Genomic DNA, 57,671 nt, shown 5'->3' on the forward strand with positions numbered 1-57,671 from the left:
TATAATATCGTGATGTGGTCACAGGGTATGATATTTACCCTCCCACTCAACAACCGTACTAATTAGCACGACCATAAAATATTACCACTTACTCATAAAAATTGCAAGTGAAAATTTACATTTTATTTTTTAAAAATTTATATTATAATTTTTCGATTTGATCGAATTCAACTTCAACTGGTGTTTCACGACCAAACATATCTACTAATACTGTTAATTTGTATTTCTCGATATCGATTTCTTTCACTTCACCAACCTGGTTTGTAAAAGGACCGCTCGTTACGCGCACTTGTTCACCAACTTCAATTTCAACATCGATCGTTTTTTCGTTCATACCCATTGATTTCAAAATAAACTTAGCTTCTTCTGGTAATAATGGATTTGGTTTAGAACCTGCACCGGCAGATCCTACGAAACCTGTAACACCTGGTGTATTACGTACAACATACCAAGATTCATCCGTCATCACTAGCTCTACTAAAACGTAACCAGGGAATGTTTTCTTTACAGATGTTTTTGCTTTACCGTCTTTAATCGTTGTTTCCTCTTCTTCCGGAATAACAACTCTAAAGATTTGATCTTGCATATTCATAGATTCAAGACGTTTTTCTAAGTTGTCTTTTACTTTGTTTTCATAGCCTGAATACGTATGAACTGCGTACCAATGCTTTTTGCTTTCCTCAGACATAATATGCCTCCTTAGTTAATTAATCGAATAAGCTCAGAAATGCCTAAATCGATTGCGTAAAAGAAAATAATAAAGAATAATACAGTTAATACTACGATTGTTGTATCTCTAACAACTTCCTGACCAGTTGGCCATGAAGTTTTTTTCATCTCAGAAATAACACCTTGAAAGAAATTTTCTTTATGTTCCATGCGTTTGCCTCCGTCATGTTTAAATTGATAAAAAATAGACCGAACCGTAATTCGATACTTATTTTTTAGTACTATATTGTTCACGTCTAATCATCACATTCATTCATTCTAATCCTAGTTTAATATAACGGTGAAATTGTAATTTGTCAAACTAACATGTACCTTGTATGAAGGATTTAATCTTAACTTTCAATCTTGAAATTGCATTATGAATTGTTTTCAGCGATTCATTCTCAATTGCTGCCATCGCTTTGACAGGCATCTGTTCCTTTAAATATTCCAGGACGCGATATTCAAGCGGACTCAATTGCAATGCAACAGGAGTCATACGCGACTGTAAATCAACAAGTTCACTTTCAATATCAGGGTGCAATGCGTTCACATCCTGTATGAACGCTTCAAGCGATGGTTCATCGTCATACTGCGTCGTTTCAAAACTGACAATAGGACGATTGCGCTCTTTCTGCAACTCCCTCACATAATCCAGCAACGCATATTTCAAATGGTAAAAATAAAACCTTTCAAAATTATCGCTTTTTATTGGGTCATAGACTTTCACTGCCTGATATAACGCAATCAGACTCTCTTGATATAAAGCTTCGTGGTCTCTATACGAAATTTTACGAATATGGACTTCAATACCATTACGTAGTCTTGCTACAAGACTATCAAAAGCATCGATATTACCACTCTGAATATCTTTTACAATATGTTCTACCGGTTTAAGATGATACATTGTTTGTTCTTCACAAATCATTTGTGTATAAGTTTTAAACATGCGCTTAACCTCTAGATGTATTTTTCTTTAGGTTAAATGTAATAAATGATTATCTCAAACAATAAAATTATCTTGAATTAATAATCTCCGCGCCTTAATCTTTCTAATCGCTCTTTCGTTTTCTGATCGATTTCAATACGTGTACGCGGTTTATTGTTATCCATCTTCACCATATCTTTCGCCACATTGATTTCTTCTTCACGCAAATTGTTGATAAACTCACGGGACGGGATTCTTAACGCACCACTGCCAAATATCGTATGCTGTTCTGATAAATCACTCGTTACGACCTTGATCGTTGTAATGTGCTTTTCATACATCTCGTAGACAAGCCGTTCAATGACTGCATCAGCCGTTTCCTTTTCCCGAGAATAGACAACACGGATGCCATGAAACACTTCTTCGCGCTCATGAGATTTCACATCATATGCATCGAACACTACAATCATTTCATCCGCAATACGTGCATTATAATTCGCAATTTCAAGCAATAGTTGAATACGTGCCTCTTCTAATGACTCTTGTGCAAGTTGTTTGAGTCGTGAACTTTGTCCGATGACATTATAACCATCAATGATGGTATATTTTTTTATCATGCGTCAAGTGGGTTCCTTTTACGATAAACTTCGTACATTAACAAACTCGCTGCCACTGAAGCATTCAAACTATTAACATGTCCAACCATTGGTAAGTGAATTAAGAAGTCACATTTATCTTTAACGAGCCTACTCATTCCTTCACCTTCTGAACCGATAACAATCGCAAGGTTCATATTAGCATCCATCTTACGGTAATCAACTGATTTGCTGGCATCCGTCCCCGCAACCCAGTATCCTGCTTCTTTCAGTTTATCTATTGCCTGACTAATATTTGTGACACGCATTACCGGCACATGTTCAATCGCGCCAGTTGAAGCTTTCACAACCGTTTGGTTTAAGCTTACTGAACGACGTTTCGGAATCAATATACCGTCTATTCCAATCGCATCTGCCGTTCTTAAAATAGAACCGAGATTATGTGGATCTTCTAAACCATCAAGAATCATAATCGTGCTTAACTTATCTTTATCACGCGCATTTAAGAAGTCATCCAGATCTACATATTCATATGGTGAAATCATCGCCATAATCCCTTGATGTGGTACATCCGATAAATGGTCAAGCTTTGATTTCGGTACTGTCTGAACAATAATCTTTCTTTCCTTACATAAATTTAATATGCTTGAAATTTGTGATTTATTGATGCCTTCCTGGATGAACACTTTATTGATTTCGTGATCCGACTCAATCGCGCTTTTCACAGCATGACGTCCTACTATCATTTCATCAGTTGTTTCTTTTTTCATTATTTACCCCTCATTTCACATAACGTGATGATTTTATCCAGCAGCGTCTGTAATCGTTCTGTTTCGTTATTTAAATGTAAATAACCGATAACCGCTTCAAGTGCGGTACTTTTCTTATAGGAAATAACATCTGTATTTTTCGCGCGGGTATGACTTTTGGCATTACGTCCGCGCATTAATATTTCTTTTTCCTGTTCAGTAAAATAACCTTCATCAACTAAAGTATCAAACGTTTGCGCCTGACTTTTAGCAGATACAAAAAATGTTGCCTGACGATGGAGTTCATTCGGCTTTTTATTCTTTTCTCTTACGATATAATTTCTGACATGTAAATCGAGTACTGCATCACCTAAATAAGCAAGTGTCAGTGGATTATAAAGACTCGCTTCGTTAACCACGTTTAAATCTCACACCTTGTGCCGTATCTTCCAGAATAATATTTTGTTCTTTTAATAAGTCTCGAATTTCATCTGCACGTGCAAAGTTTCGTTCTTTACGTGCTGTTTCACGTTCTGCTATTAATGCTTCGATGTCAGCATCAAGCAATTCTTTTTCTTCAACCAGTTTGACACCTAATACTTCACTAAAGATTTCGAACACTTCCAGGAAACGATCAATCACTTTTAAATCTGTTGATTCATTCTGATTGTAGATATTGGCTTGTTTCGCTAATTCATACCAAGCTGTGATTGCATTTGCTGTATTAAAATCATCATCCATCGCTGTTTCAAATTGCACTAAAATATCATCAACTACTTTGATCATCTCAGTGTGATCAACAATCCCTACAGAAATTTCTTTTCTTTCCTGCAGCGCTGCATATGCATTTTGAATACGTTCAAGCCCTGCTTTCGCGCTAGAAACAAGCTCCATATTGTAGTTGATTGGATTTCTATAATGTACGCTGATCATAAAGAAACGCAATACATTCGGATTAACTTCTTTAATGATATCGTGCACTAAAATAAAGTTGCCTAACGACTTACTCATCTTCTCGTTATCAATATTGATAAACCCGTTATGCATCCAGTAATTTGCAAATGTTGTGTCATTATGTGCTTCAGATTGCGCGATTTCATTCTCGTGGTGTGGGAATGTTAAATCAGAACCGCCTGCATGGATATCAATGGAATCACCTAAATGTTTCTTCGCCATTACTGAACACTCGATATGCCAGCCTGGTCGACCTTTACCCCACGGAGAATCCCAGCTGATTTCACCAGGCTTTGCTGATTTCCATAACGCGAAATCTAACGCATCATCCTTTAGTTCACCCGTTGCAATACGTGCACCGACTTTAAGTTCGTCAATTGACTGATGACTTAACTTCCCGTATCCATCAAATTTACGTGTTCTAAAATAAACATCTCCGCCACTTTCATAGGCGTAGTCTTTCTTGATCAATTCTTCGATAAACAAAATAATATCATCCATATGATCCATAACACGTGGGTGATGTGTCGCATGCTTACAATTAAGGGCACTCGTATCTTCAAAGTACGCTTCAATAAATCGATCAGCTACTTCTGGCACAGTCGAATTTAATTCATTGGCAGCTTTAATGAGTTTGTCGTCAACATCTGTAAAGTTCGACACGTAGTTGACTTCATAGCCACGGTATTCAAAGTAACGTCTAACGACATCGAAACTGATTGCAGGACGTGCATTACCGATATGAATGTAGTTGTATACGGTAGGACCGCACACATACATCTTCACCTTACCTTCTTCTAATGGTACGAACTTTTCTTTTTTACGACTTAACGTGTTATATAATGTAATCATCAACAATCTCTCCTTTTTTTGTCGCCTCTAAATGACGTTCTAATTCTTTTAATTTTTCATAAATCGGATCCGGTAAATTTGTATGTTCAAAGCTCTTACCGACTTTAACACCATTTTGTTTTACAATGTGTCCTGGAATACCCACTACAGTAGAAAAGTCAGGTACGCACTTCAATACGACAGAATTCGCACCAATATTCACATTGTTACCGATTTGAATATTCCCGAGTACTTTTGCGCCTGCCGCAATCAACACGTTATCTCCGATATCAGGGTGACGTTTCCCGTTCTCTTTCCCTGTACCGCCTAGTGTCACACCTTGATAAATTGTTACGTTATTACCAATCGTACACGTTTCACCGATGACAATGCCCATACCATGGTCAATGAACAATCTTTTACCGATCTTTGCACCAGGGTGAATTTCAATACCTGAGAAAAATCTTGAAATCTGACTGATCGCACGTGCGATAAAATACATTTTATGATTAAAGAACCAGTGCGCAACTAAATGCCACCATACAGCGTGTAATCCTGAATATGTCAAAAACACTTCTAAACTACTTCTTGCAGCCGGGTCCTGTTCAAACACCATATTAATGTCATCTTTAATTCTTGCGAACATACACACACCTCCCAATATAAAAAAGAAGCACCTCTAAAATAAGAGGTGCTTCTGCACGGTTCCACTCTGATTAGTAGATAAATCTACTCACTTTAAAAATATGCAATTAACACGATGAGATGCATTCAACAATTAATTTATCACATACTTGCACCAACCGTATGCTCTCTTTAGATAATTTAACTATCTACTTATTCTCATATTCTGATTATAATAGATTGCGATTATTTTTCAACTATTTTTGTTTCATTATGCGTAAACACTTAAACGCTCGATAACTTTATCTTTACCTAATAACTCCATTGTATTCGGTAATTCAGGACCATGTGTTTGGCCAGATACCATCACACGAATCGGCATGAATAAGTTCTTACCTTTAATACCAGTTTCTTTCTGAACTGCTTTAATTGCCGCTTTAATGCTTGCCGCGTCAAAAGTATCTAACGCTTCAAGTTGAGCTGTTAAAGATTTTACTAACTCAGGTACTTGCTCACCGTTTACAACTTCTGATGCTTCTTCGTCTAATGCTAATTCATCTTTGAAGAATAACTCAGATAATTCAACGATTTCACCAGCGTAGCTCATTTGTTGTTGATATAAACTTACTAAAGATTTTGCCCATGCAAGTTCTGCTTCTGTTGGGTTGTTTGAAATAAGACCTGCTTTTTCCATGTGCGGTAACGTCATTTCAAATACTGTATCTAAATCTTTTGTCTTCATATATTGGTTGTTGATCCATGCAAGCTTTTGTTTATCAAAGAATGCTGGTGATTTGCTTAAACGTTTCTCATCGAACATTTCGATAAATTGCGCTTTCGAGAAGATTTCTTCTTCACCTTCTGGAGACCAGCCAAGTAATCCGATAAAGTTGAATAATGCTTCTGGCAAGTAACCTAAATCATGATATTGTTCAATAAATTGTATGATTGAACCATCACGCTTAGATAATTTCTTACGGTCTTCATTTACGATTAACGTCATGTGGCCAAACGTCGGGATATTATATCCTAACGCTTCGTACACCATCATTTGTTTCGGTGTATTTGAAATATGGTCATCACCACGGATAACGTGAGTAATTTCCATAAAGTGATCATCGATTGCTACCGCGAAGTTATACGTTGGAATACCATCTTTTTTCACGATAACCCAGTCACCGATTCCGTTAGAATCAAATGATACTTCACCTTTAACCATATCATTAAATGTATAAGTTTTATCTTTCGGTACACGAATACGAATAGCAGGTTCGCGACCTTCAGCAATTAAAGCAGCTTCTTCTTCTTTTGTTAAGTGTGCATGTTTACCACCATATCTCGGCATTTCTCCACGCGCAAGCTGTGCTTCACGTTCTGCTTCTAACTCTTCAGAAGTCATATAACAGCGATATGCTTTATCTTCAGCTAATAATTTTTCAATGATCGGATTGTAAATATCTGCACGTTCAGATTGACGATATGGACCATATCCACCATCTTTATCAATCGATTCATCCCAGTCCATACCTAACCATTGTAAGAACTTTAACTGACTCGCTTCTCCGCCTTCAACATTACGTGCAGTATCTGTATCTTCAATACGGATGATAAAATCTCCGCCGTTATGTCTTGCAAATAAATAGTTAAATAATGCAGTACGTGCATTACCGATGTGTAAGAAACCAGTCGGACTTGGTGCATATCTTACTCTTACTTTACTCATTATATTCACTCCATTAATTAGTTTTCTTTAATAATAATACCACAGCTTGAGCTTGTATTCCCTCTTGTCGGCCTAAATAGCCCATCTTCTCATTCGTCGTTGCTTTGACGTTAACATTGAATATGTCTGTATTTAAGACGTTCGCAATAGATTCACGCATCGCGTCAATATGCGGTCTGAATTTCGGCTTTTCCGCAATGATTGTTGCATCTAAATTCCCGATTTCATAACCTAAATCAAGGACGTGCTGGTACGCATCTTTCAATAAAATCTTAGAATCCGCCCCCTTATATTTAGGATCATCATCCGGGAAGAACTTTCCGATGTCACCAAGAGACACCGCACCTAAAATCGCATCCGTAATCGCATGTAATAATACGTCAGCATCACTATGACCCAGTAAGCCTTTATCATGAACAAGATCTATCCCGCCGATGATTAATGGTCTACCTTCGACTAATTGGTGTACATCATATCCATATCCAATTCTCATCATAACCCTCTTTTCTTCAGTATTGCTTCCGCGAAGAACATGTCTTCCGGCGTTGTAATCTTGATATTGTCGTAATCACTTTCTACGATATGAACTTTAGAAATACGTTCAACAAGTGATGCATCGTCTGTACCTAAAAAGTGATCTGCATCTGCTTTATTATATGCATCAAGTAGTAACTGATAGCTAAATGCCTGCGGTGTTTGTATTTGCCATAATTCATCTCGTTTTAATGTTTCTGTAACTTGATTGTTTTCTATACGTTTAATGGTATCTTTTACTTTCACAGCTGCGATAACACTGTGATTTTGTTGCACCGATTCATATAGTTTGTCTAAAGTGTGCTGCGTAACAAATGGTCTTGCTGCATCATGCACAAATACATATTCACATGGCGCAATCGCTTTTAATACGTTATAAATACTATATTGGCGTTCACTACCACCTTCAGTGATAATGTCTATTTTACTGTAGTTTGTGAGCATTGATTGTAACGTGCTTATTTCATCACGTTGTGCAGCTAGATGAATCGCCCGACAATTATCATCATTTTGAAATACTTGAACGGTATGTTCAAGTATTGATTTATGATTGATTGTCAGTAATATTTTATTTTGATTCGCCTGCATGCGTTTACCCATGCCTGCTGCCGGAATGATTACGTCATACATATTAGTCATTCACTTTCTTTGTAAATATAATTCTGCCTGAAGCAGTCTGAAGTACTGATTGTACTTCCACGTTCACTTGTTTATTAATTAAATGTTTACCATTCTCTACAACGACCATTGTACCATCTTCTAAATATCCGACACCTTGGTTCTCTTCTTTCCCAGCTTTCGTCACATTCAGCATAAACTGATCACCTTGTGCGACAACTGGTTTAATTGCTTCTGATAGATCATTCACATTCAATACTTTAATGCCTTGCACCTGACATACTTTGTTTAAGTTAAAGTCTGTTGTAATAACGCTCGATTTCGATTCTTTTGCCATTGCGACTAATAATTGGTCGACTTCTTTAATGTTTTTATTACCAGGGACAATCTTTATCGGGTGACCTGTGTTCTGAAGCTGACTTAAAATGTCCAGTCCACGTTGTCCTTTATCGCGCTTCATACCGTCTGTTGAATCTGCGATAAGCTGTAATTCATCTAATACGCCTTGAGGAACAATAATTGTACCATCTAAGAATCCACATTCTACGATTGATAAAATACGGCCATCAATGATTGCCGACGTATCCAATAATTTCGTATTATCCAGCACACGGCGTTTGTTTGAACTGCTCTGGAATCGTTCTGGTAAGAAACTTTGAATTTCATCACGTTTCTTTAGTCCAACCTGAAACCCTAAATAACCTAATACAACCGCCAGAATAACCGGCACTGTATTTTTGAGTAATGTAAAGCCCATAAAGTTAAAGATTAAACTGATCATCGAAGCAATCATCAATCCTAAAATCATACCGAGCGTTGCAAAGATAAGTTCCATAAAATTAATGTTTAATAAAGATTTTTCACCTTTAATAATGAGGTTAACTACGCGATCAATCAACCAATAAAATAAAATAAAAAAGACAATAATCCCAATCGCACCATCAACATATGCATTCTTCAGAATTTCAGGAACATTCAAATTAAATAAACGAATCAATTCAGGTATCGCAAAAATCCCTAAGCTTGCACCTACTACAATAAATATTAACGTTACTAATTTCTTTAACATATTTTCACCTCCTTAAAATGCAAGCTTTAATGCTTCGCTTATGTTTGTTACACCAATCACTTCAATATTCCCTGGGAAATCCCAGCCACCGATATTGTTCTTTGGAATAATGACACGTTTGAATCCAAGTTTTTCTGCTTCCTGCACGCGTTGTTCAATACGCGCAACACGTCTTACTTCTCCAGTCAAACCTACTTCTCCGATAAAGCAGTCATCGCCACGGGTTGGTTTATCATTATAACTTGACGCAATGCTAATAATAATACTTAAATCAACAGCGGGTTCATCTAATTTCACACCACCTGCTACTTTGACATAGGCATCCTGTTGCTGTAACAGATAACCTTGTTTCTTCTCTAATACTGCCATTAACAGTGTTAAACGATTGTGATCAATACCCGTCGCCATACGTCTAGGGTTATGAAATGATGTAGGTGATACCAATGATTGAACTTCAACAAGGAGTGGACGTGTGCCTTCCATTGTCGCAACAATCGTAGACCCAGCTACATTCTTCGTACGTTCTTCTAAGAACATTTCGCTCGGGTTTAATACTTCTGTAAGGCCAGTATTGCGCATTTCAAAAATGCCCATTTCATTTGTAGAACCGAAACGGTTTTTCACGGCGCGTAAAATACGGTAACTGTGATGTGTATCGCCCTCAAAATAAAGTACAGTATCCACCATATGTTCAAGTAAACGTGGTCCTGCGATTTGCCCTTCTTTTGTAACGTGACCGACGATAAAGGTCGCAATATTCATCTGCTTTGCAATACGCATTAACTCCTGCGTACATTCACGCACTTGAGATACTGAACCTGGTGCGCTCGTTACTTCCGGATGAAAAATCGTTTGAATCGAGTCAATCACTAAAAACTTCGGCTGCATCTTCTTCACGGTTTCATGGATGATTTGAAGATTTGTCTCCGCATACACATCTAATTCTCCAGCATCTTCCTTTAAGCGATCTGCACGGAGTTTTGTTTGTCTTACCGATTCCTCACCAGATATATAAAGTACAGGATGACGTTGTGACAACATCGCACACACTTGCAGTAACAATGTTGACTTTCCGATACCAGGATCGCCACCAATGAGCACGAGTGAGCCAGGGACAATACCGCCACCTAATACACGGTCAAGTTCTCCCATTTGCGTATGGTCTCTTGGCACACTTTCTTTCGTTATATTTTTTAATTTTTCTACTTTAGAATTTGAATCTTGCTGATGTATTGCTGTTTTTGGTCCTTTTTGTTTATGTTCGATGACTTCTTCCATCTGATTCCAGGCGCCACAATTCGGACATTTACCCATCCATTTTGGGGACTGATAACCACAGGCCATACATTCAAAAGTTGATTTCACTTTAGCCAATATATTCCCCCCCATTATAATATGTATTTATTTTAAATCTTTTTGCATGTTTAGACAATGTTAACCCCTAATATGATGCAATAATATTTAAAAAATAAAAATACTGCTGAAATAACAGTGTTTCTACTATTATTTCAGCAGTATGTGTTTCATTATTGCTTTTCTTTTGTAATTACAAATTCGCCATCTTTATAATCAATTGTCACATTGTGGCCAGCTAATTCTTCACCTTTTAATAACTCTTCAGATAACTTATCTTCGATGTTCTTTTGGATAGAACGTGTTAACGGACGTGCACCATATTCTGGATCGTATCCATCATCAGCTACTTTTTCTTTCGCAGCGTCTGTTAATGTAATATAAATATCTTGTTCTTTTAAGCGTTTCGTTAAGCCATTGACCATGAACGTAACGATTTCTTTTAATTGTTCTTTCTCCAACTTATGGAACACGATAATATCATCAATACGGTTTAAGAACTCAGGACGGAACTGTTTCTTTAACTCATCCATCATCGTTTTGCGGATAGTTTCATAATCCTGTGCCGCATCACTACCACCAAATCCTACGAATTTATTATCTTTTAATTCCTGAGCCCCAACGTTACTTGTCATAATGATTACAGTATTTCTAAAGTCTACTGTACGCCCTTTAGAATCCGTTAATCGACCATCATCTAACACTTGTAATAACATGTTAAATACGTCTGGGTGAGCTTTTTCAATTTCATCGAATAAAATAACTGAATACGGTTTACGACGCACTTTCTCAGTTAATTGGCCACCTTCTTCAAAACCAACATATCCTGGAGGTGAACCTACTAAACGAGACACGCTATGTTTCTCCATAAATTCACTCATATCTACACGAATCATTGCATCTTCTTCACCAAACATCGCTTCTGCTAAAGCTCTTGCAAGCTCAGTTTTACCAACACCAGTTGGTCCTAAGAAGATAAAGCTTCCGATTGGACGTTTCGGGTCTTTTAGTCCAGCACGAGCACGACGTACAGCTTTAGAAATTGATACAACCGCATCATGTTGTCCTACTACACGATCATGTAAAATTTCTTCTAAGTTCAATAATTTTTGTGATTCGGTTTCTGCAATTTTATTTAATGGAATACCCGTCCAGTTCGCAACAACAATTGCAATATCATCAGGCGTTACTGATGTGTTGTTAGAACCTTGCGTTTTTTGCCATTCTTTTTTCGTTTCATCTAATTGCTTTTCAAGTTGTGACTGTTTGTCACGTAACGCTGCTGCTTGTTCGAATTCCTGAGAATGCACTGCAGCATCTTTTTCATTTTTTACTTTTTCAAGTTCAGCTTCAAGTTCTTTTAAACTTGGTGGCGTTGTATAGTTACGTAAACGCACTTTTGAACTTGCTTCATCAATTAAGTCAATCGCTTTATCTGGTAAGAAACGATCAGAGATGTAACGATCACTCATTTTTACGGCTGCAACTAATGCTTCATCAGAAATTTGAATACGGTGATGCGCTTCGTAACGGTCACGTAAACCACGTAAAATTTCAATTGCATCTTCTACATTTGGTTCATCTACCTGAACAGGTTGGAAACGACGTTCTAACGCTGCATCTTTTTCGATGTATTTACGGTATTCTTCTAAAGTTGTTGCACCGATACATTGAATTTCTCCACGTGCTAATGCAGGTTTCAGAATGTTTGATGCATCAATTGCACCTTCAGCACCACCAGCACCAATTAATGTGTGTAATTCATCAATGAATAAAATGATGTTGCCAGCTGCATGAATTTCATCCATTACCTTTTTAAGACGTTCTTCAAATTCACCACGGTATTTCGTACCAGCTACAACTGTACCCATATCTAAACTCATAACACGTTTACCTTTTAACGTTTCAGGCACTTCATTGTTTACAATTGCTTGTGCTAATCCTTCAACGATGGCAGTTTTACCAACACCTGGTTCACCGATCAATACCGGATTGTTCTTCGTACGACGGCTTAATACTTCAATGATACGCGTTACTTCATCAGCACGACCAATAACAGGGTCTAATGTACCATCTTTAGCGATAACCGTTAAATCACGCGCTAATCCATCCAATGTTGGTGTGCCTTGTGCTTTCGCTTCACCATGACCTTTAGCATCCATTTCCGGACTACCTAATAATTTAACGACTTGAGAACGTGCTTTCGTAATATTTAAATCAAGATTTGCAAGCACGCGTGCTGCAACACCTTCGTTCTCACGAATTAATCCCAATAGAATATGCTCAGTACCAACAAAGTTATGGTTAAGTTTACGTGCTTCGTCTAACGATAATTCAATTACTTTTTTAGCACGTGGTGTGTATTGAATCGTTCCACCCATATCTGTGCCATGACCAATTAATTGTTCTACTTCCTGTACAACTTTTTCTTCTGTAATGTTATATGCTGCTAACACTTTCGCAGCAATACCATCAGGTTCTTTCACAAGGCCTAATAATAAGTGTTCTGTGCCAATATTATTATGATTTAAACGAATCGCTTCTTCTTGTGCATGTGCTAACACGCGCTGCGCTCTTTCAGTTAATCTACCAAACATATTTTATCCTCCTTACAAATGCTCTCGTAGCATTTGTGCTCTTTTTTCATCTATTTGTTTATTTTCTGGATACAATTTATCAATAAATGGTGCCTGTATAGCAACCATCAGTTCATTAAACCTAAATGGTGTATCTTTTATGATGCCCATATCAATACCCAGTTTAATCTCACTTAATCTAAGACTCGCTTCTTCTACAGAAATTTTATGACTATACTTGAGTATCCCTAAGCTTCTGTAGATTCTATCTACTGTATCGACATGGTCATAATTATTCATACGCTTACGCATATTGATTTCTTCTTCAATAATTTGTTCAACAACCTGCGTTAGATCATCGATGATACTTTCTTCTGATTTACCGAGCGTCAACTGATTTGACACTTGATACACATGTCCTAAAGCTTGTGTACCTTCCCCATAAATACCACGAATCGTAAATCCAAACCGATTAATCGTTTGTGCGATTCGCGACATACGTTTCATTATAGAAAGCCCCGGCAGATGTAGCATAACACTTGCGCGTAAACCTGTTCCAATATTTGTTGGACATGTTGTGAGATAACCGTAGTGCTCATCATAAGAAATCATAAGTTTTTCATCAAGTTTTTTGTCTATAGTGCGTGCTCTTTCATATAAATGGTGCAGTGATAAATCATGTCCTAAAACTTGTATACGAATATGATCTTCTTCGTTAACCATGATACTTTCTGATTCATCTTCATTGATTAATACTGCACCGTGTTTCGTATCCATCAATTCTTTGCTGATCAAATGTTTAACAACCAGCATTTGGCGCTCTTTCATCGGTGTTTCAGCCATCTTTATTAGTTCGTAATCCTCCGTTAATACATTCGATACTTCTTCAATTACTTTATCAGCAGTATCTTCAGCAAACATCATCGGATGAACGAAATTTTCCAGATTACGTGCGAGTCTGATACGTGAACTTAAGATAACGGCAGGTTCATCAGCTGTCTGCATCCAGTCACTTAATATATTCTGAAGATGTTTATTCAGCATGTGTATCTCCACCTTCCTTAAGTGCACGAATTTCATCACGCACACCAACCGCTTCTTCAAACGCTTGTTTTTCTACTAATGTTTGTAATTTCTCTTCCAGTGCTTCTATCTTTTTCTTCAGTGCAATCTTTTCTTGTGATTTATGTGGTGTTACACCAATATGCTGTAAATTACCGGCTTGCACACGTTCAATGACTTGCGGTACATAATCACTAAAAGTGTTATAACATTCATGACAACCAAATTTGCCGATGTGTAATGCTTCTCTTAAAGTCAGTCCACAATTTGGACACTTGTTAGGTGTATGGGCTGCTTGAAACTCACCACTATTTAACAAGTGTTTGAGTAACTGATTCATTGAAAATTCTTCTTCGTATGGCATACAATCTCTCCTTAGTTATAATGAATGATATTCAGCACATTTTGTAAAATGTTAGCGCGTATATAATCACGATAAGGTACATCTACCATTAAAACATCACGATGAATCGTACCAAGTATAATCTTTTTCTCGCGCTCATTAATCAATTCATTTTGGTGTAAACCTTCTATAATACGTTCTGCATTTTGTTGTGAAATCTGTTTACCCGTTAATTCCATTAAATGCTCAATAAATGCCGCCTTATTATTTGATTCAATCTTTGTGATACGAATATATCCTCCGCCACCACGTTTACTTTCAATCTGATAGCCGTGTTCATTCGTAAAGCGCGTTTTAATGACATAGTTCAACTGTGATGGAACGCAATCAAACTTTTCAGCAATATGTGCACGTTTAATTACGACAACATCATCCTGCGCTTCTTCGAGTAACTGTTTTAAATATTGTTCAATTATATCTGACATATTGTGCATGACATCACCCACCTTTGACCTTCTTTGACTTAATTATATTTAATCCTACTTTGTTAATCAAATAATTTGTTTGACCTTTTTTGATGAACAAATTTTCATAATAAGTTGAAAAATTGTTTAGCGCTTTCATTCGTTGTGTAGTATGATATCTATAGTATAAAAAATATGACTAAAGGAGAGATTTCATGAATTATATTATCGGTATCGTCGGTCTTGTTGTCTTCTTGTTACTTGCGTGGGTTATGAGTTCAGATAAAAAGAGTGTGCGTTGGCAATATATCGGTATCATGATGGCCATTCAGTTTCTACTTGCTTTTCTTTTACTTAAAACTTCAGGTGGAATCAAATTAGTAGAAGCATTAGCTACTGGTTTTGGTTATTTACTAGGCTATGCAGAACAAGGTGTCAACTTCGTATTTGGTGGTCTGGAAAATCCAGCTGTCGGTAAAGTACCTGCTGCTTCAACTTTCTTTATGGATGTATTATTACCGATCACATTTATTTCAGCTTTAATCGGAATCTTACAATACTTAAAAATCTTACCATTCATTATTAAATATTTAGGGTGGTTGATTTCTAAAGTAAACGGTATGGGGAAATTAGAATCATTTAATGCAGTAGCTGCAGCAATTTTAGGTCAATCAGAAGTATTCATTTCTATTAAGAAACAATTACCTTTTATTCCAAAGCACCGTTTATATACGTTGACTGCTTCAGCAATGAGTACGGTATCACTATCTATCGTCGGGGCATATTTTACGATGATTGAACCTAAATATGTCGTAACAGCTATTATCTTAAACTTATTTGGCGGTTTTATCATTGCTTCAATCATTAACCCTTACGTTGTTTCAGCAGAAGAAGAAAATGCTGTAATTATGGGGACAAATACGGATGAAAAGAAACAATCATTCTTTGAAATGTTAGGAGAATATATTTTAGATGGGTTTAAGGTTGCGGTAATTGTTGCTGCAATGTTAATCGGATATATCGCTTTAATCGCGATGCTTAATGGTATCGTTGATGCATTTACACCTGGTGACGTCAACTTCCAGACTATTCTAGGTTATGTGTTTGCACCACTTGCATTCTTAACAGGTATTGCTTGGGATGATGCAGTGCGAGCAGGATCGATTATGGCGACGAAACTTGTATCGAATGAGTTTGTTGCTATGTTAGACGTTCAGTCAATCGTTAAAGGTAATACCGGCGAATTATCAGAACGTGCAATTGGTATCGTATCAGTATTCTTAGTATCATTTGCGAACTTCTCTTCTATCGGTATTATTGCAGGGGCAATCAAATCATTGAACAATGAACAAGGTGATGTCGTTGCTCGTTTCGGTTTAAAATTATTATATGGTGCAACACTTGTATCATTCATCTCAGCAACAATCGCTGGATTCTTCTTATAATAGTTAAAGCTCAATCTGAAATTTTCAGATTGAGCTTTTTTTGTTAGAATCCTTTTTTCTTACCAATAACACCTGTTTCAGAAATATTATATGACATTATTTCTGAAACATCATGTCTGCTCGATGGATAATGTTCTTTTATACCTTTACCTATTGCAATACACATTACTGGCGCATAACGTTCACTATCAATATTTAAGGCATCCAGTACTTCCAGACGCTCAAATCCTCCGATAGGATTCGTGTCATAACCATAATCTTTCGCAATCAGCATAAACTGCATCGCTGCCATTGCAGCATCCATCATCCCTTGCGCATACATTAATTCTTTAGGCGCTTTATCAATTAACTGCTGCATAATTTGTGTATTTTCAGTTTTTACAATTTGATTCATATAACCTTTTGAAACATTCTTCTGCATTATTCTATCCAGGTCGTTCACATGATTGTTATCTGAAAGTACAAGGACAAACGCAGCACTTGTATCAAGTTGACGTGTATTAAATTGCACATGATCTCGAATCGCTTCTTTCGCTTCATCCGACTCAATAATGACAAAACGCCACGGCTGCAAGTTGATAGATGATGGTGCTTTAGTAGCAAGTGCAATCATCTCTTCCATCGTTTCTTGTGGAATTTTTACTTCGGGATCGAATTCTTTAATAGAATGACGTGATTCAATTGCTTCTTTTAATGTTAACCCTTTCATTGATAAATACTCCTTTATCACTTATTTTGTACTGATAGATTATAGCACGCATTAAATAATTTCTAAAAGAAAAACTCCAGTGTGCACTGGAGTTTATGATTGAACCATTTCTTCTATAAAATATTTCATAATCTTAAAGTCTTCAGTAAGTTCTGGATGGAATGATATACCGAGATATTTTCCTTGTTTAACTGCTACCATCTTATCTTCTACTGAACTTAATACTTCCACTTCCGGTCCAACTGATACAATATGTGGCGCACGGATAAAGACTGCATTGACTTGTTCTTCAATGCCCTTAACGTCTAGATCGGCTTCAAAGCTATCGACTTGTCGTCCAAATGAATTACGTTCAACAGTGATGTCCATCTTCTTTAGATGACCTTCATCATATCCGACGATATCATTTGCAAGTAAGATTAAACCAGCACATGTACCATACATCGGTAATTCACTTTGGCGTAACGTTTCAGTAAAGCCATAGAGATCCATCAGACGACGCATCGTTGTCGACTCTCCCCCGGGCAATACTAATCCATCGATATCCTCTAGTTGTTCTACACGCTTTACAGGCACCCCTGTGTGGCCTGCCAGTTCAATATGATGAATATGCTCTCTTACAGCACCTTGCAGTGCTAATACACCAATCTTCATCTTACCAGCCACGTTCCTGCATTCTTTCTTCTAAAGAAAGTTTATTAATATCTAAACCTTTCATCGCTGCACCTAACTCTTTAGAAAGTTCACCGATTAATTTATAGTCTTGATAATGCGTAGTCGCTTGAACGATTGCTTTCGCAAATTTTTCAGGTGATTCTGATTTGAAGATACCAGAACCTACGAATACACCGTCAGCTCCTAATTCCATCATTAAAGCTGCATCCGCTGGTGTAGCAACACCACCTGCAGCAAAGTTTACAACTGGTAACTTACCTAAAGCTTTAATTTCTTTTAATACTTCATAAGGTGCACCTAAAAGTTTTGCTTCTGTCATAATTTCATCATCATTCATAACAGATAATTTACGCACTTGTGCATTTACTTTACGTAAGTGACGCACAGCTTCAACGATATTTCCTGTACCAGGCTCACCTTTCGTACGTAACATCGCTGCACCTTCACCAATACGACGGGCTGCTTCTCCTAAATCACGGCATCCGCAAACGAAAGGTACTGTAAATTCATCTTTCTTTAAGTGGAACTCTTCATCAGCTGGTGTTAATACTTCTGATTCATCGATATAGTCAACACCCATAGCTTCTAATACACGTGCTTCAGTAATATGACCGATACGGCCTTTTGCCATAACAGGAATAGATACTGCATTCATTACTTCTTCAACGATACGTGGGTCAGCCATACGTGCTACGCCACCTGCTGCACGAATGTCACTTGGTACACGCTCTAATGCCATTACAGCTACTGCTCCAGCAGCTTCAGCAATTTTAGCTTGTTCAGCGTTAACAACATCCATAATAACGCCACCTTTTTGCATTTCTGCCATACCACGTTTAACTTTATCTGATCCTACAATTTTACTCATCTTTACACCTCTAAATAGTCTGAATTTTTGTTTACATAGACTAATGTAACGTAATGTTTGGTATTATAAAAGTACCAGTTTTGAATATATTTAAGGGGTCAGTTTATATGGAGATGCTCACATATCGCTTTGAGGAGAAGGAATTTTTATATACACAGCTTTATCAATTTATAAAGGAAGATATATTAGGAGGTAAACTACAGTATAATGAGAAGTTACCTTCTAAAAGAAAACTAAGCAGTCATTTAAACTTAAGTTTAACAACAGTAGAAATTGCATATCAACAGCTTTTAGATGAAGGCTATATATATTCGAAACCTAAAGTCGGATTTTTTGTTGAAGATATTCAGACGATTCATACGATACCCCGAGAGACGATGGAACTGAAGGAGAATATAGATTCTAGTAAAAAGATTTCATTTAAAATTGAAGACAGTCACATTAAATCATTTCCATTCCAGAAGTTTCGAAAATATGCGCGTGATGCATTTGAAGAAGAACAAATTGAATTACTTGAACGAGGGGATGTACAAGGAGAGTTATCGTTAAGAAACGAAATTCGAAGATATTTATATCATTCTCGCGGGGTCAATTGTAATAATGAACAAATTATCGTTGGCAGCTCTACTGAACAACTGTTTACTTTATTGACTAGAATTCTAGGAGCGCGAAAGTATTACATTGAAAATCCAGGATATCCTTTGATCAAGAAAGTCTTAAAATATGAGGAACGTGATTATATTAATGTAAATGTTGATGAAGATGGTATTATCGCAAGTACTTTAGGAAATAGTGCTAGCGTCGTTCATGTCACGCCCAGTCACCAATTTCCAACAGGCATTGTGCTCAGCGCGAAGCGCCGCATCGAGTTATTAAAATGGGCAGATAATGGTGAGAGATTTATTATTGAGGATGATTACGATAGTGAATTCAGATATAAAGGAAGACCTTTGAAAGCTTTACAAGGCATGAGTGCAAATGACAAAGTTATTTATATGAGCACGTTTTCAAAGTCGATTTTTCCTAGTATTCGTGTGGCTTATATGGTGTTACCGAAGTTGTTATTGGAGAAATATTTTACCCTAGAAAATAAACCTAACAATACTGTTCCTAAACATATACAGTTTATGATTACATCTTTTTTAAGAGATGGTGAGTTTGAGCGCAATATTAATCGTATGCGTAAAATATATAAGAAGAAATTAGAACTTACATTGGATTTGATTGATGAACATTTTAATAATTTCGAAATATATGGAAGTGATGCTGGTATGCACTTTGTATTTGAAACGAAAGAGAAATTAAATACACGTGATATTGAAATAAATACCATTCAAGATTATTATGAAGGGCAGAATACACGTTATAGCAATCAATATATTATTGGATTTGGAAGTTTTGAGGATGATAAAATAGAAACAATTATTAAGCGGTTATTGCAATAATTTATGGAGGCTCAAATGCTACTCAAACGGCATCATCGAAACTTTTACTATCAATATTTATGTAAAATAAATGGACGAGTTATTCTGGAAGACCTGGATTATCAAAACTTAAGGAATTATTTAAAGGGATTTGAAGGAGAATATGCTTTTTTTGAGCATATAAAAGGTTTTGAGCAATTAGTACGCATATGGGATTTAACGCTAGATATGTTTGGCACAGCTCAATATGATTTTTTATTTATAGCAAATGATACGGTTATACATATTGATATTAAAAATTATTCAGGATTATATCGTTTTGATAACGGGAACTTTATTAGTGAACAAGGTTATGTACATCTTTTTTATTATGGAGGATGGACTCAGTGGGCGAATTATGGCGCAATTCGCCCACTTATATAACCTATCATTAAATATATAAAGAAAAAAGAGACCCCGAAGGATCTCCTATGCATTGCCCGGCAACGTCCTACTCTCGCGGATCGTAAGACCAACTACCATCGGCGCTAGAGAGCTTAACTTCTGTGTTCGGTATGGGAACAGGTGTGACCTCTCTGCCATCGTCACCAGACAAAGTATATTAAAGGTATTGTACCTTCAAAACTAGATAAACTTAAGAAGAAATATGATGTACCAAACATCACCGTGCAAAAAATCTATAAAATTGATTAAGTCTTCGATCGATTAGTATTCGTCAGCTCCATACATTACTGTACTTCCACCTCGAACCTATTAACCTCATCATCTTTGAGGGATCTTATAACCGAAGTTGGGAAATCTCATCTTGAGGGGGGCTTCATGCTTAGATGCTTTCAGCACTTATCCCGTCCATACATAGCTACCCAGCTATGCCGCTGGCGCGACAACTGGTACACCAGAGGTATGTCCATCCCGGTCCTCTCGTACTAAGGACAGCTCCTCTCAAATTTCCTACGCCCACGACGGATAGGGACCGAACTGTCTCACGACGTTCTGAACCCAGCTCGCGTACCGCTTTAATGGGCGAACAGCCCAACCCTTGGGACCGACTACAGCCCCAGGATGCGATGAGCCGACATCGAGGTGCCAAACCTCCCCGTCGATGTGAACTCTTGGGGGAGATAAGCCTGTTATCCCCGGGGTAGCTTTTATCCGTTGAGCGATGGCCCTTCCATGCGGAACCACCGGATCACTAAGTCCGTCTTTCGACCCTGCTCGACTTGTAGGTCTCGCAGTCAAGCTCCCTTGTGCCTTTACACTCTGCGAATGATTTCCAACCATTCTGAGGGAACCTTTGAGCGCCTCCGTTACTCTTTAGGAGGCGACCGCCCCAGTCAAACTGCCCGCCTGACACTGTCTCCCACCACGATAAGTGGTGCGGGTTAGAAAGTCAACACAGCCAGGGTAGTATCCCACCAACGCCTCCACGTAAGCTGACGCTCACGCTTCAAAGGCTCCTACCTATCCTGTACAAGCTGTGCCGAATTTCAATATCAGGCTGCAGTAAAGCTCCACGGGGTCTTTCCGTCCTGTCGCGGGTAACCTGCATCTTCACAGGTACTATGATTTCACCGAGTCTCTCGTTGAGACAGTGCCCAAATCGTTACGCCTTTCGTGCGGGTCGGAACTTACCCGACAAGGAATTTCGCTACCTTAGGACCGTTATAGTTACGGCCGCCGTTTACTGGGGCTTCAATTCGTAGCTTCGCGAGATGCTAACCACTCCTTTTAACCTTCCAGCACCGGGCAGGCGTCAGCCCCTATACGTCACCTTACGGTTTTGCAGAGACCTGTGTTTTTGATAAACAGTCGCTTGGGCCTATTCACTGCGGCTCTTCAAGGCTTGCACCCTAAAAAGCACCCCTTCTCCCGAAGTTACGGGGTCATTTTGCCGAGTTCCTTAACGAGAGTTCGCTCGCTCACCTTAGAATTCTCATCTTGACTACCTGTGTCGGTTTGCGGTACGGGCACCTAATTTCTAACTAGAGGCTTTTCTTGGCAGTGTGAAATCAACGACTTCGCTACTATAATTTCGCTCCCCATCACACCTTGACCTTAAGAGTACCGGATTTGCCTAATACTCAGTCTCAGTGCTTGGACGTACATAACCAACAGTACGCTTCGCCTATCCTACTGCGTCCCCCCATCGTTCAAACAATCTTAGGTGGTACAGGAATATCTACCTGTTATCCATCGCCTACGCCATTCGGCCTCGGCTTAGGTCCCGACTAACCCAGAGCGGACGAGCCTTCCTCTGGAAACCTTAGTCAATCGGTGGACGGGATTCTCACCCGTCTTTCGCTACTCACACCGGCATTCTCACTTCTAAGCGCTCCACATGTCCTTGCGATCATGCTTCGACGCTGCTTAGAACGCTCTCCTACCATTGTCCATTGGACAATCCACAGCTTCGGTAATATGTTTAGCCCCGGTACATTTTCGGCGCAGCGTCACTCGACTAGTGAGCTATTACGCACTCTTTAAATGATGGCTGCTTCTAAGCCAACATCCTAGTTGTCTGGGCAACGCCACATCCTTTTCCACTTAACATATATTTTGGGACCTTAGCTGGTGGTCTGGGCTGTTTCCCTCTCGACTACGGACCTTATCACCCGCAGTCTGACTCCCGTGTTAAATTATTTGGCATTCGGAGTTTGTCTGAATTCGGTAACCCGAGGGGGGCCCCTAGTCCAAACAGTGCTCTACCTCCAATAATCATCACACGAGGCTAGCCCTAAAGCTATTTCGGAGAGAACCAGCTATCTCCAGGTTCGATTGGAATTTCTCCGCTACCCACACCTCATCCGCTCACTTTTCAACGTAAGTCGGTTCGGTCCTCCATTCAGTGTTACCTGAACTTCAACCTGGACATGGGTAGATCACCTGGTTTCGGGTCTACGACCTGATACTCATTCGCCCTATTCAGACTCGCTTTCGCTACGGCTCCACATATACTGCTTAACCTTGCATCAAATCGTAACTCGCCGGTTCATTCTACAAAAGGCACGCCATCACCCATTAACGGGCTCTGACTACTTGTAAGCACACGGTTTCAGGTTCTATTTCACTCCCCTTCCGGGGTGCTTTTCACCTTTCCCTCACGGTACTGGTTCACTATCGGTCACTAGAGAGTATTTAGCCTTGGGAGATGGTCCTCCCGGATTCCGACGGAATTCCACGTGTTCCGCCGTACTCAGGATCCACTCAGGAGAGAACAACTTTTCGACTACAGGGCCTTTACCTTCTATGGCTGACTTTTCCAAAGTCATTCGTCTAAACTGTTCCTTTGTAACTCCGTATTGAGTGTCCTACAACCCCAGAGAGCAAGCTCTCTGGTTTGGGCTCTTCCCGTTTCGCTCGCCGCTACTAAGGGAATCGAGTTTTCTTTCTCTTCCTCCGGGTACTTAGATGTTTCAGTTCTCCGGGTGTGCCTTCTCATATACTATATATTCATATATGGATAACATGACATAACTCATGCTGGGTTTCCCCATTCGGAAATCTCTGGATCAAAGCTTACTTACAGCTCCCCAAAGCATATCGTCGTTAGTAACGTCCTTCTTCGGCTTCTAGTGCCAAGGCATCCACCGTGCGCCCTTAATAACTTAATCTGTTATTAATAATTGTGATGTCTGCATAAATGCAGACGCGCGATTTTTTTAAGAATTCAAAAATGAACTCACTCGGTTTTGCTTGGTAAAATCTTTTATTTCTTCTTACTTTATCTAGTTTTCAAAGTACAATAATTAAAATGGTGGGCCTAAATGGACTCGAACCATCGACCTCACGCTTATCAGGCGTGCGCTCTAACCAGCTGAGCTATAGGCCCATTTTAATTTTGAATATTTACTACTGACCATAGGTCAAATATAAACATTCAAAACTGAATACAATATGTCAATGTTAATCCCTATCAGACCTAAAGGTCTGATTTCCGTAATTATCCTTAGAAAGGAGGTGATCCAGCCGCACCTTCCGATACGGCTACCTTGTTACGACTTCACCCCAATCATCTGTCCCACCTTCGACGGCTAGCTCCTAAAAGGTTACTCCACCGGCTTCGGGTGTTACAAACTCTCGTGGTGTGACGGGCGGTGTGTACAAGACCCGGGAACGTATTCACCGTAGCATGCTGATCTACGATTACTAGCGATTCCAGCTTCATGTAGTCGAGTTGCAGACTACAATCCGAACTGAGAATGGTTTTATGGGATTTGCTTGACCTCGCGGTTTTGCTGCCCTTTGTACCATCCATTGTAGCACGTGTGTAGCCCAAATCATAAGGGGCATGATGATTTGACGTCATCCCCACCTTCCTCCGGTTTGTCACCGGCAGTCTCTCTAGAGTGCCCAACTTAATGATGGCAACTAAAGATAAGGGTTGCGCTCGTTGCGGGACTTAACCCAACATCTCACGACACGAGCTGACGACAACCATGCACCACCTGTCACTTTGTCCCCCGAAGGGGAAAGCTCTATCTCTAGAGTTGTCAAAGGATGTCAAGATTTGGTAAGGTTCTTCGCGTTGCTTCGAATTAAACCACATGCTCCACCGCTTGTGCGGGTCCCCGTCAATTCCTTTGAGTTTCAGTCTTGCGACCGTACTCCCCAGGCGGAGTGCTTAATGCGTTAGCTGCAGCACTGAGGGGCGGAAACCCCCCAACACTTAGCACTCATCGTTTACGGCGTGGACTACCAGGGTATCTAATCCTGTTTGATCCCCACGCTTTCGCACCTCAGCGTCAGTTACAGACCAGAGAGCCGCCTTCGCCACTGGTGTTCCTCCATATCTCTGCGCATTTCACCGCTACACATGGAATTCCACTCTCCTCTTCTGTACTCAAGTCTCCCAGTTTCCAATGACCCTCCCCGGTTGAGCCGGGGGCTTTCACATCAGACTTAAGAGACCGCCTACGCGCGCTTTACGCCCAATAATTCCGGATAACGCTTGCCACCTACGTATTACCGCGGCTGCTGGCACGTAGTTAGCCGTGGCTTTCTGGTAAGGTACCGTCAAGGTACGTTCAGTTACTAACGTACTTGTTCTTCCCTTACAACAGAGTTTTACGATCCGAAAACCTTCTTCACTCACGCGGCGTTGCTCCGTCAGACTTTCGTCCATTGCGGAAGATTCCCTACTGCTGCCTCCCGTAGGAGTCTGGGCCGTGTCTCAGTCCCAGTGTGGCCGATCACCCTCTCAGGTCGGCTATGTATCGTTGCCTTGGTGAGCCGTTACCTCACCAACTAGCTAATACACCGCAGGTCCATCTATAAGTGACAGCAGAACCGTCTTTCACTATTGCTTCATGCGAAGCTAAATATTATCCGGTATTAGCTCCGGTTTCCCGAAGTTATCCCAGTCTTATAGGTAGGTTACCCACGTGTTACTCACCCGTCCGCCGCTAAAATCGAGAGGTGCAAGCACCTCTGTCAATTCGCTCGACTTGCATGTATTAGGCACGCCGCCAGCGTTCATCCTGAGCCAGGATCAAACTCTCCATAATAGTTTGTTTGATAATGCTCTTTGATTGCTTATGGCAATCACTCTTGGGAGTGAACTAAGTTCACTCAAATTATTGGAATTAACGTTGACATATTGTCATTCAGTTTTCAATGTTCATCTTAAAATTTTATGGTGGAGACTAGCGGGATCGAACCGCTGACCTCCTGCGTGCAAAGCAGGCGCTCTCCCAGCTGAGCTAAGCCCCCAAAATTATTAAGTAAGTCGGGAAGACAGGATTCGAACCTGCGACCCCTTGGTCCCAAACCAAGTGCTCTACCAAGCTGAGCTACTTCCCGTTATTAATAAACGCGCCCGAGAGGAGTCGAACCCCTAACCTTTTGATCCGTAGTCAAACGCTCTATCCAATTGAGCTACGGGCGCAAAAAAATAAAATTAAATGGTGCCGAGGACCGGAATCGAACCGGTACGGTAATCACTTACCGCAGGATTTTAAGTCCTGTGCGTCTGCCAGTTCCGCCACCCCGGCATTTAATTTTCTTAATGGAGCGAAAGACGGGATTCGAACCCGCGACCCCAACCTTGGCAAGGTTGTATTCTACCACTGAACTACTTTCGCATATTAAGTTTTAATATTAAAATAATGGTGAGCCATAGAGGATTCGAACCTCTGACCCTTTGATTAAAAGTCAAATGCTCTACCAACTGAGCTAATGGCTCAAAGAAATGGTGCCGGAAAAAGGACTTGAACCCTCAACCTACTGATTACAAGTCAGTTGCTCTACCAGTTGAGCTATTCCGGCATAATAATAAATAAATAATGGTGGAGGATGACGGGCTCGAACCGCCGACCCTCTGCTTGTAAGGCAGATGCTCTCCCAGCTGAGCTAATCCTCCTGGGTATATATTGCCCGGCAACGTCCTACTCTCGCGGATCGTAAGACCAACTACCATCGGCGCTAGAGAGCTTAACTTCTGTGTTCGGTATGGGAACAGGTGTGACCTCTCTGCCATCGTCACCAGACAAATTTTCAATACTTATATAAGTATAACAGCTTCGAAGATTATTTCAATAGTAAATTTTACACTGCGTTCATGAACTTTACAATTGATTAACTTTCTTAATATGTTACTCGTTGTAAGCGACTTTTTAATAATACGCAATTTGAATTGCAAAGTCAACGCTTTTTCTTTATTTTTTTCTATTTTTTAAAAGAAAGTAAATTCTGATAATTTTTACAGAATAAAAAAGGCTCTAAATCCTTGATAAATAAGGATTTAGAGCCTTTGAGTAGAATTTAATTATTTATGTCGCATGTAAGGGAATAATAATACGTCACGAATAGATGCACTGTTTGTAAGCAGCATGACTAAACGGTCAATACCAATTCCTAATCCACCTGTTGGCGGCATACCATATTCTAATGCTTCAATGTAATCTTCATCCATCTCATGTGCTTCATCATTACCTGCAGCTTTTTCTTCCATTTGTGCTAAGAAACGTTGTTTTTGATCGATTGGATCGTTTAATTCTGTAAATGCATTTGCATGCTCACGACGTACGATAAATAATTCAAAACGATCTGTAAAACGTGGATCTTCTGGATTTTGTTTTGCAAGTGGTGACACTTCTACAGGATGTCCGAAAATAAATGTCGGCTGTACTAAGTTTTCTTCTACTTTTTGTTCGAAGAATTCATTTAAGATGTGACCGTATTTCATATTCGGTTTAACTTCAACACCGTGTTCTTTAGCAAGACTATGTGCTTCTTCATCAGTTTTCACTTCGTAGAAATCAACACCTGTGTATTCTTTAACAGCATCAACCATATGCCATCTGCGCCATTTTGGTGCTAAGTTAATTTGTTCGCCTGCATAATCAACAGTTGTAGAACCTGTAACTTTCTCAGCAATATGCGCTACCATTTCTTCTGTTAAATCCATAATATCGTTATAGTCTGCATACGCTTCGTATAGTTCAATCATCGTAAACTCAGGGTTGTGTCGTGTCGAAATACCTTCATTACGGAATACGCGACCGATTTCATATACTTTTTCTAATCCACCAACGATTAAACGTTTTAAGTGTAATTCAATTGCAATACGCATATAAAGTTCCATATCTAATGCATTATGATGCGTCACGAATGGACGTGCTGCAGCTCCACCCGCGATAGTATGCATCATAGGTGTTTCTACTTCTAAGAAACCTTTCGCATTTAAGTAACTACGCATTTCCTGAATGATTTTACTACGTGTAATGAAAGTTTGCGTTGATTCTTCACTTGTGATTAAGTCTAAATAGCGTTGACGATAACGTTGTTCAACGTCCTGTAATCCGTGGAATTTATCAGGTAATGGACGAAGAGCTTTTGATAACAGTGTAAACGACTTCGCTTTTACAGAAAGTTCTCCAGTGTTCGTTTTGAACATCACACCTTCAATACCGACGATATCGCCTAAATCAGCATTGTTCCATAACTCAAACTGTTCATCACCTACAGCATCTTTACGCACATAAATTTGAATTTGACCATCTAAATCTTTAACGTGAGCAAACCCAGCTTTACCTTTACCACGTTTTGTCATAATACGACCAGCGAAAGAAACTTTTGATTCTTCCTCTTTATCATGCAATTCTTCTTTAGAAAAAGCATCCCAATCTGCTTTTAACGAAGCAGATGTCGCTGTTCTTACGAATTTTTGACCAAATGGATCAATCCCCTGGTCTAATAAATCTTGCATTTTTTGACGACGTACCAACATTTGGTCGTTTAATTCTTCTGACATTTCATTACACTCCTTCTGCGATTTTAGATTCTTCATTTTTCTCTGCTTCAATGATATATGCTTCGAATGATTTAAGTATATCAACTAATTCGTCGCGTGTCTCAGCTTGATTGATTAACTTACGTGCTTTACCATTACCACGAATCCCTTTTAAATACCATGATGCATGTTTACGCATTTCCATTACAGCTACTTTTTCACCTTTTAATTCAATTAAACGGTCTAGATGAAGCGTTGCAACTTTCATCTTCTCTGAAATATGCGGCTCAGGCATTAATTCACCTGTTTCCAGATAATGCACAGTACGATATATCATCCAAGGATTTCCTAATGCTTCACGACCGATCATTACCGCATCAACACCTGTTTCATCAAGCATCTTCTTCGCAAGCTCCGGACTCGTTACATCACCGTTACCGATAACAGGAATACTCACCGCTTCTTTTACTTGGCGAATAACATCCCAGTCTGCATGACCTTCATACATTTGGACACGTGTTCTACCGTGCACTGCAATTGCAGATGCCCCAGCTTTTTCAATCATCTTTGCATTTTCTACAGCATAAATATGTTCATCATCCCAACCAATACGCATCTTTACAGTAACTGGTTTGTTCACTGCTTCAACAACTGCTGACACCATTTCATAAATTTTAGGTGGGTCAAGCAACCATCTTGCACCTGCTTCACATTTAATAATCTTTGAAACAGGACATCCCATATTAATATCGATAATATCTGCTGTTGTATTTTGATCAACATATTTAGCCGCTTCGACTAACGTTTCTTTCTCTCCACCGAATATCTGTAACGATAACGGTCTTTCATTCTCATCAATATAAAGCATTTTCATCGTCTTTTCATTATTGAAAAGAATCGCTTTATCACTTACCATTTCAGCGCATACTAAACCTGCACCAAATTCTTTTACTGTTAATCTAAACGCCGCATTACACACACCAGCCATCGGTGCGAGCACAACTTTATTGTTTATTTCAATATCTCCAATTTTCCACATATGTTTACCCTCACTTATAAATTCTTACATCCGGGTCCAAAGTTACAATATCACTTATCTTTTTATTTAATACTGGATGAATTGCCTGAGGGGCAATTTCATTCAGAGGAATTAATACAAAACTTCTCTCATGCATAAATGGATGTGGTACTTTTAATCGCTCACTATCCATTACTAAATCACCAAACAATACAATATCTAAATCGATTGTTCTCGGTCCCCAGTGAATCTTACGGACACGATTGAGCTTTAATTCAATTGATTGAATCCCATCCAATAACTCAATCGGTGATAAATTGGTTTCTAGTGCGACAACGCCATTCAAAAAGTCATCTTGTTCAACACCACCGACTGGCGCTGTTTCATATAAACTTGAAATCTTCGTCACCTTTGTCTCTGGAAGTGTATTTAACAAGTTCAATGCATCGTTAATTTGTCGTTCTCTATCACCCATATTACTGCCAAAGCTTAAATATACTATCGTCATAACTACCTCGTTCTATGAATTTCTACACCTACACCATCATACACACCTGGTATTGGTGGATTCATTTTTGTAATTTTGACTTTTAAGGCCATTATCTGATTATAGTGACTGAAGAGTATTTTTGCAATACGTTCAGCTACATGTTCTAATAATTTTGACTGAATAGACATTTCCGTCTTAATATCTTCATAAACTAATCCATAGTTCACGGTATGTTCAAGCTCATCTGTTTCGCCTGCTTTTTTTAAATCTACATCAAGCTCAACATCAACGATAAATATTTGTCCTATTTGATTCTCCGCTTCAAACACACCATGATATGCATAAAATTGCATACCCGTTAAAAATATTTTATCCATTGTAGTCTCCTTTAAGTTGATCCATCACTTTAATAAAGCGCGCATTCATTTGTACATTATGAACGCGAACAGCATCGACACCTGCATTAATTCCAATTGCAGTAGTCGCCAGTGTACCTTCGTCACGTTCAATCGGTGTCGTTTCTCCACCTAGCAGCTCTTTCACCATACGCTTACGACTTGTTGCAAGCAGCACTTTATAATCCAGCGCAACTAGTTCATCTAAACGATGCATCACGTGGATTTCCTGTTCGCGAGACTTGGCAAATCCGATACCTGGATCAATCCATATTTTATCACGTTCAATGCCAATCTTTAGCGCTTTATTCGCCTGCGTACATAAATCGGTCACCATATGTTCCATAATGTCGCCAACAACTTCTTCTTTTGCATTATGCATTAAAATTATTTCGGCATTATATTTTTTTACGACTTCAAATATGTTCGGATCATATTTCCCGGCCCATTGGTCATTAATGATATGCGCACCGTGCTGAAGCGCTGCTTCTGCGACCTCACTTCTAAAAGTATCGACAGAAATAAGCGCATCGACATCTTTAATCACCTTCAATACCGGTACGACACGATTCAATTCTTCTTCTACAGAAATCTCACTATAACCAGGACGCGTTGAGTAGCCACCAATATCAATAATGTTAGCACCTTGCGCTATCATTTCATGCACGCGTGCTACAGCATTTTCAACGACGTTATATTGCCCACCATCAGAAAATGAATCAGGTGTTACATTTAGAATTCCCATTACTAATGTCTGCTTCATCATTTTTACCTCCACAGTATATTCATTTCATTATAACAAATTTACTATAATAAAAATAAGACCGAGACTTGTTGTCTCAGTCTATAATGATATGAATTAGTCCTGAAGGTTCGCAAATAAAGGTGTTGATAAGTAACGCTCTCCGTTACTTGGTAAAATTGCTACGACATTCTTACCACTACCTAATTCAACCGCTTTATCTATTGCCGCTTTAATTGCTGCTCCAGAAGAAATACCAGCTAATATCCCTTCTTTACGTGCTACTAAACGACTTGTCTCCATCGCTTCTTCGTTTGTAACTTGCATAATACCTGTGTACATATCAGTATTTAATGTTTTTGGAACAAATCCTGCACCAATTCCCTGAATTTTATGCGGTCCTGGTTGTCCTCCACTTAATACTGGTGAATCAGTTGGTTCTACTGCAATAATTTCAACATCAGGATTATGTTCTTTTAATACAGCACCGGCTCCCGACAAAGTACCACCCGTACCAACACCTGAAATAAATGCATCAATCGATAAGCCTTCCATTGCATTAACAATTTCAGGACCTGTTGTTAATCTGTGCACTTCAGGATTCGACATATTCTCGAATTGCTGTGGCATAAAGTAACCGTGCTCATCTTTTAGTTCGTTTGCTTTTGCAATCGCACCTTTCATACCTTCAGCACCCGGTGTTAATACTAACGTTGCACCGTATGCTTTCAGTAATGTACGACGTTCCTGACTCATCGTATCAGGCATCACTAAAGTAGCTTTGTAACCTTTTGCTGCAGCAACCATCGCTAAACCAATCCCTGTATTACCTGATGTCGGCTCTACAATGTTATCTCCTGGTTTAATGATACCTTCTTTTTCAGCAGCTTCAATCATCGCTAATGCAATTCTATCTTTCACTGAACTACCTGGATTTTGATATTCTAATTTCACATATACATCTGCTGCACCTTCTGGTACAACATTATTTAATTTCACTAATGGCGTATTTCCAATTAAATCAGTAACGCGTTCTACTCTTAATGACATCATATTCCCCTCCAAATTGTAAAATTATTCTTACTTTTTTCATCGGAATAAGTATATCAAAATTAACATTTAAATAAAAATAATCCGTTTACGCGATGATGCTGCGTAACTCTTCAGGTGTAAAGTGATATTTCTCACGACAGAAATGACATTCAACTTCTGCGCCACCATCTTCTTCGATCATGGATTCAACTTCTGCTTCACCTAAACCTTTAATTGCAGTTAAGAACTTTTCTTTACCACAGTTACATTTAAACTCGATTGGCATCGTATCGATAATACGAATATTATCTTCACCCAATATCTCTTCTAAAATTTGTTCAGGTGATAAACCTTTATCAATCAGATTAGAGATAGGTTCCATATTGTTAATGCGTTCTTCTAAAAAAGAAATCGTTTCTTCGCTGGCAAATGGCAATAACTGAATAATAAATCCACCGGCTGCCTGTGTTAATTCTTCAGGTGTACATAACACGCCTAAGCCAACTGCTGCGGGTACCTGTTCGCTTGTCGCAAAATAGTATGCAAAATCTTCTGCGATTTCTCCGTTATGAATTTCCGTTGAACCAGTAAAATAATCTCGCATACCGATATCTTTAACAACATTGATATAACCACTGCGTCCTACCGCTTCACCAACATCCATTTTACCTGGTCTAATCGATTCCACCTGTACATGAGGGTTTTGTACATAACCACGTACTTCACCTTTTGCATTTGCGTCAACAACAATCTGACCAAGGGGTCCGCCACCGTTAATTGTTATTGTTAATTTCTCTTCATTCTTAAGCATTGCGCCCATCATTGAACCTACTGTTAATGTACGTCCAAGCGCAGCTGTGCCAACACGCCACGTATCATGTTTTTCTCTTGCAGTTTCCACTAAATTTGTTGTTCTTACACTAAATGCACGCACTTCATCATTAAATGCTAATGCTCTTACTAAATAATCTTTTGTCATTGTTTTTCTCCTTTTAAAAAGAGGCGGAATCGAAGCAATGCTTCTTCTCCGCCTCCTATTTTAGAATTTATCTTTGTCTAATTTATCAACTTTTGGTTCTGGTTCATTTTTAGATTCATCGATTGGTGCATCAGGATTTTTTAATTGTTCCTTTACTTCTTCATACGAAGAACCTGCATCTTCTGAATCATTACCGTCAACTTCTTTAACCGTCACTTTAGAATCATCAGTTTTATCTACTACAACTTCTTTTTCTTTCATGTGATATAGATGTGAATCATCATAGCTTACTTCTGGTAAAGTACCGTCAACGAATAAGCTATTGATTTGGTTTGCTACCAATGTTTCTTCTGTTAATAAAGTCTTCGCAATTAAATCAAGTTTATCCTGATGTTTCAGAAGAATTTCTTTACATCTCGCGTAACTTTCTTTAATAATACGTTGAACTTCCAGATCAATTTCATACGCAATCTGATCTGAGTAGTTCGGTTCGTGACCCATGTCACGACCTAAGAATACTTCACCTTGCGTTTGCCCAAATTGTAATGGTCCAAGTTTATCACTCATACCATATTCTGTGACCATCTTACGTGCGATACCTGTTGCACGCTGGAAGTCATTATGTGCACCTGTAGAAACTTCACCAAATGTGATTTCTTCAGCAACACGACCGCCTAATAATCCGACAATCTTATCTAATAATTCAGGTTTAGTCATAAAGTAACGATCTTGTTTCGGTAACATCATCGCATATCCACCAGCTTGACCACGCGGTACGATTGTAACTTTATGAACCATTTCTGCTTCATCTAATACACAACCGATAATCGTGTGTCCTGCTTCATGCCACGCAACGATATTTCTTTCTTTCTCAGAAATAACACGTGATTTCTTCGCTGGACCTGCAATAACACGGTCTGTTGCCTCATCAATATCACGCATATCTATCTTCGTCTTACCTTGACGTGCTGCAACAAGTGCTGCTTCGTTTAATAAGTTCTCTAAGTCTGCACCAGAGAAACCAGGTGTACGTTGACTTAAAGCTTTTAAATCTACTGTTTCATCAAGAGGTTTATTACGCGCATGTACTTTAAGTACTGCTTCACGACCTTTAACATCTGGTGCCCCTACTTGAATCTGACGGTCAAAACGTCCAGGACGTAATAACGCTGGATCTAAAATGTCAGGTCTGTTTGTTGCAGCAATCATAATGATGCCTTCGTTCTCACCGAAACCATCCATCTCAACTAATAATTGGTTCAGTGTTTGTTCACGCTCATCGTGACCACCACCAACACCAGCACCACGCTGACGTCCTACTGCATCAATCTCATCGATGAAAATGATACATGGTGCATTTTTCTTAGCATTTTCGAACAGGTCACGTACACGACTGGCACCGACACCGACGAACATTTCAACGAAGTCAGAACCACTGATTGAGAAGAATGGAACGCCTGCTTCACCAGCAACTGCACGCGCGATTAACGTTTTACCTGTACCAGGAGGTCCTACTAAAAGCACACCTTTAGGGATACGTGCGCCCATCTTCACAAATTTACGATTATCTTTTAAGAAATCTACAATTTCAATTAATTCTGCTTTCTCTTCATCTGCTCCAGCTACATCTTTAAAGCGTACTTTTTTCTTTTTATCATCATAAAGTTTTGCTTTAGACTTACCGAAATTCATAACACGGCCGCCACCGCCGCCGCCTTGTGATTGAGATAGGAAGAAAATAAAGACAAATGCTAATAATAATAATGGAATTAAAGTACTTAACATACCTAAAAATACATTTTCTTTATCAGCTGGCTTTATATCAAATTTCAAATCACCATCTTGCTCTTCAGCAATTTTAGTGATTTTATCTAAATCTTTTTGGTTATTATACATCAGTACCGAAGTAAATGTTTCATTTGGTTCAGCACCTTTTAATTTCCCTTTGACTAAATATACATCTTGTCCAGGCTGGATCGTCATTTCTTTAACATTACCTTTTTCCAGCTGAGACATTAATTTCGTGTATGTCATCTGTTTTGGCATCGAACCCGTGCCATTAATCATTGAAAACACACCGAATAAGACGATACCTATTAGTGTTACCATCAATATACTACGAAAGGCTTTTTGCATTCACGTTGTCCTCCTACCTATTTGTAAAGCTAACAAAGATTTTAACATAATAAATGTTGTTCAATCTACTAATTAAACTTACACAATTTTTACAAATTTTATTTTCTTTTCAGTGCAATGCTTCACTATTTAGTATAAACTTCTTCTTTTAATAATCCAATGTATGGCAGATTACGATATTTTTCCTGATAATCTAACCCATAACCTACAACGAAATCATCCGGAATCTTCTCGCCTACATATTTCGCTTCAATATCTACTTTACGGCGCATAGGCTTATCTAATAATGTTACGATCTCAATTGAATTCGCTTTGCGATATTTTAATAAATCAACGATTGCATTAAGCGTCGTTCCAGTTTCTAAAATATCTTCGATAATAATGATATCGCGCCCTTCAACAGAAACATCTAAATCTTTTAATATTTTAACTTCTCCTGTTGATTCTGTGCCGCCATGATAAGATGAAACATCCATAAATTCCATCTCAACATGGGTATCAATATGTTTAAGTAAGTCTGCCATAAATAGAATTGATCCTTTTAAAATTCCGACACATAGAGGGAGCTTCCCTTCATAATCAGCAGTAATTTCTTTTCCAAGACGCTCACAAGCTGCTTCAATCTGTTCTTTCGTTAATACAATCGATTCAATATCGTTATGCATGATTTAGTTCTCCTTTGTAATTATTATTTTATTATTGAAAGGGTGATGGTTAGATTTATAATGGCCAATCGCTATTACTTCATCTTCAACACAAACGATTGGTATTTTTGGACGGTCGTAAACAGGCACTTTTAAATCTTTAAGAATACGCGCTACTTTTTGATGCATACCGTTGATTTCGATAACATCTCCATCTTTTCTTGTTCGAATTGTGATTGGTTGAATTTCATCTTTAATTTCTATTTTATAATCATTAAAGTAATATTTCCCGGGTGAAACCACTTCTAATTTGTCATCAATCTTTTCATTTTTATTTCGTACTATCAATTTATCATAAGCAATTTGAATATGCCAACCTGGAGCGATTGCAAACGAAGCATGTGTTGCATCACTTTGAAGTACACGTATCACTTCATTTAAAAATCCAAAGCTTACAGTATATTGTGTAACATATCTCTGAATAAATGAAAGCAGTACTTTTTGAATGACTAATCGATTTTCTTCTGACAACTTATATCGTGATAATGCATTATTTTCAATATCTATTTTATAACGCTCAACATGTAAGTCGATTAAATCATCTACATCTTCCATATAATCAGCTAAATTCAATAACTGATGCTTATCTATCGAAGAATCATCTAATACTTTAAATATATCATTACGAATAAAGTTTCTTAAATATTTGCTGTCTGTATTCGATGCATCTGTCATATACGGAACTTTAAATTCATGTGCATATTCTATTAATTCAGCTTTACTCACATTTATTAAAGGACGTATCAGTTGATAACCATCACGTGCTACCACTTGCTGAATATTTATCGGTTGATAGTTATAACGGTTCGTCATTAGTCTAAAGAATATGGTTTCGAGCTGATCATCTTTATGGTGCGCCGTTAATAAACAGTCAATATGCTTTATATTAATTTGTGTTTCAAAAAAATGATATCTAATATCTCGTGCCTCACGCTGGATACTTTTGTTCGGGTTAAATGAATTTTTAGGTATCGTATAAGTAATTAATTCGATATTATGCTGCTTACAATATGCTTGAATCATTTTTTCTTCTTCATCTGATACGTCACGCAACTGATGATTAACATGCAATGCATACAACTTCTTATGATGATTTAATATGTTCACCTTATCGAGCAATACCATGCTATCGACCCCACCCGAAACTGCAACCGCAACGGTGTCATATTCATTCCACAAACAATCCAAAATCTCACCACCTCAACAAAAGAAGAGCTCAGGGTCAGACCCTAGCTCTTGATTTAGATAAACAAACGTATTAACGCTTTGACCCTCTGCCACCACGACGTGACTCTGTTTGACGTTTAATTGAAGTTAGTCGATCTTCACTGTCTTTTAAGAAATTTGATAATTTTTTTTCAAAGTCTTCAGGCTTTTTCTCAACTTTTGGCGGTGCAGGTTTTCTTGGGCGTTCTTTCGCTTTTTTAATTGAAAGGCTAATCTTTCCATCATCACCAATTGTTAATACTTTAACTTCTACTTCATCGCCAACTTTTAAATGTTCAGCAATATTTTCTACGTAACTATCTGCAACTTCACTAATGTGAACTAATCCGCTTTTGCCTTCAGGTAACTCAACGAATGCACCGAAATTTTTAATGCCTGTAACTTTACCTTTTAATTTGTTTCCAACTTCAATTGCCATAAGTTTAATAAATCCTCCCGATTAATTCTTCATAATATATCATTATATGCTTGATTTTCTCTTTTTACAACTTGATTAATCAAATTATCTGTGAAGTCTGACTTATTCAGTTGCATCTTTCTTTTTATCTTTTTCAGGAATCTTAAAGATTACTTCTCCATCATTACTTAAGAAATATTCACTACGTGCAATCTTTTCAATATATTCTTTACTATTAAGCTGTTTTAAGCGTTCTTTCAGTGCGATTTCTTTATCTTTAAGTTTTTCCAGCTCGACTGTTTGTTTCGCTTGTTCCTGCTTCAAAGCTCTATTGGTATTCATTTGCATAAAGAGAAGTAACGTCAAAAATAATAAGATAGCGAGAAGAATGCCTCCGAAGACTGTCATACGCTTTCTTACAATCATGCTACTTTTACGATTCAATCGATTAATACGCGCCTGTTCCTTCGTGTATTCATTTTCAATTTTACGTACTTCCTTAGCCATACGTAACACTCCTATTCAAAAGGCTGTTCAATTTTTTCTTCTTTTTTTACTTCAAACATTCCTTTTGCATTATCTTTTGTTGCATGTTCTTTCAAGTCTGTGACTTCCACCGTAATGATGCGTTGTCCTAAACGTACTTCTAATTCATCACCAACTGCTACAGTGCTTGATGCTTTCGCAACATTACCATTGATTTTAATTCTACCTTGGTCACTCACTTCTTTTGCTAACGTACGACGTTTAATTAAACGTGATACTTTTAAATATTTATCGAGTCTCATCTATTCCACCTACAATTTCTTTCAAAGCATCTTTTAAAGATACGTTTTGAATTTTATTCAAATCATATAACTTTAAGAAAATATCTGCAAAAATTTTCTCTTTTTTCACAGTACGTTCTTGTTTTCCTTCTTTCGCTTTAGCATCATTCCAGACATCATGTAATTCATCTACGGTTGATATTGATTCATCTCCAAACACATGTGGATGACGACGAATCATTTTATCGGTAATGCTCTTTACTACTTCTCTCGCATCGAACATGTAATCTTTTTTCGCAATCGCACTATGAAATACAACTTGTAATAATATATCGCCTAACTCTTCGATGATGTTATCGATATCATCATTATCAATCGCTTCAAACAATTCATATGTTTCCTCTAATAAATAACGCTTTAAACTTTGATGCGTTTGTTCTTTATCCCAAGGACAACCATTTTCACCTACAAGCGTATCCATCACTGCTGTGAAATATTCAAAGTCCCCTGATAATTGCTCATCATTTAATGGCGGTACAAAAAGTGACGTTAAATTTGATAACGCAAAGTCATGGTCCATTTCATGTAAAGGTCGCCATATTACATCTGCATCTTCTCCGCGTGCACCTGTAACGATAGCAACATTATGTTCAGCAGGGTAAATTTCTAACAACGAAACTTTGACATCACTTGCGATCAACTGATCATACACTTGCGTTACAATGAGACCATTTCTAGGATTAATTGATGATGCCTCAAACATCGTTCCGTCAAGCATCTGAAAGCCATTGTTTGGATCAAACTGCACTGCCTGGAACAGGTCATCGATAAAACTTTTTCCGCCTAATATTTCAATATTTAAAGTGTCATCTGCCAGCAATAACTCAGTTGTTGATTCTGCAACCATCGGATGACCGGGCACTGCATAGATAACATCTTCAGTTTCAGCCAGCATTTTCAGGCGACTTACAATTTCTTCATAGACATTGCTGAAATCATCATTTTCTTCATATACTTCATCGAAGCTCATCCATTCAATCTCTTCCAGATCTTCTACGACTGGATGTCGCATTGTTCTCACATAAACTTTGTCTGCCTTATTTAAAAAGCGATATATCCCAAAAGGTAACTCATCCAGACCATAGTTCCCTAGACCTACAATCGTTATTTTATTCATCCAATCACTCTCTCATTAATTTATTCATCACACTACCGAATGGTAAATGGTGCCACTCTTCCTGCGTTATAATCTTCCACTTAATCATAGCATATAATACAATAATGCCCCCTGTAATTATCCCAATGAGCGCGACAGAAAGCGCGCCGATGCGTGTATTAAAATCTATCATCATTTCAATCTGAATCAATACACTCATTACTAAAAGTGTTATGCCCCACTTAATCAGAAATGATTGAAAAGCAATTTCGTACCTGCGTACAACTCCGATATGTAATACGTAGGCATAGACGAATAATCCTGTAACTGATGCGAGTGCAGCACCTTTAATATCAAAGAAAGATATCAGTAATAGGTTGAGTATGATTTTTACTGCTAATCCTAAACCAATACCCCATAGTTGTATGCGATAGTCTTCAAAGATTTGAAGCATAGCAGTGTACATAATGATAAGTGATACGAAAATGATAGCTAACATATAAATAAACAGCGCTTCATAACCTGCCACTGACTTGAACAGGAACATATTAAATGGTTGAATTAAATTCATTAACCCGATGGCAGCAGCGCTACTAAACACGATCGTAATCTTAAGCGCACTATTCGCATAGCTATTCATCTGACTTAAATCACGTCTTTGTTTACATTCCGAAAGCAATGGAATCAGTACAAGCGAGAACGACGTGGTCACAATAAGACCCATTTGAATAAGCGACGCCCCACGATCATATATCCCTTTTAGCGCTCTAGCTTCTTCAAGCGACATTAATGTTTTCAATTGATTAATGACTGTAAAGCTATCTACGAGTTGCCATAAAATCATAATTAAATAACTTAAACTATAAAAAACAATCAATGTTATAAAACTTCTATATGATCCTATATTATTTCCTCGGTAATCAATTGTTTGACGTTTATTTTGCCACATTAAATAAATACTTGCTCCGAGTAAACCGACAAATGAACCAAAAATACTTAATGCACCACTTTGATAGACTGATAAGTCCATCCATACAAATAATCCAATCGACAATAGTATGATAGATACGCGTAGTACCTGATCAATCACCTGAGAATAAGCAATTTCTTTCATTGCATGATTCATCTGTAGTTTCCCACGAATCATCGCAACTGCCGGAAAAGGAAGCAATACTAAACTGGAGGCACGTAACATTGTACTTAACATTGGGTCGCCCATTAAATTTGCAATGATATCGCTACAAATTAATATGACCACTAATACCAATATACTTATCCAGGTAATATGTTTATATAGTTTTCCTATAAATGACTTTTCATAATGAGATTGACTAATAACTGAGGGAATTGCATTTAACGACAGTACGGAAACTATCGCAATGATTGGATATACTTGCTGATAGGCATAGAGACCTGTATCACCTAAAATATTTTGATAGGGTACGCGATATATCGCACTTAAAATTTTCACGATTAACATCGTTATTGTCAGTATAATCACGCTGTTAAATGCCGGGTTCTTATTCTCCATCAAACTCGATTCCTTCTTGTATTTGACGCGTGAGTTGTACTAATGCAGCAAGCCAGTTTGCATTTTTCTTCAGCGTAAATGTCATTTTATTGTCTTTATATTCTATCTTTAAGTCTCGACCGAAATCTTCTGTCGCTTTAAATAAACGTTCACCGTTAATTTTATTCGTCGTAGCTATACTTGACTCAAGCACAACTGCCTTTCCGGTATCTTTCACATTCACAATACCAAACGCTAAAGCATTTATTCTGATTTCAACGATCTTCATTAACTGATCAACCGCTTCTGGATATTCACCATATCGATCGGTCATTTCATCCTGAATATCCATTAATTCTGATTCTGTCGTCACGCTGCGTAGCTTTTTATAAAATTCAATCTTCGCTTGTTCTTCACGAATATAGTCAGCTGGAATATATGCATCAACTTCTACTTCTATTTCTAGTTGAGGCACTTCTTCGACTTGTTTAATACCACGTTTTTCATTAACTGCTTGCTGCAGCATTTCAGAATACAAATCATACCCAACAGAATCAATAAATCCATGTTGCTGACGTCCTAATAAATTCCCTGCGCCACGAATATTTAAATCACGCATTGCAATTTTAAATCCAGAGCCAAGCTCAGTAAATTCTTTTATTGCCTGCAAACGCTGTTCAGCTACTTCAGTGAGTACTTTATTTGGTGCATGCAAGAAGTAGGCATAACTAATACGATTACTACGACCGACGCGACCACGTAACTGATACAATTGACTTAAGCCAAATCGGTCTGCATCTTCAATTATTAAAGTATTGGCATTCGGTACATCGACACCCGTTTCGATAATTGTTGTTGTCACTAAAATGTCGTATTCACCATTAATAAACCCAAGCATCGTTTCTTCTAGTTCACGTTCTGATAATTGACCATGCGCAACAGCAATGCGCGCGTCCGGCATCATCATCTCTAGCTGTTCAGCTTTCTGATAAATGCTCGCTACACGATTGTATAGATAAAATACTTGTCCGTTACGTGCTAATTCACGTTCCATTGCTTCTTTAATAAAGTTATGTTGATATTCTAGTACATACGTCTGTACCGGAAATCTATTTTCCGGTGGTGTTTCAATGACCGATAAGTCACGTACACCCAGTAAACTCATATGCAGTGTTCTTGGAATTGGTGTTGCTGTAAGCGTTAATACATCGACATTTGTCTTCAACGCTTTAATTTTCTCTTTATGTGTAACACCAAATCGTTGCTCCTCATCGACGATAAGCAAGCCTAAATCTTTATACACAATATCTTTGCTCAGTAGTTTATGTGTGCCAACTACAATATCAACAAATCCAGACTTTAATCCTTTTTTCGTTTCATCTATTTCTTTCTTTGATCTGAAACGGCTCATCATCTGTATTTCAACTGGATAATCCTGCATACGCTCAATTAACGTCTCATAATGTTGTTGTGCGAGTATTGTCGTTGGCACTAAAAATGCAACTTGTTTACCATCAAGTACCGCTTTGAACGCTGCACGAACAGCGACTTCAGTTTTACCGTAACCAACATCTCCACAAAGCAGACGATCCATCGGTTTACGCTTTTCCATATCTTGTTTAATTTCAACGAGACTTTGTACCTGGTCTGCAGTTGGTTCATACGGAAAGTCCATTTCAAACGTTTCCTGTGCCTCAGTATCAGGTCCGAACTGATATCCTTCAACGCGCTCTCGCTCCTGATATAACTTCAATAATTCTTCAGCGATATCTTCAACGCTTTGTTGAACGCGCGCTTTTGTCTTTTTCCATTCTGTGCCGCCGAGTTTGTTTAGCTTCGGCTCTTTATCTTCTGAACCGACAAACTTTTGAACATAATTCATTTGATCGACTGGCACAAACAGTTGATCAGTCCCTTTATATTGAATTTTAATATAGTCTTTATGCATCTTATTGACGAGTAATGTCTCAACACCCATATAACGTCCTACGCCATGATGCACATGGACAATGTAGTCACCAACATTTAATTCCTGATAAGATTTAATTTTCTCGGCATTCGATAACTTCTTCGTACGTTTCGGTTTTTCTTTACGTAATTTAAATAGCTCGCGTTCAGTGACAACAACAAGTTTCATAAACGGTAACTCGAAACCTTCTGACAAATCACCTTCGACAATTGTATTAATACCCGGTTTACTTCCCTTAGTATCAAGCGTTACAGGTAATTTCATATCAGCTAGCATTGATTTAATCTTATCTTTTCTCGTTGCATTACTTGCCAGTACAACGATATTGAAGTCATTTTTTCTGAAACGGTCAAACTCTGAAAACATTAAATCATATTGTCCGTAAAATTGCTGCAATGGTTTACAAGAGAATTTATAGATATTTTGTAACTTCACTGGCATAGAAGCAGTAAACAGTGTAAAGTATGCTACATTAAATTGATTCATCAGTGTTTCAAAGCTATCTTCTTTAATGAATGTCTGTCCGACAAATCCACGACCCGATTCAATTAAAGATTGGTGAAATTCACTTGTTTCTCGAATACTTGATTCTATCGCTTCATTTACACGATTAATTTCATCGACAATTACAATTGCTTCTTTATCAAAGTAATCAATAATCGTCGTCTCTTTATTATAAGCAAATTTTACAACGCGACGTAAAATATTATGATTAAGTATTTCTCCCATATTCATTTTGATAGTTTGATACGTATCACGTAAATCATCTCTCACATTTGTCGCAATCTTTTGGCGTGTTGCCTCAAATGCATCAGATAAATTAGATTCCAGTAATTCTATATCTTTACTCGTAAAAATAAATTCACTTGCTGTAGAAATTTCAACTGAATCGATATTATTTAATGAACGTTGACTATCCGCATCAAAATAACGAATAGCATCAACTTCAGTATCGAATAATTCAATGCGGACCGGCTCACCAATCATCGGGAAAATATCAATTAATCCACCACGTACTGAAAACTGACCAAGCGTCGTTACGCGCTCACTTTTCTGGTATCCCATATCTACTAAATCTTGTTGTAATTGAATGAGATCAATATCTTCTCCAATTTTTATTTCACGATGATAATCTGTAAATAACTCCGGTCGACTTACAAGCTTTTGAAGCCCGTTAATCGGCACGAGAAATAACCCAGCTTGACCTTTTGCCAAGTGGGTAAGTGTACGAATACGCTCACGCATTAAATCCGGACTTTTTGTCGAGAACTCTTCAATCATAATATCTTGTACCGGAAACTTAAATAGTTCCTCTTCATCAATCAGTTGTGCTAAATCGTTTTCTAATTTTTCTGCCTGAAACAAGTTACTTGTCACGACAATCATTTGTTTTTTATGGCTTAAATAACTTTCCGCTAAAATTACGGCTTTTGCACTTGGATTTAAACCCGTCACCAATATATTTTGTTTACCGAGTGAATCATTATACTCGTTAAATCGTTCATCACTTTTCAACAATTTATCTATTATCTGTCTCATACATCACCATTATATTGATTCATAACATTTTCGAATCGCTCTCCACCGATAAATGTTTCAAGTGCTTCGATTGTATGATCAATCACTTTCTGCATCGTTATCATTTCTTCCTCACTAAATTTCTGTAACACATAATCCACCACAGGTTTACGCCCTTCAGGACGACCAATGCCTAAACGAATACGCTTAAATTCCTGCGTTCCTAAATGTTGTATAATTGAGCGCATGCCATTCTGTCCACCAGCAGAACCTTTCTGACGAATACGAATACGACCTTGAGGCATATCAAGATCGTCATATAGAACAACTAAATCCTCTACAGCTATTTTATAATAATCCATTAACGGACGAACCGCTTCACCTGATAAGTTCATATACGTCATCGGTTCAATAATCAGTACTTTCTCACCATTAATATTTGCTACCGTATAGTTTCCTTTAAATTTTTGCTTATCTAAATCTATATTATGTTTCTTCAAAAATTCATCTACGACCATAAATCCTACATTATGTCGTGTATCTTCATATTTCTTACCTATATTACCTAACCCAACGATACATTTCATATTTAAATCCTCCGCTTAATCATTATCACTATTATAATATAAAAAAAGAGACATACAAATGTATGTCTCTTGAATTCGAATAATTATTCAGCTTTTTCTTCTGATTTCTCTTCACCTTCAGCAGCTTCTTCTTCACCTTCAGCAGCTTCAGTTCCTTCTGCTTCTTCACCTTCAACAGCTTCTTCGCCATCTTCTTCTGGCTCTTCTTCAACTGTAGGTGGTACAACAGATACGATTGCTTCTTCGTCTTCATTATTGATAGTGTAAGCTTTATCTGATTTTAAATCAGCAACAGTGATTGTATCACCGATGTTTAATTCAGTAACGTCAACTTCGATGTTTTCTGGAATATCATCTGGTGTTGCAGTAACTGATAATTGGAATAATGGTTGTTGAACAACGCCACCTTCTTTAGCGCCTTCAGCTTCACCAACTAAGTTTACTACTACATCAACTGTTAATTCTGCTTTCATATTGATTGCTAAAAAGTCGACATGTGTAATTTTGTTTTTAATTGGATTGATTTGGTAGTCAGATACCATTACTTTAACTGTTTTTGAACCTACTTCTAGTTCGATAACACCGTTACGTCCAACTTCACGGATTACTTTAATGAAATCAACTTCTTCAACTTTAACTGAAGTGTTTTTAGCGCCATAACCGTATACTACAGCTGGAATCTTACCTTCGTTACGTACTTTGTTTAAACTTGAACGTGTTTGTTTACCTTGTCTAATCGTTGCTTTTAATTTACTCATAATTATTACTCCTTTTGTGCGCACTTCTTTGCGCTCCTACACCTTACCCATCAGTTGTGGTAACCTGCTTGCAAAGTGTTTATTTGTCTTAAATATTTATCACATAATTAATTAATACCCCGTTAAACTTCTTCTAAACATTTTTTATTAAATAAATTTTTAAAGATTATAAAAAGACACAATGCTACGCATAAACATTGTGTCTAAAGCACTATTAATCAAATAAAATACTTACAGATTCTTGTTCATATACTCGAACAATCGCTTGTGCTAATAATTCACCAACTGATAACTGTTTAATTTTCGCTGGTTTATTTTCTTCAGGTAATAAAATAGAGTTTGTAACAACTAATTCTTTAATTGCTGAGTTTTCAATTCTCTCATAAGCAGGGCCTGATAATACAGGATGTGTACAACATGCATATACTTCTTTTGCACCTTTGTCGATTAACGCTTGAGCAGCTAATGTGATTGTACCTGCTGTATCGATGATGTCATCAATGATGATTGCAGTTTTCCCGTTAATGTCTCCAACGATATTCATTACTTCAGAAACATTTGGTTTCGGGCGACGTTTATCGATAATCGCAATCGGTGCTTTTAAGCGGTCTGCCATCTTACGCGCACGTGTCACTCCGCCATGGTCAGGTGAAACGATAACTAATGAATCTTTATCGATTTCTTCTTTCGCTTCAAAATAATCAGAAAGGATAGGTACACCCATTAAGTGGTCAATCGGTAAATCAAAGAAACCTTGAATTTGAGGCGCATGTAAATCTAAAGCAATAACGCGGTCTGCTCCTGCTTTTTCGATCATATCTGCAACTAATTTCGCAGTGATAGGCTCACGGCTACGTGCTTTACGGTCTTGACGTGCGTAACCATAATAAGGCATTACAACGTTAATTGTTACTGCTGAAGCACGTTTTAATGCATCAATCATGATTAATAATTCCATTAAATGTTCATTTACCGGATTAGATGTTGGTTGAACGATAAATACATCACATCCACGAATACTTTCTTCGATGTTGATCTGAACTTCTCCATCACTGAAACGTTTAACACTTGATTTCCCTAAAGGAATCCCTACCTCTTTAGCAATTTCTTCAGCTAAAGGCTGGTTAGCGTTTAAAGAAAAAATCTTTAAAGTTGTATTTCTGTATTCATTATTCATCATCATTTTGTAATGCCCCCATTTTAGATATCGTATTATTTATCGCTTTCTGTATATGAAATAACTTTACTATGACCTTAATATTATACATTACTATGCTTTATCGTAGTAGCCTTCTTTTGTAGTTTGTCTTGCACGTCCTAATGCCAGACTTTTATTTGGCACATCATCTGTAATGGTAGAACCTGCAGCTACAAAAGATTCATCTCCTATATGAACTGGCGCTACAAGATTTGAATTACATCCGATAAACGAATCTTTACCAACAACAGTTTTAAACTTATTTTTGCCATCATAATTTACAGTAATCGCACCACAACCAACGTTAGTACGTGCACCGATTTCAGCATCACCAATATAGCTTAAATGTGAAACTTTCGCTTCATCTTCTAATTTAGATTTTTTAATTTCTACGAAGTTACCAATCTTAACTTCTTTACCGACATCACTACCTGGACGAAGTTGTGCAAATGGTCCAATTGCTGTTCTTTCATCAACAAATGATTCTGAAATATATGATTGTTTTACAGTAACATTATCTTTTATTTCACTATTCTCAATCGTAGTGTGTGCAGTAATTACTACGCCTTCACCAATTTTAGTGTTCCCTTTTAACATAACACCGGGCTCAATAACAGTATCCGCTCCGATTTCAACATCTTTATCAATATACGTTGTCAGCGGATCAATAATTGTCACACCATTCATCATGTGCATTTTATTAATACGTAAACGCATCGTTTGTTCAGCAATCGATAAATTATAGCGATCATTTATACCTAACGTTTCACTGAAATCTTCAGTAACAAACGCTTCTACAAGTTCACCTTGTGCGCGTAATAATTTAATCACATCAGGTAAATAATACTCACCTTGTGCATTATCATTATCAACTTGCTTTAATAATTCGAATAATAATTTATTATCAAAACAGAAAGTACCAGAACTAATTTCATTGACTAATTTTTCTTCAATGTTAGCATCCTTTTCTTCAACAATACGTTCTACACTACCGTGTTCGTCACGAATAATACGTCCATATCCGAACGGTGTATTCGTTTTAGCTGAAAGAATCGTTGCTTTTGCACCAGTTGTTTCGTGATGTGCTACAAAGCCTTGAATTGTTTCTTCTGAAATTAAAGGTGTGTCTCCACAAATTACAATTGTCGTACCTTCTTTATCTGCTAAATGCTCAGCAGCCATTTGAACGGCATGTGCAGTTCCTAACTGTTCTGTCTGCATACTAAATTGAGATTGATCTGCCAAAGCTCGCTTTACATCTTCAGCGCCATATCCAACGATTGTAACGATATCTGTTACACCTGCCGCTTTAATATTATCTATTACATGCTGTACCATTGGTTTACCACAGACAGGATGTAATACTTTATGCAGTTTTGACTTCATTCGTGTCCCTTTTCCTGCAGCTAAAATAACAGCTTGTTTTGTCATATATATTATCCCCCAGTAAAACATTTTTTTATAAGCTATGCGATGTGTAATCTGCTCAGTTATTTTTATTTTAACATACATTATGTATATTTCGATAAACAAAAAAGCGCGCCTGATAATTTGTTATCAGACACGCTTATTCACTATTTCATTTCAATTATTTTAAATCTTCTTCAACTGTCGTTTGTGAATCAGATTCTACTAAATTAGGTGCTGCTTCACTTGTAGCATCTTCAGCAGTATCCACGTCGTCGTTATGATTATTCTTTCCTAATTCACTTGGATCAATCGCTTCAGTTTCGTCATATACTTTCATGACTGCAGCCTGAATTTCTTGACGCATTTCGCTATTAATTGGATGGGCGATGTCACGGAATTCGCCATCTGCAGTACGTTTACTCGGCATTGCCACGAATAATCCGTTGTTCCCTTCAATAACGCGTAAATCATGAATAACAAATGCCTCATCCAGCGTAATTGATACCAATGCTTTCATTCTACTGTCCGTAGCTAATTTTCTCATTCTAACATCTGTGACTTTCATCTTAGATAGCCTCCTATATAAAATGTAAGTTAAAAATCTACTTAACTTTTAGAGCTACCGCTTCAATCTCAACTTTCACATCTTTAGGAAGACGACTCACTTCAACACAACTTCTTGCAGGAAGGTGCGCATTGAAATATTCGCCATATACTTCATTGATGATTGGGAAGTCATTCATATCACTAATAAAAATCATTGTTTTTACTACTGAATTTAAATTCGATCCGCTTTCTTCTAATACAGCTGATAAGTTTTCTAATACTTGCTTCGTTTGCTCTGCAACGTCATCACCTATTACTTCACCATCTAAAGTCAGTGGAATTTGTCCACTTGTATAAACCATATTGTTAACTACAACAGCGTGGCTGTATGGTCCAATTGCTGCCGGTGCATTTTTTGTGAAAATAGATTTCATGATGATATCTCCTTTTTATTTCGAAAATTTTTCTAAGCAATTACCTTTTTCAACTGTAAAAGATTGATTATATTCATCTACGTCGGATAATTTCACTAAAGAGGTATAGTCTTGAATCAAGCGATTTTTAACTTCTTTTGATTCTACTAAGACTGTTACCCCTTTAACAGTGGCTTTAAACTCATTCATTAAATTCATAACACCTGTAATTGATCCACCCGCACGCATAAAATCATCTACAATTAAAACTTTTGAACCTTCAGGTAATGTCCTTTTTGATAATACCATTGTTTCAATTTTTCGTGAAGAACCTGAAACATAATTTATCGAAACCGTTGATCCTTCTGTGACCTTATTGTCTTTTCGAATAACGACAACAGGCAGATTAAGTATACTTGCAACCGCATTTGCTAATGAAATACCTTTCGTTGCAATCGTTACGACAGCATCTAACTCTTCATCCATATACATCGTTGCGATGAGCTTTCCAACTTGATTTAATAAACTAGGTGTCCCTACAACATCGGACATGAAAAGATAGCCACCCGGCAGCAATCGTTCTTTCTCCTGCAGCATTTCACACAACTGAGAAATCAATTGATCGACTTCTTTATAAAACATCTTATGCTTAAACGTTACACCACCACTTGCTCCTGCAGTCGTAGTGATTGTTCCAATTTCTTCTTTGATAAAAGTATCTTTAATGATTTGTACATCTTCACTGATTGAAGACTTTGCCTGACCGAATTTATCTACAAAATACGTCAACGGTACAAGCTCATTAGGATGACTCAACAAGTAACTTGTCATATAAACGATTCTTTCACTTCTTTTAAACTTCATTAAAATCCCTCTTTACGCATATTATACGTTAAATATACCATAAATGTTCGGGAATTTATATTCATCCTAACATGCGCACCATATATACTTCTTTACAACAACCTTTAAGCGCATTGACTACACTCTTTGCCTGACGTTCTTTCGCTGCTAACCCGTAAACTGTTGGACCGCTGCCACTCATCATCGCTATATCTGCGCCAGCTTTCATCATCGTGTCTTTTAATGTCTGGATAATCGGATGCATTTCAATAGTGACGGATTCTAAACGATTTCCTAAATGACGAATCATTTCGTTATAATCACCATTCTCAATTGCTTCAGCACAAGCCTTACTATCAATTTTTGCGTGAGGTTTTGTTAAATCAAGCGCAGTATACACCTCTTGTGTAGAAACGCTAATATCAGGTTTTGCTAAGATGACCCAGCAAGCAGGCGGTTTAGGTAAATGTTGCAACTGCTCACCACGGCCTGTGCAAAGACTCGTCTTTCCATGCACACAGAATGAAATATCTGAACCGATTTCAGCAGCATGTTCTGCCAATGTATCAAGCGATAATCCTAATTCAAACAATCTATTCATACCGCGAAACGTCGCTGCTGCATCGCTTGATCCACCCGCAAGACCGGCTGCTATCGGGATTGTCTTATCCAATGTGATTGTCACCCCGCAATCCAGATTATAGCGCTCCATCATAATCTTTGCTGCTTTATATGCTAAGTTACGGTTATCATTCGGTACATATAAGTGTTCAACTTTTAATACGATTTGCTTGTCTTTACGTTTCTCTAAAGTCAAACGATCATATAAATCTACTGTTGTCATAATCATCTCTACTTCATGATATCCATCTTCTCGTTTATATAAAGTGTCTAATGTCAAATTGATTTTTGCTGATGCATTTTCATAAATCATAATAATTCCTCACTCATAGTTTTTAATATTATATTATTTTATCACAACTCACGTTATACCATTTCATGAAATGCAAAATAAAAAAATTAAAACCTATTCCATATGGAATAGGTTTTAATTTTTATTGAACAAGAAATTCTTCTTGCTGATCATTTACAAATGTTACTTGTACGTTTTCTGTCAATACGTCGGTATATGTATATGACACACGCTCAAAATTATGTTTATCTTGGTCTAATTCAACCACGAAAACTGATGGATAAGTTTCTTTAAGCACACCGCGGCGCTCAATTAACTTTTTACGTCCTCCATTAGCTCTTAGTACAATCTGATTTCCTAACTGACAATCAAGAATTTTTTTGATGTCTACTAATGTTTTTGGCATAGAAACCCACCTCACTATGCCTTAAATTATAACACTTTGCATATAAATAGTCAATAAAATTTTTAATTTTATCAATTTAAATTACGCTTGTCAATATTTTATATCACTATTTGTGGGTAATTTTTTATATTATTTGCAAGTCGTGCAAATTCTTCGAGCGACAAACTTTCTCCTCTACGACTTGGAGCAATGTTACTCTCTTCTAGCCATGCGATAATGTCGTCTTTATATTCCTTACTATTTGGAAACAGACTCATATAATTATTTAATATCGTCTTTCTACGTTGTACAAATGCACCTCTCGTTAATTTAAAATACAACTTTTCGTCATCCACTTTAACGCGTGGTTCTGGTAATGTCGTTAACTTCACTACAAGTGAATCAACATTAGGTGGTGGCATGAATACTCCTTTAGGAACAATCATGACACGTTTCACATCTGTATAATATTGAATCGCAATAGATAAAGAACCATATGCCTTTGTTGACGGTCCTGCTGTTAAACGCTCTCCCACTTCTTTTTGCATCATCACAACGTAACTGTTAATCGGTAAATGCTGTTCTAATAACCCCATCAAAATAGGCGTCGTAATATAATACGGTAAGTTGGCGACGACAAAGATATCGTCACAATCAGATAAATGTTCATCAATCGCTGCTTTTACATTTGCCTTTAATATATCTTCATTAATCACTGTAACATTGTCGTATGAACTTAATGTATCCCCTAAAATTGGAATCAGACGCTGGTCAATTTCAAACGCTAATACGCGTTTAGCCTTTCGCGCAAGTTGTTCTGTTAAAGAACCCATACCAGGACCTATTTCAATAACACCACACGTCTCATCAATCCCTGCAGCATCAATAATATTACGAATAACATTTGGATCGACTAAGAAGTTCTGCCCTAAACTTTTCTTAAATTTAAAGCCATATTTATTTAACAATTCCCTCGTACGCGTTGGTGTTGCAATATCATTCATTTCCATTGAAATTCTCCTTATTATCTAAATTCATAGCATCTAACACGTCCGCTTCAGTAATGCCAAATGCATTTAATCTATGAAATAATTGCTTACCATTACAATAACCAATTCTTAAACTTTTGCACAAGTCTTTACGCTTCGATGCCGCTTGAGGGCCAATTATTAACCCTAAATCAATAAGCAAAGCTTTTGATACCGTTTCTGAATCATGCTCAAACGGTGAAGAAACACTTAATAATGCATCACGAATTGCTTCAACCGGTGCATGCTCAATACCAACTTTACCACGCTTATTACATGCAATATCCGCATCGATAAACGCATGTTTCACCGTTGGTACACGCTGTTCAATGGATTTTCTAATCTTATTTCCCGGGTAATCAGGATCCGTTAACACAATGACACCACGCACCTCAGCAGCGTGTTGTATCGCTTCAATTGTTTCATCATTGAGGGCAGAACCATTCGTTTCAATCGTATCGCACTCAACTGCCATCTTTACTCGCGTTGTATCGTCCTTACCTTCTACGACAATCATTTCATTTATTTTCATATCAATCTTTCCTTTTTACTTATCTATATACAATATTACAATTATACTTGTTATTTTAAAAATGGATAGAATTATTTATAGTAAAAAATAAGCAGAGACAAATGTCCCTACTTATTTTCCTAATCCACCAAACAGCTGTTCTGCATTTTTCGTGGTTTGTTCCGCGACTTCTTCATAAGTAATGCCTCTTAGTGCAGCAATCTCTTCTGCCACTAGTTTCACGTGCATCGGTTCATTACGTTTACCACGATACGGATGTGGTGTTAAATATGGCGCGTCTGTTTCCACGATTAACTTATCTAATGGCACATGCTGCGCTACTGCTTTCGGTTGCTTTGCATTTTTAAACGTTACTGGTCCACCTAAAGAGATGATAAAGTTTAATTTCAACACTTCATCACATGTTTCAGGGCTACCACTAAAGCTGTGCATCACGCCTCCAACTTCATGCGCATTTTCTGACTTTAAGATTTCAATTACGTCTGCGGTTGCTTCTCGGTTGTGAATTACAATCGGTAAATTTACTTCTTTAGCCAGTTTAATCTGGCGTTTAAACACTTCTTTTTGGACATCTTTCGGTGATTTATCCCAGTGATAATCGAGCCCCATTTCACCGATAGCAACAATTTTTGGATGTTTAGAAAGTTCTTTAATCCATTCATAATATTCATCAGTGAAATCAATCGCATCCACTGGATGCCAGCCGATTACACCAAATACAAATTCATATTGATCAATGAGCTTCATCGTGCGTTTAATTGTTACTTCATCAAATCCAACGACGATCATACGGTCTATTCCGTTTTCTCGTGCTCTATCTATAACTTCCTGTAAATCTTCTTCGTACTGATCTGCGTTTAAATGAACGTGTGTATCTATTAACACAGTATCACTCCTCGTGTTTTTATTTTACGATTGAGCCGTTCTCAATTGCATTTGGTACGCTGACTAATGTTAATGCACCATCTTTTTCTGCTGACAAAATCATTCCTTCTGATTTCTCTCCACGTAATTCTACCGGTTTTAAGTTTGTCACAACAATTACTTTTTTACCGATAATGTCTTCTGGTTTATAGAATTCAGCTATACCGGAGACGATTTGGCGTTGTTCATTACCTAAATCTACCTGGATTTTTAATAATTTTTTCGCTTTTTTCACGTAATCCGCGTCAATGATAGTAGCTGTTTTTAATTCTACTTCATTAAATGTATCAATTGTAATCTCCGGCTTAGCAGGTACTTCTTCTTTTTCCTCTTCTGCTGGTGCAGGCGGTTGCATCGTACTCTTAATAAATTCTACTTCAGCTGCTGTATCTAAACGCGGGAAGATTGGTGTTGCTTTCTCAACCACTTTTAAGTCTTTAATCTTACCGTATGCATCAAGACTCGCAAATTCAAATAATGTTGGATCCTGAATATTTAACTGATTAAAGATTTTTGTCGGCGCTTCTGTTAAGAATGGGCGTAACAATACGCTCGCAAAACGAATATTCTCAACTAAGTGATACATTACGCTTTCTAATAATTCTTTTTGTGCTTCATCTTTGATTAAAATCCACGGTGTTGTTTCATCGATATATTTATTTGTTCTTGAAATCAGCTTCCATACTTCTTGTAACGCTACTGAATATTGTAAGTTCTCCATAGCAGCATCGTATTTCGCTTTCGTTTCAAGTGCTAACGCTTCAATTTCAGCATCTACTTCATGCATTTGACCTTTGTAGCCAGAAAGATTGCCATCAAAATATTTATTGATCATCGCAATCGTACGGTTAACTAAGTTACCTAAGTCATTTGCAAGGTCAAAGTTTGTACGATCAACGAAAGCTTCAGGCGTAAACACTCCATCTGAACCAAATGGTAACTCACGCATTAAGTAGTATCGCACTGCGTCTAAACCGTAACGATCAATTAGGATATGCGGATCTACCACATTCCCTTTAGACTTACTCATCTTACCGTCTTTCATCAAGATCCAGCCGTGAGCAAATACTTTCTTCGGTAATGGTAAATCTAAAGCCATGAGTAAAACTGGCCATATAATTGTATGGAAACGAACAATTTCTTTCGCCATAATATGGACATCAGCTGGCCAGTATTTCTTAAATTCTGTATCATCTTCTGAAAGGTAACCTAAAGCAGAGATATAGTTTGTTAATGCATCAATCCAAACATATACAACATGTTTCGGATTAGACGGAACTTTTATCCCCCAGTCAAAAGATGTACGAGAAACAGCTAAATCTTCTAACCCTGGTTTAATAAAGTTATTTAACATTTCATTTTTTCGAGAAACAGGTTGAATGAAGTCAGGATGATCTTCATAATATTGTACTAAACGATCAGCATATTTACTCAATCTAAAGAAATAACTTTCTTCTTTCACAAGTTGAACCGGGTGTCCTGAATCCGGACTTTTCCCTCCAACGATTTTATCGCCTTCCATAATAGGATCAACAAGTTGCGTTTCAGTGTAGAATGTTTCGTCTGGCACTGAATACCATCCTTCATATTCACCTAAATAAATATCATCTTGTGCTAATAATTTTTCGAATACTTTTTCGACAACAAGTTTATGACGCGTTTCAGTCGTTCTAATAAAATCATCGTTTGAAATATCAAGCTTTTTCCATAATGCCTGAATGTCTTTAATGATTTCATCTAAATATTCTATTTCAGATTTACCGGCAGCAAGTGCTTTCTCCTGAATCTTTTGGCCATGTTCATCTGTACCTGTTAAATACTTAACATCGTAACCTTGCATTCTTTTGTAACGCGCGATAGCGTCACCTGCTACTGTTGAATATGCATGTCCAATATGTAATTTACCGCTTGGATAATATATAGGCGTTGTTATATAAAAAGTATCGTTCGTCATGTTCGTCCTCCTAGTGCTATTTATCCTTTAAATATACAGAAGTTTTCGTTATTTTTCAATATGACTAATCTTTACAATTCGACAAGTAAAATTATTAATATATTGTAAAATCAAGTAAAGTTCTCAAATTCTGAATATTACATAACATTACTAAACCATTACAAATAAAGATTTTAATCATATATCGTTGACAATGTAAAAATACGGTAGTACACTCTTATTAAGACAAATGTCGAAAACACTTATTAATTTTGTCGAATTTACTAAAATTACTACAAAAACAATTTTTGGAGGAAATATATTATGAAATCTACTGGTATCGTAAGAAAAGTTGATGAATTAGGACGTGTAGTTATTCCAATCGAATTACGTCGTATTTTAGACATCGCTGAAAAAGACGCTTTAGAAATCTATACTGATGCAGATAAAATTATCTTAAAAAAATATAAACCAAGCATGACTTGTGCTGTAACTGGTGATGTTTCTGAAGATAACTATTTATTAGCAGGTGGTAAATTAGTATTATCTAAAGAAGGCGTAGAACAAATCTTAAAAGAGATCGAAGCTAAAGATAAATAAGATATAAAAATAAAAAGGTTCGAGTCCAAATGGACTCGAACCTTTTTATTTTTTATCGACATGATACATTTGATACACTTCGTTCTTCTTCATTTCTCTATCTAAAGCAACTTGTTTAATCGCCTCTTTATTTCGTAATCCTTCTTTAACATAGTGATGGACGTGATCTTCAACCGTCATTTCTGACCACCAGTTCACATTATTTTCGCCTGTGCTGCCTTCAATTATAAGAACAAACTCACCTTTAAGATTAATATCTTTGTCCAGTCGTTCTAATAGATACAACACTGAATCCGTTTCAACTTGCTCAAATTTCTTAGTCAGTTCACGTGCAATGGATATTTTACGTGTACCGTCTATTTTTGCAATCATTTCTAATGTATGTTTCACACGAAACGGTGATTCGTAGATTATGATGGTGTGAGGTAAAGCCATAAGCGATACAAGTCGCTCTTTCTTTTCATTATCTTTGCGAGGTAAAAAACCATCAAATAAAAATGAATAAGAGCTAATACCACTTGTCATTAAAGCTGTAAGTGCGGCATTAGCACCTGGCACTGTTTCAACTTTAATACCTTTCTCACGTGCCACAACAACCAGTTCATATCCCGGATCACTTATAAGGGGAAGTCCTGCATCAGAAACCAATGCGATACGGTTTCCTTCTAACAATAAATCGATAATATAATCTGTCACCTGTTCTTTATTGTGCTCATGGTAGCTTTTTAATGGTGTATCAATATCATAATGCATAACGAGTTTTTTAGTCACCCTTGTGTCTTCACATAAAATGATATCCGCTTCTTTTAACATTCTTACCGCTCTAAATGTAATATCTTCTAAATTGCCGATTGGTGTACCTACTAAATATAAGATACCGCTCATAAGGTACCTCCCTGTATTAATTTAATCTTTTGTGAACGTGTTAATTGTTTAATCGCATACTCTCTTTGCATTGCTGCACTTTTCGTTTCAAAACTTTCTTCGTATACGCGTTTCACCGGTAATCTTACTCTTGTATACTTTGCACCTCTGCCTTCGTTATGGGTATGGAGTCTTTTCTCCAGGTCATTTGTAT

55 protein-coding genes, 9 tRNA genes, 4 rRNA genes and 1 other annotated feature (1 of these 69 cut by a window edge) are annotated in these 57,671 nt (G+C 37.6%); of the genes, 4 read left to right on the top strand and 64 right to left on the bottom strand.

Annotated features, from left to right (window positions below):
* Nucleotides 1–142: 142 nt before the first annotated feature.
* From nusG to KFV12_RS12665, 17 genes are all read right to left on the bottom strand, one after another.
* Nucleotides 143–688 (bottom strand): transcription termination/antitermination protein NusG, encoded by a 546-nt coding sequence (gene nusG, locus KFV12_RS12585; protein ID WP_099577352.1) that lies wholly within the window; start codon nucleotides 686–688, stop codon nucleotides 143–145.
* Nucleotides 689–699: 11 nt separating this feature from the next.
* On the bottom strand, nucleotides 700–879 hold the full coding sequence (gene secE / locus KFV12_RS12590) for a preprotein translocase subunit SecE (protein WP_099577350.1): 180 nt from the start codon (nucleotides 877–879) through the stop codon (nucleotides 700–702).
* 151 nt (nucleotides 880–1,030) lie between these two features.
* A complete protein-coding gene (locus KFV12_RS12595; protein WP_111717474.1) occupies nucleotides 1,031–1,657 on the bottom strand; it encodes a sigma factor in 627 nt (208 codons plus the stop codon).
* 77 nt (nucleotides 1,658–1,734) lie between these two features.
* Entirely contained in the window at nucleotides 1,735–2,253 is a 519-nt protein-coding gene (locus KFV12_RS12600) for an NYN domain-containing protein (protein ID WP_111717472.1), read from the bottom strand.
* Complete coding sequence (gene rlmB, locus KFV12_RS12605; protein WP_096077859.1) at nucleotides 2,250–3,002, bottom strand: 23S rRNA (guanosine(2251)-2'-O)-methyltransferase RlmB; 753 nt, start codon at nucleotides 3,000–3,002, stop codon at nucleotides 2,250–2,252. The genes KFV12_RS12600 and rlmB overlap by 4 nt, the downstream gene beginning before the upstream one ends.
* A complete protein-coding gene (locus tag KFV12_RS12610) occupies nucleotides 3,002–3,400 on the bottom strand; it encodes a Mini-ribonuclease 3 (protein WP_111717470.1) in 399 nt (132 codons plus the stop codon). Before KFV12_RS12610 ends, rlmB begins: the two co-directional genes overlap by 1 nt.
* On the bottom strand, nucleotides 3,393–4,787 hold the full coding sequence (cysS, locus tag KFV12_RS12615) for a cysteine--tRNA ligase (RefSeq protein ID WP_111717468.1): 1,395 nt from the start codon (nucleotides 4,785–4,787) through the stop codon (nucleotides 3,393–3,395). The genes KFV12_RS12610 and cysS overlap by 8 nt, the downstream gene beginning before the upstream one ends.
* Nucleotides 4,771–5,412, bottom strand: a complete 642-nt coding sequence (gene cysE, locus KFV12_RS12620; RefSeq protein WP_111717466.1) for a serine O-acetyltransferase — start codon at nucleotides 5,410–5,412, stop codon at nucleotides 4,771–4,773. The genes cysS and cysE overlap by 17 nt, the downstream gene beginning before the upstream one ends.
* 38 nt (nucleotides 5,413–5,450) lie before the next feature.
* Nucleotides 5,451–5,619 (bottom strand) — a binding site (T-box leader).
* A 42-nt stretch (nucleotides 5,620–5,661) separates the two neighbouring features.
* Nucleotides 5,662–7,113 (bottom strand): glutamate--tRNA ligase, encoded by a 1,452-nt coding sequence (gene gltX / locus KFV12_RS12625; RefSeq protein WP_436970150.1) that lies wholly within the window; start codon nucleotides 7,111–7,113, stop codon nucleotides 5,662–5,664.
* A 13-nt stretch (nucleotides 7,114–7,126) separates the two neighbouring features.
* On the bottom strand, nucleotides 7,127–7,609 hold the full coding sequence (gene ispF, locus KFV12_RS12630) for a 2-C-methyl-D-erythritol 2,4-cyclodiphosphate synthase (protein WP_254256914.1): 483 nt from the start codon (nucleotides 7,607–7,609) through the stop codon (nucleotides 7,127–7,129).
* Nucleotides 7,606–8,277, bottom strand: coding sequence for a 2-C-methyl-D-erythritol 4-phosphate cytidylyltransferase (gene ispD / locus KFV12_RS12635; protein ID WP_308192413.1), 672 nt, complete (start codon nucleotides 8,275–8,277; stop codon nucleotides 7,606–7,608). Before ispD ends, ispF begins: the two co-directional genes overlap by 4 nt.
* Nucleotide 8,278: 1 nt before the next feature.
* Nucleotides 8,279–9,334: a PIN/TRAM domain-containing protein gene (locus tag KFV12_RS12640; RefSeq protein WP_111717459.1), complete on the bottom strand. Its 1,056-nt coding sequence runs from the start codon at nucleotides 9,332–9,334 to the stop codon at nucleotides 8,279–8,281.
* A gap of 12 nt (nucleotides 9,335–9,346) precedes the next feature.
* Complete coding sequence (radA, locus tag KFV12_RS12645; protein ID WP_096077851.1) at nucleotides 9,347–10,708, bottom strand: DNA repair protein RadA; 1,362 nt, start codon at nucleotides 10,706–10,708, stop codon at nucleotides 9,347–9,349.
* A gap of 152 nt (nucleotides 10,709–10,860) precedes the next feature.
* Nucleotides 10,861–13,284 (bottom strand): ATP-dependent Clp protease ATP-binding subunit, encoded by a 2,424-nt coding sequence (locus KFV12_RS12650; RefSeq protein WP_099577328.1) that lies wholly within the window; start codon nucleotides 13,282–13,284, stop codon nucleotides 10,861–10,863.
* Nucleotides 13,285–13,296: 12 nt separating this feature from the next.
* Nucleotides 13,297–14,307 (bottom strand): protein arginine kinase, encoded by a 1,011-nt coding sequence (locus KFV12_RS12655; protein ID WP_111717457.1) that lies wholly within the window; start codon nucleotides 14,305–14,307, stop codon nucleotides 13,297–13,299.
* Nucleotides 14,297–14,689: a UvrB/UvrC motif-containing protein gene (locus tag KFV12_RS12660; RefSeq protein WP_254256915.1), complete on the bottom strand. Its 393-nt coding sequence runs from the start codon at nucleotides 14,687–14,689 to the stop codon at nucleotides 14,297–14,299. Before KFV12_RS12660 ends, KFV12_RS12655 begins: the two co-directional genes overlap by 11 nt.
* Before the next feature lie 11 nt (nucleotides 14,690–14,700).
* Nucleotides 14,701–15,162 (bottom strand): CtsR family transcriptional regulator, encoded by a 462-nt coding sequence (locus tag KFV12_RS12665; protein WP_099577322.1) that lies wholly within the window; start codon nucleotides 15,160–15,162, stop codon nucleotides 14,701–14,703.
* Between the two features lie 185 nt (nucleotides 15,163–15,347).
* Between KFV12_RS12665 and KFV12_RS12670 the strand changes: the two genes are divergently transcribed.
* Entirely contained in the window at nucleotides 15,348–16,577 is a 1,230-nt protein-coding gene (locus KFV12_RS12670) for a NupC/NupG family nucleoside CNT transporter (RefSeq protein WP_111717453.1), read from the top strand.
* Nucleotides 16,578–16,620: 43 nt separating this feature from the next.
* On the opposite strand, the gene KFV12_RS12675 is transcribed toward KFV12_RS12670, so the two are convergent.
* The 3 genes from KFV12_RS12675 to pdxS all read right to left on the bottom strand — a co-directional run bounded on the left by KFV12_RS12675 (nucleotide 16,621) and on the right by pdxS (nucleotide 18,829).
* The gene (locus KFV12_RS12675; RefSeq protein ID WP_239243140.1) at nucleotides 16,621–17,286 is read right to left on the bottom strand and encodes a nitroreductase family protein; all 666 of its coding nucleotides are present in this window, start codon (nucleotides 17,284–17,286) and stop codon (nucleotides 16,621–16,623) included.
* A 93-nt stretch (nucleotides 17,287–17,379) separates the two neighbouring features.
* A complete protein-coding gene (pdxT, locus tag KFV12_RS12680) occupies nucleotides 17,380–17,940 on the bottom strand; it encodes a pyridoxal 5'-phosphate synthase glutaminase subunit PdxT (RefSeq protein WP_111717449.1) in 561 nt (186 codons plus the stop codon).
* Nucleotide 17,941: 1 nt separating this feature from the next.
* The gene (gene pdxS, locus KFV12_RS12685; RefSeq protein ID WP_099482278.1) at nucleotides 17,942–18,829 is read right to left on the bottom strand and encodes a pyridoxal 5'-phosphate synthase lyase subunit PdxS; all 888 of its coding nucleotides are present in this window, start codon (nucleotides 18,827–18,829) and stop codon (nucleotides 17,942–17,944) included.
* 107 nt (nucleotides 18,830–18,936) lie between these two features.
* Here pdxS and pdxR point away from each other — a divergent pair, with 107 nt between their 5' ends.
* Entirely contained in the window at nucleotides 18,937–20,274 is a 1,338-nt protein-coding gene (pdxR, locus tag KFV12_RS12690) for a MocR-like pyridoxine biosynthesis transcription factor PdxR (RefSeq protein WP_254256916.1), read from the top strand.
* Nucleotides 20,275–20,277: 3 nt separating this feature from the next.
* The gene (locus KFV12_RS12695; RefSeq protein ID WP_254256917.1) at nucleotides 20,278–20,676 is read left to right on the top strand and encodes a nuclease-related domain-containing protein; all 399 of its coding nucleotides are present in this window, start codon (nucleotides 20,278–20,280) and stop codon (nucleotides 20,674–20,676) included.
* Nucleotides 20,677–20,730: 54 nt separating this feature from the next.
* Here the strand turns inward: KFV12_RS12695 and rrf (KFV12_RS12700) are convergent.
* The 42 genes from rrf (KFV12_RS12700) to metG form a co-directional block, all read right to left on the bottom strand.
* Nucleotides 20,731–20,845 (bottom strand): 5S ribosomal RNA (gene rrf / locus KFV12_RS12700).
* A gap of 93 nt (nucleotides 20,846–20,938) precedes the next feature.
* Nucleotides 20,939–23,864 (bottom strand): 23S ribosomal RNA (locus tag KFV12_RS12705).
* 141 nt (nucleotides 23,865–24,005) lie between these two features.
* Nucleotides 24,006–24,082, bottom strand: a tRNA-Ile gene (locus KFV12_RS12710).
* A gap of 121 nt (nucleotides 24,083–24,203) precedes the next feature.
* Nucleotides 24,204–25,757, bottom strand: a 16S ribosomal RNA gene (locus tag KFV12_RS12715).
* A 129-nt stretch (nucleotides 25,758–25,886) separates the two neighbouring features.
* A tRNA-Ala gene (locus tag KFV12_RS12720) sits at nucleotides 25,887–25,962 on the bottom strand.
* Nucleotides 25,963–25,978: 16 nt separating this feature from the next.
* Nucleotides 25,979–26,052: transfer RNA gene (locus tag KFV12_RS12725), tRNA-Pro, on the bottom strand.
* A gap of 11 nt (nucleotides 26,053–26,063) precedes the next feature.
* Nucleotides 26,064–26,137: transfer RNA gene (locus KFV12_RS12730), tRNA-Arg, on the bottom strand.
* Nucleotides 26,138–26,154: 17 nt separating this feature from the next.
* Nucleotides 26,155–26,243 (bottom strand) — tRNA-Leu (locus KFV12_RS12735).
* A 15-nt stretch (nucleotides 26,244–26,258) separates the two neighbouring features.
* A tRNA-Gly gene (locus KFV12_RS12740) sits at nucleotides 26,259–26,333 on the bottom strand.
* Between the two features lie 25 nt (nucleotides 26,334–26,358).
* A tRNA-Lys gene (locus KFV12_RS12745) sits at nucleotides 26,359–26,434 on the bottom strand.
* Between the two features lie 7 nt (nucleotides 26,435–26,441).
* A tRNA-Thr gene (locus KFV12_RS12750) sits at nucleotides 26,442–26,517 on the bottom strand.
* An 18-nt stretch (nucleotides 26,518–26,535) separates the two neighbouring features.
* Nucleotides 26,536–26,611, bottom strand: a tRNA-Val gene (locus KFV12_RS12755).
* Between the two features lie 12 nt (nucleotides 26,612–26,623).
* Nucleotides 26,624–26,738 (bottom strand): 5S ribosomal RNA (gene rrf / locus KFV12_RS12760).
* The 16S, 23S and 5S rRNA genes sit together here with 9 tRNA genes alongside, the layout of an rRNA operon.
* Before the next feature lie 278 nt (nucleotides 26,739–27,016).
* Complete coding sequence (gene lysS / locus KFV12_RS12765; RefSeq protein ID WP_111717394.1) at nucleotides 27,017–28,504, bottom strand: lysine--tRNA ligase; 1,488 nt, start codon at nucleotides 28,502–28,504, stop codon at nucleotides 27,017–27,019.
* 4 nt (nucleotides 28,505–28,508) lie between these two features.
* The gene (gene dusB, locus KFV12_RS12770) at nucleotides 28,509–29,522 is read right to left on the bottom strand and encodes a tRNA dihydrouridine synthase DusB (RefSeq protein ID WP_111717395.1); all 1,014 of its coding nucleotides are present in this window, start codon (nucleotides 29,520–29,522) and stop codon (nucleotides 28,509–28,511) included.
* Nucleotides 29,523–29,532: 10 nt separating this feature from the next.
* Nucleotides 29,533–30,009 (bottom strand): 2-amino-4-hydroxy-6-hydroxymethyldihydropteridine diphosphokinase, encoded by a 477-nt coding sequence (folK, locus tag KFV12_RS12775; protein ID WP_111717396.1) that lies wholly within the window; start codon nucleotides 30,007–30,009, stop codon nucleotides 29,533–29,535.
* A gap of 2 nt (nucleotides 30,010–30,011) precedes the next feature.
* Entirely contained in the window at nucleotides 30,012–30,368 is a 357-nt protein-coding gene (gene folB / locus KFV12_RS12780) for a dihydroneopterin aldolase (RefSeq protein WP_240838507.1), read from the bottom strand.
* Nucleotides 30,361–31,149 (bottom strand): dihydropteroate synthase, encoded by a 789-nt coding sequence (gene folP, locus KFV12_RS12785; protein ID WP_111717444.1) that lies wholly within the window; start codon nucleotides 31,147–31,149, stop codon nucleotides 30,361–30,363. The genes folB and folP overlap by 8 nt, the downstream gene beginning before the upstream one ends.
* Before the next feature lie 96 nt (nucleotides 31,150–31,245).
* Nucleotides 31,246–32,178, bottom strand: coding sequence for a cysteine synthase A (cysK, locus tag KFV12_RS12790; RefSeq protein ID WP_239243399.1), 933 nt, complete (start codon nucleotides 32,176–32,178; stop codon nucleotides 31,246–31,248).
* A gap of 88 nt (nucleotides 32,179–32,266) precedes the next feature.
* Nucleotides 32,267–33,139 (bottom strand): Hsp33 family molecular chaperone HslO, encoded by an 873-nt coding sequence (hslO, locus tag KFV12_RS12795; RefSeq protein ID WP_099577296.1) that lies wholly within the window; start codon nucleotides 33,137–33,139, stop codon nucleotides 32,267–32,269.
* 60 nt (nucleotides 33,140–33,199) lie between these two features.
* Nucleotides 33,200–35,275, bottom strand: a complete 2,076-nt coding sequence (gene ftsH, locus KFV12_RS12800) for an ATP-dependent zinc metalloprotease FtsH (protein WP_254256918.1) — start codon at nucleotides 35,273–35,275, stop codon at nucleotides 33,200–33,202.
* A gap of 125 nt (nucleotides 35,276–35,400) precedes the next feature.
* Entirely contained in the window at nucleotides 35,401–35,940 is a 540-nt protein-coding gene (hpt, locus tag KFV12_RS12805; RefSeq protein WP_111717406.1) for a hypoxanthine phosphoribosyltransferase, read from the bottom strand.
* Nucleotides 35,941–35,943: 3 nt separating this feature from the next.
* Entirely contained in the window at nucleotides 35,944–37,167 is a 1,224-nt protein-coding gene (gene tilS, locus KFV12_RS12810; protein WP_111717408.1) for a tRNA lysidine(34) synthetase TilS, read from the bottom strand.
* A 70-nt stretch (nucleotides 37,168–37,237) separates the two neighbouring features.
* Complete coding sequence (locus tag KFV12_RS12815) at nucleotides 37,238–37,624, bottom strand: S1 domain-containing RNA-binding protein (RefSeq protein ID WP_099577289.1); 387 nt, start codon at nucleotides 37,622–37,624, stop codon at nucleotides 37,238–37,240.
* Between the two features lie 102 nt (nucleotides 37,625–37,726).
* On the bottom strand, nucleotides 37,727–38,110 hold the full coding sequence (locus KFV12_RS12820) for an FtsB family cell division protein (protein WP_099577287.1): 384 nt from the start codon (nucleotides 38,108–38,110) through the stop codon (nucleotides 37,727–37,729).
* 11 nt (nucleotides 38,111–38,121) lie between these two features.
* Nucleotides 38,122–38,391 carry an RNA-binding S4 domain-containing protein gene (locus KFV12_RS12825; RefSeq protein ID WP_096077830.1) on the bottom strand — a complete coding sequence of 90 codons (270 nt, stop codon included), beginning with the start codon at nucleotides 38,389–38,391 and terminating at the stop codon, nucleotides 38,122–38,124.
* Nucleotides 38,378–39,547 (bottom strand): MazG family protein, encoded by a 1,170-nt coding sequence (locus KFV12_RS12830; protein WP_254256919.1) that lies wholly within the window; start codon nucleotides 39,545–39,547, stop codon nucleotides 38,378–38,380. The genes KFV12_RS12825 and KFV12_RS12830 overlap by 14 nt, the downstream gene beginning before the upstream one ends.
* 4 nt (nucleotides 39,548–39,551) lie before the next feature.
* Entirely contained in the window at nucleotides 39,552–41,057 is a 1,506-nt protein-coding gene (locus KFV12_RS12835; protein WP_254257662.1) for a polysaccharide biosynthesis protein, read from the bottom strand.
* A complete protein-coding gene (mfd, locus tag KFV12_RS12840; protein ID WP_240838471.1) occupies nucleotides 41,047–44,544 on the bottom strand; it encodes a transcription-repair coupling factor in 3,498 nt (1,165 codons plus the stop codon). Before mfd ends, KFV12_RS12835 begins: the two co-directional genes overlap by 11 nt.
* A complete protein-coding gene (gene pth, locus KFV12_RS12845) occupies nucleotides 44,541–45,110 on the bottom strand; it encodes an aminoacyl-tRNA hydrolase (RefSeq protein ID WP_254256920.1) in 570 nt (189 codons plus the stop codon). Before pth ends, mfd begins: the two co-directional genes overlap by 4 nt.
* A gap of 83 nt (nucleotides 45,111–45,193) precedes the next feature.
* Nucleotides 45,194–45,868 carry a 50S ribosomal protein L25/general stress protein Ctc gene (locus tag KFV12_RS12850; protein WP_111717415.1) on the bottom strand — a complete coding sequence of 225 codons (675 nt, stop codon included), beginning with the start codon at nucleotides 45,866–45,868 and terminating at the stop codon, nucleotides 45,194–45,196.
* 214 nt (nucleotides 45,869–46,082) lie between these two features.
* Nucleotides 46,083–47,048: a ribose-phosphate diphosphokinase gene (locus KFV12_RS12855; protein WP_096078144.1), complete on the bottom strand. Its 966-nt coding sequence runs from the start codon at nucleotides 47,046–47,048 to the stop codon at nucleotides 46,083–46,085.
* Between the two features lie 90 nt (nucleotides 47,049–47,138).
* Nucleotides 47,139–48,497 (bottom strand): bifunctional UDP-N-acetylglucosamine diphosphorylase/glucosamine-1-phosphate N-acetyltransferase GlmU, encoded by a 1,359-nt coding sequence (gene glmU / locus KFV12_RS12860; protein WP_240838467.1) that lies wholly within the window; start codon nucleotides 48,495–48,497, stop codon nucleotides 47,139–47,141.
* 157 nt (nucleotides 48,498–48,654) lie between these two features.
* A complete protein-coding gene (spoVG, locus tag KFV12_RS12865; RefSeq protein ID WP_099577274.1) occupies nucleotides 48,655–49,041 on the bottom strand; it encodes a septation regulator SpoVG in 387 nt (128 codons plus the stop codon).
* Between the two features lie 37 nt (nucleotides 49,042–49,078).
* Nucleotides 49,079–49,456, bottom strand: a complete 378-nt coding sequence (locus tag KFV12_RS12870; protein ID WP_111717418.1) for a RidA family protein — start codon at nucleotides 49,454–49,456, stop codon at nucleotides 49,079–49,081.
* A 15-nt stretch (nucleotides 49,457–49,471) separates the two neighbouring features.
* Nucleotides 49,472–50,299 (bottom strand): pur operon repressor, encoded by an 828-nt coding sequence (purR, locus tag KFV12_RS12875; protein WP_254256921.1) that lies wholly within the window; start codon nucleotides 50,297–50,299, stop codon nucleotides 49,472–49,474.
* A 61-nt stretch (nucleotides 50,300–50,360) separates the two neighbouring features.
* Nucleotides 50,361–51,212 carry a 4-(cytidine 5'-diphospho)-2-C-methyl-D-erythritol kinase gene (ispE, locus tag KFV12_RS12880; RefSeq protein ID WP_111717420.1) on the bottom strand — a complete coding sequence of 284 codons (852 nt, stop codon included), beginning with the start codon at nucleotides 51,210–51,212 and terminating at the stop codon, nucleotides 50,361–50,363.
* Between the two features lie 121 nt (nucleotides 51,213–51,333).
* Entirely contained in the window at nucleotides 51,334–51,597 is a 264-nt protein-coding gene (gene veg / locus KFV12_RS12885) for a biofilm formation stimulator Veg (protein WP_096077819.1), read from the bottom strand.
* A 98-nt stretch (nucleotides 51,598–51,695) separates the two neighbouring features.
* Nucleotides 51,696–52,586: a 16S rRNA (adenine(1518)-N(6)/adenine(1519)-N(6))-dimethyltransferase RsmA gene (gene rsmA, locus KFV12_RS12890; RefSeq protein WP_302054719.1), complete on the bottom strand. Its 891-nt coding sequence runs from the start codon at nucleotides 52,584–52,586 to the stop codon at nucleotides 51,696–51,698.
* Nucleotides 52,573–53,136, bottom strand: coding sequence for a ribonuclease M5 (gene rnmV / locus KFV12_RS12895; RefSeq protein ID WP_111717424.1), 564 nt, complete (start codon nucleotides 53,134–53,136; stop codon nucleotides 52,573–52,575). The genes rsmA and rnmV overlap by 14 nt, the downstream gene beginning before the upstream one ends.
* Before the next feature lie 111 nt (nucleotides 53,137–53,247).
* Nucleotides 53,248–54,021, bottom strand: a complete 774-nt coding sequence (locus tag KFV12_RS12900) for a TatD family hydrolase (RefSeq protein ID WP_111717426.1) — start codon at nucleotides 54,019–54,021, stop codon at nucleotides 53,248–53,250.
* 19 nt (nucleotides 54,022–54,040) lie between these two features.
* On the bottom strand, nucleotides 54,041–56,014 hold the full coding sequence (gene metG, locus KFV12_RS12905; RefSeq protein ID WP_111717428.1) for a methionine--tRNA ligase: 1,974 nt from the start codon (nucleotides 56,012–56,014) through the stop codon (nucleotides 54,041–54,043).
* A gap of 303 nt (nucleotides 56,015–56,317) precedes the next feature.
* On the opposite strand from metG, the gene abrB reads away from it, so the two are divergent.
* Nucleotides 56,318–56,593, top strand: coding sequence for a transition state genes transcriptional regulator AbrB (abrB, locus tag KFV12_RS12910; RefSeq protein WP_099577262.1), 276 nt, complete (start codon nucleotides 56,318–56,320; stop codon nucleotides 56,591–56,593).
* Between the two features lie 45 nt (nucleotides 56,594–56,638).
* Here the strand turns inward: abrB and rsmI are convergent, their stop codons facing one another.
* Both rsmI and KFV12_RS12920 read right to left on the bottom strand, forming a co-directional pair.
* Nucleotides 56,639–57,478 (bottom strand): 16S rRNA (cytidine(1402)-2'-O)-methyltransferase, encoded by an 840-nt coding sequence (gene rsmI / locus KFV12_RS12915; protein ID WP_254256922.1) that lies wholly within the window; start codon nucleotides 57,476–57,478, stop codon nucleotides 56,639–56,641.
* On the bottom strand, nucleotides 57,475–57,671 hold the 3' portion of the coding sequence (locus KFV12_RS12920) for a GIY-YIG nuclease family protein (protein WP_111717432.1). The gene runs 58 nt beyond the window's last position; only the last 197 of its 255 coding nucleotides appear in the window; the start codon falls outside the window, past its right edge; its stop codon occupies nucleotides 57,475–57,477. Before KFV12_RS12920 ends, rsmI begins: the two co-directional genes overlap by 4 nt.

Source organism: Macrococcus epidermidis, from assembly GCF_024205965.1.
GTDB classification, from domain to species: domain Bacteria; phylum Bacillota; class Bacilli; order Staphylococcales; family Staphylococcaceae; genus Macrococcoides; species Macrococcoides epidermidis.

Coding starts and splice junctions, on each gene's coding strand:
- nusG (WP_099577352.1), bottom strand. CDS start 688: ATGTCTGAGGAAAGCAAAAAGCATTGGTACGCAGTTCATACGTATTCA.
- secE (WP_099577350.1), bottom strand. CDS start 879: ATGGAACATAAAGAAAATTTCTTTCAAGGTGTTATTTCTGAGATGAAA.
- KFV12_RS12595 (WP_111717474.1), bottom strand. CDS start 1,657: ATGTTTAAAACTTATACACAAATGATTTGTGAAGAACAAACAATGTAT.
- KFV12_RS12600 (WP_111717472.1), bottom strand. CDS start 2,253: ATGATAAAAAAATATACCATCATTGATGGTTATAATGTCATCGGACAA.
- rlmB (WP_096077859.1), bottom strand. CDS start 3,002: ATGAAAAAAGAAACAACTGATGAAATGATAGTAGGACGTCATGCTGTG.
- cysS (WP_111717468.1), bottom strand. CDS start 4,787: ATGATTACATTATATAACACGTTAAGTCGTAAAAAAGAAAAGTTCGTA.
- cysE (WP_111717466.1), bottom strand. CDS start 5,412: ATGTTCGCAAGAATTAAAGATGACATTAATATGGTGTTTGAACAGGAC.
- gltX (WP_436970150.1), bottom strand. CDS start 7,113: ATGAGTAAAGTAAGAGTAAGATATGCACCAAGTCCGACTGGTTTCTTA.
- ispF (WP_254256914.1), bottom strand. CDS start 7,609: ATGATGAGAATTGGATATGGATATGATGTACACCAATTAGTCGAAGGT.
- ispD (WP_308192413.1), bottom strand. CDS start 8,277: ATGTATGACGTAATCATTCCGGCAGCAGGCATGGGTAAACGCATGCAG.
- KFV12_RS12640 (WP_111717459.1), bottom strand. CDS start 9,334: ATGTTAAAGAAATTAGTAACGTTAATATTTATTGTAGTAGGTGCAAGC.
- KFV12_RS12650 (WP_099577328.1), bottom strand. CDS start 13,284: ATGTTTGGTAGATTAACTGAAAGAGCGCAGCGCGTGTTAGCACATGCA.
- KFV12_RS12655 (WP_111717457.1), bottom strand. CDS start 14,307: ATGCTGAATAAACATCTTCAGAATATATTAAGTGACTGGATGCAGACA.
- KFV12_RS12660 (WP_254256915.1), bottom strand. CDS start 14,689: ATGCCATACGAAGAAGAATTTTCAATGAATCAGTTACTCAAACACTTG.
- KFV12_RS12665 (WP_099577322.1), bottom strand. CDS start 15,162: ATGCACAATATGTCAGATATAATTGAACAATATTTAAAACAGTTACTC.
- KFV12_RS12670 (WP_111717453.1), top strand. CDS start 15,348: ATGAATTATATTATCGGTATCGTCGGTCTTGTTGTCTTCTTGTTACTT.
- KFV12_RS12675 (WP_239243140.1), bottom strand. CDS start 17,286: ATGAAAGGGTTAACATTAAAAGAAGCAATTGAATCACGTCATTCTATT.
- pdxT (WP_111717449.1), bottom strand. CDS start 17,940: ATGAAGATTGGTGTATTAGCACTGCAAGGTGCTGTAAGAGAGCATATT.
- pdxS (WP_099482278.1), bottom strand. CDS start 18,829: ATGAGTAAAATTGTAGGATCAGATAAAGTTAAACGTGGTATGGCAGAA.
- pdxR (WP_254256916.1), top strand. CDS start 18,937: ATGGAGATGCTCACATATCGCTTTGAGGAGAAGGAATTTTTATATACA.
- KFV12_RS12695 (WP_254256917.1), top strand. CDS start 20,278: ATGGAGGCTCAAATGCTACTCAAACGGCATCATCGAAACTTTTACTAT.
- lysS (WP_111717394.1), bottom strand. CDS start 28,504: ATGTCAGAAGAATTAAACGACCAAATGTTGGTACGTCGTCAAAAAATG.
- dusB (WP_111717395.1), bottom strand. CDS start 29,522: ATGTGGAAAATTGGAGATATTGAAATAAACAATAAAGTTGTGCTCGCA.
- folK (WP_111717396.1), bottom strand. CDS start 30,009: ATGACGATAGTATATTTAAGCTTTGGCAGTAATATGGGTGATAGAGAA.
- folB (WP_240838507.1), bottom strand. CDS start 30,368: ATGGATAAAATATTTTTAACGGGTATGCAATTTTATGCATATCATGGT.
- folP (WP_111717444.1), bottom strand. CDS start 31,149: ATGAAGCAGACATTAGTAATGGGAATTCTAAATGTAACACCTGATTCA.
- cysK (WP_239243399.1), bottom strand. CDS start 32,178: ATGTCATTAAGAGTAGAACGCGTTACTGATTTAATTGGAAATACGCCA.
- hslO (WP_099577296.1), bottom strand. CDS start 33,139: ATGACAAAAGATTATTTAGTAAGAGCATTAGCATTTAATGATGAAGTG.
- ftsH (WP_254256918.1), bottom strand. CDS start 35,275: ATGCAAAAAGCCTTTCGTAGTATATTGATGGTAACACTAATAGGTATC.
- hpt (WP_111717406.1), bottom strand. CDS start 35,940: ATGCATAACGATATTGAATCGATTGTATTAACGAAAGAACAGATTGAA.
- KFV12_RS12815 (WP_099577289.1), bottom strand. CDS start 37,624: ATGGCAATTGAAGTTGGAAACAAATTAAAAGGTAAAGTTACAGGCATT.
- KFV12_RS12820 (WP_099577287.1), bottom strand. CDS start 38,110: ATGGCTAAGGAAGTACGTAAAATTGAAAATGAATACACGAAGGAACAG.
- KFV12_RS12825 (WP_096077830.1), bottom strand. CDS start 38,391: ATGAGACTCGATAAATATTTAAAAGTATCACGTTTAATTAAACGTCGT.
- KFV12_RS12830 (WP_254256919.1), bottom strand. CDS start 39,547: ATGAATAAAATAACGATTGTAGGTCTAGGGAACTATGGTCTGGATGAG.
- KFV12_RS12835 (WP_254257662.1), bottom strand. CDS start 41,057: ATGGAGAATAAGAACCCGGCATTTAACAGCGTGATTATACTGACAATA.
- mfd (WP_240838471.1), bottom strand. CDS start 44,544: ATGAGACAGATAATAGATAAATTGTTGAAAAGTGATGAACGATTTAAC.
- pth (WP_254256920.1), bottom strand. CDS start 45,110: ATGAAATGTATCGTTGGGTTAGGTAATATAGGTAAGAAATATGAAGAT.
- KFV12_RS12850 (WP_111717415.1), bottom strand. CDS start 45,868: ATGAGTAAATTAAAAGCAACGATTAGACAAGGTAAACAAACACGTTCA.
- KFV12_RS12855 (WP_096078144.1), bottom strand. CDS start 47,048: ATGATGAATAATGAATACAGAAATACAACTTTAAAGATTTTTTCTTTA.
- glmU (WP_240838467.1), bottom strand. CDS start 48,497: ATGACAAAACAAGCTGTTATTTTAGCTGCAGGAAAAGGGACACGAATG.
- spoVG (WP_099577274.1), bottom strand. CDS start 49,041: ATGAAAGTCACAGATGTTAGAATGAGAAAATTAGCTACGGACAGTAGA.
- KFV12_RS12870 (WP_111717418.1), bottom strand. CDS start 49,456: ATGAAATCTATTTTCACAAAAAATGCACCGGCAGCAATTGGACCATAC.
- purR (WP_254256921.1), bottom strand. CDS start 50,299: ATGAAGTTTAAAAGAAGTGAAAGAATCGTTTATATGACAAGTTACTTG.
- ispE (WP_111717420.1), bottom strand. CDS start 51,212: ATGATTTATGAAAATGCATCAGCAAAAATCAATTTGACATTAGACACT.
- veg (WP_096077819.1), bottom strand. CDS start 51,597: ATGCCAAAAACATTAGTAGACATCAAAAAAATTCTTGATTGTCAGTTA.
- rsmA (WP_302054719.1), bottom strand. CDS start 52,586: ATGGAAATGAATGATATTGCAACACCAACGCGTACGAGGGAATTGTTA.
- rnmV (WP_111717424.1), bottom strand. CDS start 53,136: ATGAAAATAAATGAAATGATTGTCGTAGAAGGTAAGGACGATACAACG.
- metG (WP_111717428.1), bottom strand. CDS start 56,014: ATGACGAACGATACTTTTTATATAACAACGCCTATATATTATCCAAGC.
- abrB (WP_099577262.1), top strand. CDS start 56,318: ATGAAATCTACTGGTATCGTAAGAAAAGTTGATGAATTAGGACGTGTA.
- rsmI (WP_254256922.1), bottom strand. CDS start 57,478: ATGAGCGGTATCTTATATTTAGTAGGTACACCAATCGGCAATTTAGAA.